Source organism: Bradyrhizobium sp. USDA3516 (assembly GCF_057651995.1).
On sequence record NZ_JBYGYN010000016.1, the window covers coordinates 1 to 54,589 of the forward strand.

The 54,589-nt window shown below is 65.3% G+C and carries 54 protein-coding genes and 1 pseudogene (1 of these 55 cut by a window edge); 28 read left to right on the forward strand and 27 right to left on the reverse strand.

Features of this window, described 5'->3' with window-relative positions:
* Positions 1-164 precede the first annotated feature (164 nt).
* Positions 165-1,127, reverse strand: a complete 963-nt coding sequence (locus tag AC24YW_RS34735; protein WP_487486921.1) for an AraC family transcriptional regulator — start codon at positions 1,125-1,127, stop codon at positions 165-167.
* 327 nt (positions 1,128-1,454) lie between these two features.
* The gene (locus AC24YW_RS34740) at positions 1,455-1,739 is read right to left on the reverse strand and encodes a hypothetical protein (RefSeq protein WP_036031624.1); all 285 of its coding nucleotides are present in this window, start codon (positions 1,737-1,739) and stop codon (positions 1,455-1,457) included.
* A gap of 233 nt (positions 1,740-1,972) precedes the next feature.
* Between AC24YW_RS34740 and AC24YW_RS34745 the strand changes: the two genes are divergently transcribed.
* Positions 1,973-2,383, forward strand: coding sequence for a DUF3775 domain-containing protein (locus tag AC24YW_RS34745; RefSeq protein WP_487486922.1), 411 nt, complete (start codon positions 1,973-1,975; stop codon positions 2,381-2,383).
* A gap of 40 nt (positions 2,384-2,423) precedes the next feature.
* Positions 2,424-2,885 carry a host attachment protein gene (locus tag AC24YW_RS34750; protein ID WP_487486923.1) on the forward strand — a complete coding sequence of 154 codons (462 nt, stop codon included), beginning with the start codon at positions 2,424-2,426 and terminating at the stop codon, positions 2,883-2,885.
* 14 nt (positions 2,886-2,899) lie between these two features.
* Here the strand turns inward: AC24YW_RS34750 and AC24YW_RS34755 are convergent, their stop codons facing one another.
* Entirely contained in the window at positions 2,900-3,157 is a 258-nt protein-coding gene (locus tag AC24YW_RS34755) for a hypothetical protein (RefSeq protein WP_487486924.1), read from the reverse strand.
* 299 nt (positions 3,158-3,456) lie between these two features.
* Here AC24YW_RS34755 and AC24YW_RS34760 point away from each other — a divergent pair, with 299 nt between their 5' ends.
* Positions 3,457-3,903, forward strand: coding sequence for a hypothetical protein (locus tag AC24YW_RS34760; RefSeq protein ID WP_487486925.1), 447 nt, complete (start codon positions 3,457-3,459; stop codon positions 3,901-3,903).
* A gap of 96 nt (positions 3,904-3,999) precedes the next feature.
* Entirely contained in the window at positions 4,000-4,872 is an 873-nt protein-coding gene (locus tag AC24YW_RS34765) for a DMT family transporter (protein WP_487486926.1), read from the forward strand.
* Between the two features lie 122 nt (positions 4,873-4,994).
* On the opposite strand, the gene AC24YW_RS34770 is transcribed toward AC24YW_RS34765, so the two are convergent.
* Positions 4,995-5,288 carry a histone gene (locus tag AC24YW_RS34770; protein ID WP_487486927.1) on the reverse strand — a complete coding sequence of 98 codons (294 nt, stop codon included), beginning with the start codon at positions 5,286-5,288 and terminating at the stop codon, positions 4,995-4,997.
* A gap of 66 nt (positions 5,289-5,354) precedes the next feature.
* Complete coding sequence (locus AC24YW_RS34775) at positions 5,355-6,746, reverse strand: cryptochrome/photolyase family protein (RefSeq protein WP_487487033.1); 1,392 nt, start codon at positions 6,744-6,746, stop codon at positions 5,355-5,357.
* 170 nt (positions 6,747-6,916) lie between these two features.
* Here AC24YW_RS34775 and AC24YW_RS34780 point away from each other — a divergent pair, with 170 nt between their 5' ends.
* Entirely contained in the window at positions 6,917-8,647 is a 1,731-nt protein-coding gene (locus AC24YW_RS34780) for a methyl-accepting chemotaxis protein (RefSeq protein WP_487486928.1), read from the forward strand.
* Between the two features lie 83 nt (positions 8,648-8,730).
* On the opposite strand, the gene AC24YW_RS34785 is transcribed toward AC24YW_RS34780, so the two are convergent.
* Positions 8,731-9,390 (reverse strand): peroxiredoxin, encoded by a 660-nt coding sequence (locus AC24YW_RS34785; protein WP_487486929.1) that lies wholly within the window; start codon positions 9,388-9,390, stop codon positions 8,731-8,733.
* Between the two features lie 391 nt (positions 9,391-9,781).
* On the opposite strand from AC24YW_RS34785, the gene AC24YW_RS34790 reads away from it, so the two are divergent.
* Positions 9,782-10,354 (forward strand): hypothetical protein, encoded by a 573-nt coding sequence (locus tag AC24YW_RS34790; protein WP_487486930.1) that lies wholly within the window; start codon positions 9,782-9,784, stop codon positions 10,352-10,354.
* An 831-nt stretch (positions 10,355-11,185) separates the two neighbouring features.
* On the opposite strand, the gene AC24YW_RS34795 is transcribed toward AC24YW_RS34790, so the two are convergent.
* Genes AC24YW_RS34795 through AC24YW_RS34810 form a run of 4 tightly spaced genes read right to left on the reverse strand, consistent with a single transcriptional unit; the run spans position 11,186 to position 14,915 of the window.
* Complete coding sequence (locus tag AC24YW_RS34795) at positions 11,186-11,506, reverse strand: response regulator transcription factor (protein WP_487486931.1); 321 nt, start codon at positions 11,504-11,506, stop codon at positions 11,186-11,188.
* A gap of 42 nt (positions 11,507-11,548) precedes the next feature.
* Positions 11,549-12,772 (reverse strand): ABC transporter permease, encoded by a 1,224-nt coding sequence (locus AC24YW_RS34800; protein WP_487486932.1) that lies wholly within the window; start codon positions 12,770-12,772, stop codon positions 11,549-11,551.
* Positions 12,769-13,494, reverse strand: coding sequence for an ABC transporter ATP-binding protein (locus AC24YW_RS34805; RefSeq protein ID WP_487486933.1), 726 nt, complete (start codon positions 13,492-13,494; stop codon positions 12,769-12,771). Before AC24YW_RS34805 ends, AC24YW_RS34800 begins: the two co-directional genes overlap by 4 nt.
* On the reverse strand, positions 13,491-14,915 hold the full coding sequence (locus AC24YW_RS34810) for an efflux RND transporter periplasmic adaptor subunit (RefSeq protein WP_487486934.1): 1,425 nt from the start codon (positions 14,913-14,915) through the stop codon (positions 13,491-13,493). Before AC24YW_RS34810 ends, AC24YW_RS34805 begins: the two co-directional genes overlap by 4 nt.
* A 588-nt stretch (positions 14,916-15,503) precedes the next feature.
* Here AC24YW_RS34810 and AC24YW_RS34815 point away from each other — a divergent pair.
* The 7 genes from AC24YW_RS34815 to AC24YW_RS34845 all read left to right on the forward strand — a co-directional run bounded on the left by AC24YW_RS34815 (position 15,504) and on the right by AC24YW_RS34845 (position 19,055).
* Positions 15,504-16,145, forward strand: a complete 642-nt coding sequence (locus AC24YW_RS34815; protein ID WP_487486935.1) for a response regulator transcription factor — start codon at positions 15,504-15,506, stop codon at positions 16,143-16,145.
* Between the two features lie 133 nt (positions 16,146-16,278).
* Positions 16,279-16,680: a curlin subunit CsgB gene (locus AC24YW_RS34820; protein ID WP_275514189.1), complete on the forward strand. Its 402-nt coding sequence runs from the start codon at positions 16,279-16,281 to the stop codon at positions 16,678-16,680.
* Positions 16,681-16,799: 119 nt separating this feature from the next.
* Positions 16,800-17,192: a curlin gene (locus AC24YW_RS34825; RefSeq protein ID WP_487486936.1), complete on the forward strand. Its 393-nt coding sequence runs from the start codon at positions 16,800-16,802 to the stop codon at positions 17,190-17,192.
* Positions 17,193-17,218: 26 nt separating this feature from the next.
* The gene (locus AC24YW_RS34830) at positions 17,219-17,629 is read left to right on the forward strand and encodes a curlin (protein ID WP_487486937.1); all 411 of its coding nucleotides are present in this window, start codon (positions 17,219-17,221) and stop codon (positions 17,627-17,629) included.
* 45 nt (positions 17,630-17,674) lie between these two features.
* Positions 17,675-18,136, forward strand: coding sequence for a curlin (locus AC24YW_RS34835; RefSeq protein WP_487486938.1), 462 nt, complete (start codon positions 17,675-17,677; stop codon positions 18,134-18,136).
* Positions 18,137-18,148: 12 nt separating this feature from the next.
* Positions 18,149-18,430: a hypothetical protein gene (locus AC24YW_RS34840; RefSeq protein ID WP_487486939.1), complete on the forward strand. Its 282-nt coding sequence runs from the start codon at positions 18,149-18,151 to the stop codon at positions 18,428-18,430.
* Between the two features lie 175 nt (positions 18,431-18,605).
* Positions 18,606-19,055, forward strand: coding sequence for a hypothetical protein (locus AC24YW_RS34845; RefSeq protein ID WP_487486940.1), 450 nt, complete (start codon positions 18,606-18,608; stop codon positions 19,053-19,055).
* A 1-nt stretch (position 19,056) separates the two neighbouring features.
* Here the strand turns inward: AC24YW_RS34845 and AC24YW_RS34850 are convergent, their stop codons facing one another.
* Positions 19,057-19,899 (reverse strand): GNAT family N-acetyltransferase, encoded by an 843-nt coding sequence (locus AC24YW_RS34850; protein WP_487486941.1) that lies wholly within the window; start codon positions 19,897-19,899, stop codon positions 19,057-19,059.
* 129 nt (positions 19,900-20,028) lie between these two features.
* On the opposite strand from AC24YW_RS34850, the gene AC24YW_RS34855 reads away from it, so the two are divergent.
* Positions 20,029-20,733: an SDR family oxidoreductase gene (locus tag AC24YW_RS34855; protein ID WP_487486942.1), complete on the forward strand. Its 705-nt coding sequence runs from the start codon at positions 20,029-20,031 to the stop codon at positions 20,731-20,733.
* A 10-nt stretch (positions 20,734-20,743) separates the two neighbouring features.
* On the opposite strand, the gene AC24YW_RS34860 is transcribed toward AC24YW_RS34855, so the two are convergent.
* The gene (locus tag AC24YW_RS34860) at positions 20,744-21,844 is read right to left on the reverse strand and encodes a serine hydrolase (protein ID WP_487486943.1); all 1,101 of its coding nucleotides are present in this window, start codon (positions 21,842-21,844) and stop codon (positions 20,744-20,746) included.
* Positions 21,845-22,077: 233 nt separating this feature from the next.
* Here AC24YW_RS34860 and AC24YW_RS34865 point away from each other — a divergent pair, with 233 nt between their 5' ends.
* The 4 genes from AC24YW_RS34865 to AC24YW_RS34880 all read left to right on the forward strand — a co-directional run bounded on the left by AC24YW_RS34865 (position 22,078) and on the right by AC24YW_RS34880 (position 24,005).
* Positions 22,078-22,464 (forward strand): ArsR/SmtB family transcription factor, encoded by a 387-nt coding sequence (locus AC24YW_RS34865; RefSeq protein ID WP_487486944.1) that lies wholly within the window; start codon positions 22,078-22,080, stop codon positions 22,462-22,464.
* A 2-nt stretch (positions 22,465-22,466) separates the two neighbouring features.
* Entirely contained in the window at positions 22,467-22,958 is a 492-nt protein-coding gene (locus AC24YW_RS34870) for an SRPBCC family protein (protein WP_487486945.1), read from the forward strand.
* 162 nt (positions 22,959-23,120) lie between these two features.
* Positions 23,121-23,618, forward strand: coding sequence for a ferritin-like domain-containing protein (locus AC24YW_RS34875; RefSeq protein ID WP_487486946.1), 498 nt, complete (start codon positions 23,121-23,123; stop codon positions 23,616-23,618).
* A 120-nt stretch (positions 23,619-23,738) separates the two neighbouring features.
* On the forward strand, positions 23,739-24,005 hold the full coding sequence (locus tag AC24YW_RS34880; RefSeq protein ID WP_487486947.1) for a hypothetical protein: 267 nt from the start codon (positions 23,739-23,741) through the stop codon (positions 24,003-24,005).
* A 17-nt stretch (positions 24,006-24,022) separates the two neighbouring features.
* Here AC24YW_RS34880 and AC24YW_RS34885 read toward each other — a convergent pair whose 3' ends face one another.
* The 4 genes and pseudogenes from AC24YW_RS34885 to AC24YW_RS34900 form a co-directional block, all read right to left on the reverse strand.
* The gene (locus tag AC24YW_RS34885; RefSeq protein WP_487486948.1) at positions 24,023-25,243 is read right to left on the reverse strand and encodes an ABC transporter substrate-binding protein; all 1,221 of its coding nucleotides are present in this window, start codon (positions 25,241-25,243) and stop codon (positions 24,023-24,025) included.
* Positions 25,244-25,261: 18 nt separating this feature from the next.
* The gene (locus AC24YW_RS34890) at positions 25,262-26,248 is read right to left on the reverse strand and encodes a Bug family tripartite tricarboxylate transporter substrate binding protein (protein WP_487486949.1); all 987 of its coding nucleotides are present in this window, start codon (positions 26,246-26,248) and stop codon (positions 25,262-25,264) included.
* 43 nt (positions 26,249-26,291) lie between these two features.
* Positions 26,292-27,487 (reverse strand): annotated as a pseudogene (locus AC24YW_RS34895) (CaiB/BaiF CoA transferase family protein).
* 1 nt (position 27,488) lies between these two features.
* A complete protein-coding gene (locus AC24YW_RS34900) occupies positions 27,489-28,376 on the reverse strand; it encodes an IclR family transcriptional regulator (RefSeq protein ID WP_487486950.1) in 888 nt (295 codons plus the stop codon).
* Between the two features lie 216 nt (positions 28,377-28,592).
* Between AC24YW_RS34900 and AC24YW_RS34905 the strand changes: the two genes are divergently transcribed.
* Positions 28,593-29,435 (forward strand): hypothetical protein, encoded by an 843-nt coding sequence (locus tag AC24YW_RS34905; protein ID WP_487486951.1) that lies wholly within the window; start codon positions 28,593-28,595, stop codon positions 29,433-29,435.
* A gap of 75 nt (positions 29,436-29,510) precedes the next feature.
* Here AC24YW_RS34905 and AC24YW_RS34910 read toward each other — a convergent pair whose 3' ends face one another.
* Positions 29,511-30,362 (reverse strand): fumarylacetoacetate hydrolase family protein, encoded by an 852-nt coding sequence (locus AC24YW_RS34910; protein ID WP_487486952.1) that lies wholly within the window; start codon positions 30,360-30,362, stop codon positions 29,511-29,513.
* Positions 30,363-30,383: 21 nt separating this feature from the next.
* Positions 30,384-31,907: a bifunctional 3-(3-hydroxy-phenyl)propionate/3-hydroxycinnamic acid hydroxylase MhpA gene (mhpA, locus tag AC24YW_RS34915; protein ID WP_487486953.1), complete on the reverse strand. Its 1,524-nt coding sequence runs from the start codon at positions 31,905-31,907 to the stop codon at positions 30,384-30,386.
* Between the two features lie 166 nt (positions 31,908-32,073).
* Here mhpA and AC24YW_RS34920 point away from each other — a divergent pair, with 166 nt between their 5' ends.
* Together AC24YW_RS34920 and AC24YW_RS34925 are read left to right on the forward strand one after the other, a co-directional pair.
* A complete protein-coding gene (locus tag AC24YW_RS34920; protein ID WP_487486954.1) occupies positions 32,074-33,261 on the forward strand; it encodes an ABC transporter substrate-binding protein in 1,188 nt (395 codons plus the stop codon).
* Between the two features lie 33 nt (positions 33,262-33,294).
* Complete coding sequence (locus AC24YW_RS34925) at positions 33,295-34,479, forward strand: cytochrome P450 (protein WP_487486955.1); 1,185 nt, start codon at positions 33,295-33,297, stop codon at positions 34,477-34,479.
* Here AC24YW_RS34925 and AC24YW_RS34930 read toward each other — a convergent pair.
* On the reverse strand, positions 34,476-35,282 hold the full coding sequence (locus AC24YW_RS34930) for a DNA-binding transcriptional regulator (protein ID WP_487486956.1): 807 nt from the start codon (positions 35,280-35,282) through the stop codon (positions 34,476-34,478). The genes AC24YW_RS34925 and AC24YW_RS34930 overlap by 4 nt on opposite strands.
* A gap of 149 nt (positions 35,283-35,431) precedes the next feature.
* On the opposite strand from AC24YW_RS34930, the gene AC24YW_RS34935 reads away from it, so the two are divergent.
* Positions 35,432-36,415, forward strand: a complete 984-nt coding sequence (locus AC24YW_RS34935; RefSeq protein ID WP_487486957.1) for a VOC family protein — start codon at positions 35,432-35,434, stop codon at positions 36,413-36,415.
* 18 nt (positions 36,416-36,433) lie between these two features.
* On the opposite strand, the gene AC24YW_RS34940 is transcribed toward AC24YW_RS34935, so the two are convergent.
* Together AC24YW_RS34940 and AC24YW_RS34945 are read right to left on the reverse strand one after the other, a co-directional pair.
* Positions 36,434-37,096, reverse strand: coding sequence for a response regulator (locus AC24YW_RS34940; RefSeq protein ID WP_487486958.1), 663 nt, complete (start codon positions 37,094-37,096; stop codon positions 36,434-36,436).
* Positions 37,093-38,475 (reverse strand): HAMP domain-containing sensor histidine kinase, encoded by a 1,383-nt coding sequence (locus AC24YW_RS34945; protein WP_487486959.1) that lies wholly within the window; start codon positions 38,473-38,475, stop codon positions 37,093-37,095. Before AC24YW_RS34945 ends, AC24YW_RS34940 begins: the two co-directional genes overlap by 4 nt.
* Before the next feature lie 186 nt (positions 38,476-38,661).
* On the opposite strand from AC24YW_RS34945, the gene AC24YW_RS34950 reads away from it, so the two are divergent.
* Complete coding sequence (locus AC24YW_RS34950) at positions 38,662-39,546, forward strand: DUF3280 domain-containing protein (protein ID WP_487486960.1); 885 nt, start codon at positions 38,662-38,664, stop codon at positions 39,544-39,546.
* Here the strand turns inward: AC24YW_RS34950 and AC24YW_RS34955 are convergent.
* Genes AC24YW_RS34955 through AC24YW_RS34965 form a run of 3 tightly spaced genes read right to left on the reverse strand, consistent with a single transcriptional unit; the run spans position 39,536 to position 42,573 of the window.
* A complete protein-coding gene (locus tag AC24YW_RS34955; RefSeq protein WP_487486961.1) occupies positions 39,536-40,567 on the reverse strand; it encodes an L-idonate 5-dehydrogenase in 1,032 nt (343 codons plus the stop codon). The two genes, AC24YW_RS34950 and AC24YW_RS34955, sit on opposite strands and share 11 nt — an antisense overlap.
* A gap of 26 nt (positions 40,568-40,593) precedes the next feature.
* Positions 40,594-41,361 (reverse strand): glucose 1-dehydrogenase, encoded by a 768-nt coding sequence (locus tag AC24YW_RS34960; RefSeq protein WP_487486962.1) that lies wholly within the window; start codon positions 41,359-41,361, stop codon positions 40,594-40,596.
* A 12-nt stretch (positions 41,362-41,373) separates the two neighbouring features.
* Positions 41,374-42,573 (reverse strand): mandelate racemase/muconate lactonizing enzyme family protein, encoded by a 1,200-nt coding sequence (locus tag AC24YW_RS34965; RefSeq protein WP_487486963.1) that lies wholly within the window; start codon positions 42,571-42,573, stop codon positions 41,374-41,376.
* Between the two features lie 177 nt (positions 42,574-42,750).
* Between AC24YW_RS34965 and AC24YW_RS34970 the strand changes: the two genes are divergently transcribed.
* Both AC24YW_RS34970 and AC24YW_RS34975 read left to right on the forward strand, forming a co-directional pair.
* On the forward strand, positions 42,751-43,518 hold the full coding sequence (locus tag AC24YW_RS34970) for a GntR family transcriptional regulator (RefSeq protein WP_487486964.1): 768 nt from the start codon (positions 42,751-42,753) through the stop codon (positions 43,516-43,518).
* Positions 43,519-43,545: 27 nt separating this feature from the next.
* Positions 43,546-44,910: an MFS transporter gene (locus tag AC24YW_RS34975; protein ID WP_487486965.1), complete on the forward strand. Its 1,365-nt coding sequence runs from the start codon at positions 43,546-43,548 to the stop codon at positions 44,908-44,910.
* 58 nt (positions 44,911-44,968) lie between these two features.
* Here AC24YW_RS34975 and AC24YW_RS34980 read toward each other — a convergent pair whose 3' ends face one another.
* The 3 genes from AC24YW_RS34980 to AC24YW_RS34990 form a co-directional block, all read right to left on the reverse strand.
* Entirely contained in the window at positions 44,969-46,219 is a 1,251-nt protein-coding gene (locus tag AC24YW_RS34980) for an arsenic transporter (protein WP_487486966.1), read from the reverse strand.
* Between the two features lie 25 nt (positions 46,220-46,244).
* Positions 46,245-47,519, reverse strand: a complete 1,275-nt coding sequence (locus AC24YW_RS34985) for an MFS transporter (protein ID WP_487486967.1) — start codon at positions 47,517-47,519, stop codon at positions 46,245-46,247.
* Positions 47,520-47,662: 143 nt separating this feature from the next.
* Positions 47,663-50,140: a hybrid sensor histidine kinase/response regulator gene (locus AC24YW_RS34990; protein WP_487486968.1), complete on the reverse strand. Its 2,478-nt coding sequence runs from the start codon at positions 50,138-50,140 to the stop codon at positions 47,663-47,665.
* A gap of 217 nt (positions 50,141-50,357) precedes the next feature.
* Between AC24YW_RS34990 and AC24YW_RS34995 the strand changes: the two genes are divergently transcribed.
* From AC24YW_RS34995 to AC24YW_RS35005, 3 genes are all read left to right on the forward strand, one after another.
* Positions 50,358-51,428, forward strand: coding sequence for a zinc-binding metallopeptidase family protein (locus tag AC24YW_RS34995; protein ID WP_487486969.1), 1,071 nt, complete (start codon positions 50,358-50,360; stop codon positions 51,426-51,428).
* Positions 51,429-51,607: 179 nt separating this feature from the next.
* On the forward strand, positions 51,608-53,623 hold the full coding sequence (locus AC24YW_RS35000) for an acetyl-CoA carboxylase biotin carboxylase subunit (RefSeq protein ID WP_487486970.1): 2,016 nt from the start codon (positions 51,608-51,610) through the stop codon (positions 53,621-53,623).
* A 221-nt stretch (positions 53,624-53,844) separates the two neighbouring features.
* Positions 53,845-54,589, forward strand: the 5' portion of a protein-coding gene (locus AC24YW_RS35005; protein WP_487486971.1) for an isocitrate lyase/PEP mutase family protein. Its footprint extends 122 nt past the window's final position; only the first 745 of its 867 coding nucleotides appear in the window; the start codon lies at positions 53,845-53,847; its stop codon lies off the right edge, out of view.

Consider the following 54,589-nt stretch of genomic DNA (forward strand, 5'->3'; position numbering starts at 1 on the left):
AACTCGCTTTCCACGGCATCCACACCTCCCGCAGAACAAAAGCGGAAAGTGTAACCCATGTGTCCGGTACGATTTGTCACCTATGTCTCGGGCCGCTCAGTTTGTTCCATATATGTTCTGAACGTCGCAGGCGCCGGGTCACCGGCGAGGGCCGGCGTCCATCATCAGCCTGCCGGGACGCCACTTTGCCGGCCGCGTGCCAACGTTTCTGAGGGCGCCTCGTGGAAGATCGCGCGGTAGGCTGCGGCAAATTCGCCGAGATGATGGAAGCCCTGAGCGCGGGCGCAGGTGGCCACGGTGACGCCGCCCTTGAGGAGGCGGGCGCGGGTCGCCCACAGCCGCTTCAGGCGAATGTACTGGTGCAGGCTCATGCCCCGCACCTTGCTGACGGCGCCGCCGAGCGTTCGAATCGAGACGTCGAACTCGCGGGCGAGATCGGCTGTATAGATCGGAGCGGTCGGATAGGTGGCGACGTACTCGTCGATGCGCTGCACCAGCTTGATCGCCCTCTCGCTGTGGACCGAGGTGCTCCGATCCGACATCGAATCGATTCGAAACAGATCGTCGAGCGCGAGCAGCAGGCCTTCCTGGAGATGGGCCGCAACCTCGGTCGTCTCGAACAGGCGCGGCTGCACTGACGCGGTGCGCAGGATATCGAGCAGGAGCTGTCGGGTGTGGAGCAGGGCGGGCCGGTTCGCGATATGGGCGCGCAAATGGTCGGCGCGGTCGAACCAGCCCCGGTCTCTCAGCTCGGGGGACAAGATGATCATGGCGTGATGATTGGTCCGGGGCTCGACGAAATGGCACTCATCGTTGCCATGGAGGGCAGCGAAGAAGCGGGCGTCGAGATCCACACCTTTGAAATTGACCCGAAGATCGTCGGTCATCGGTAGGATCACCATCCCGCCCGGCATGCGATAGGCGGTGTCGAGGATTCGCGCGAACGATCTCATCACGATGATACGGCACGCCGGCAGGGAGACGATGGCTCGGGCCGCCGCGAAGTTTGAGATGTCGAGCGGAAGGCTCCTCGCATCCTCCATCGTCTCGATCGGCCGAAACGCATCGACATCGGAGAAGCCGATCAGTTGAAGCGCAGAGGAGGGAGCGAGGTCGTCGAACAACATGATTCTTGCCGGCCGCTGAAATGAGACAATCAAATGAACGTCGATGCGTCGCCATCAATGGCGAAACATCGGGTTTCAGTAAACCGAATTTTGCGGCCGTAGTATTGCGGACATCATGCCATGAGGTCGTCGGATCATCGCCGTTTCTCGACGCTCTGCACCTTCATGTTGACGGCACCGAAACAGGATCGGTTAAATGGTCAGAAGTGACCTTTTCGGCTGATCTCATCTTTGATCCAGATCAAACATGAACGGCTTCGGGCCAGTGATCCACTGCGCAAGACGTGATCTCGCAAAAGCGAAGGGGCCCGAAGGCCCCTTCAAACGTCACCAGCGGCGATAGCCGTAGTACCCATAATGGCGCGGCCCGTAATAGCGCGGCGGCCCATAGTACCGCGGGCCGTAATAATATGGCCGCGGCCTGTAGTAGTAGCCATAATAGTTCGGCCGCCACCAGCACCGCCCCCAGGCGTCGCAGACCATGCGGACCTGCTCGACGCCGGAGACCTGCGGTGTCGCAGGTGCAGGCGCGATGGGCATGGCGGATGCCGTCGACGATGCAACGAGGGCGCCGAACAGGAATGCGGCCAATCGGCCGGTCGTGAGGTTCATGATGTCTTCCTCCGCTTACGCGATGCAGGATATCGAGGTTGTTCTGATCAAATTGTGGCCGAACCGAAATGTAATACAGATGAACAAACCTTCGGCGAGCTGACACTTACGGCTCGGCAGCGGGCCGTGGCGTGACTTGAGCTTGATCCTGCGCAATTCGCAAGCTTGCCTTGGCTCTTACTGTCGCCGTCATGGCAGCGGCGTGGTGCCTGCTGCCGGGCAAGGTGAGCTGAATGCGAGTCATTCCAGATCTGTCTATCTCGCCGGAGAAGGTGTTCTTCGTGATCTCGAAATCGCGCCGGTCCGACAGCGAAGCGGGCGGGGGTGGCGTCGTCCTGGACTTCGGCGACGACGACATGAGCTACGGCCGCGGTGGGCGCGGCGACACCACCGACCGTGCGGAGCTCGTGGGCTTCATCCGCGCTCTCAATGTTGACGAGCAGATCGATCTCGTGGCGCTGACCTGGCTTGGCCGTGGCGACGGTGATGTCTCCAATTGGCGTCAACTGCGTGCTCAGGCTGCGCAGGCGCACAACCAGCGCACCGCCTCCTACCTGATTGGCACGCCACTGCTCGCCGACTATCTGGAAGAGGCCATGGCGCAATTCGGCAAGTCCTTCGAGGAATTCGAAGAACAGCTCTGATGCCGGATGCGGCGTCTGCAAGTGGGAAGGAGAAGTTGCGATGGACAAAATGAGAATGGACAAGGGTGACTGGCTGGTCGTGTGCGACGGGCGCAAAGCGCTCATTCTGGAAAACCTCGGCGACGAGATGTTTCCGAATCTCCACACCAGGGAGGTGCACGAACAGCCCAATCCCGCGACCGCCGCTCAAGGGTCCGCCGCGCCGGGCCGGTTACATGGCGCAGTCGGTGGTGCACGCAGCACGGTCGAGCAGACCGATTGGCACGACGAGGCCGAGCGCGCCTTTCTGCGGAGCCTGGCCGGCCGGCTCGATGCCGCCGTCAGCTCTGGTGAGACCACGGCCCTGACCATGGTGGCCTCGCCGCGTGCGCTCGGCATGATCCGCGCCGACTATTCGGACGGGCTGCGCAAGGCGCTTCAGGGGGAGGTCAGCAAGGATCTCGTCAAGCTGCCGGTCTACGAGATCGAGAAGCAATTGCTGCGGTCGGGCGCCGCCAAATAGGCAGCCCCGGCGCCTCAGTAGCAGGGGTGCCGCCGGCGGTCCTGACCAATATAAGCGGCCGCACTGCGGTAGCACTGGTTGGTCGCCGGGCCGTCATAATAGGCGAAGGTGCCGGGGGTGATGCCTGGGCCGTAATTGTGAAGGTAGCTGATCGGGTAGGGCAGCGGGTTGGCGCGGTGGTACCGGTGGCGGCCGTGCGCCTCCGCGAGGGCAGGGGCCAGGACCGCAGCCGTCAGGGCGGCAGCCGCGGCAACACGCGTCAACTTGCTCATCTCGATTCTCCAGAACCCGCTCGAATAAGTCTGCCGTTTATAGCAATTTCGGGCGGTCAGCATCGCTCCGGAGGCCCGAAATGATGGCCAGTCCAGCAGATTTCCGGGTGGGTGTGACAGAATTGCCGGACATGCGGCCTAAAGCTGCCCATTTTTGGCCTTTTCGGGATGCTTAACGAATTCCCCACACAAGTATGACCAAAGACTATTCGGTTAAGAATTCTACCGCCGGCCCCGGGGATCATTTGCCGGTCCCTCGAGTCCGGTGCATTCCTGAAGGCCTTCGCCGTCATCTCGCCATGCGCATCACGCTTCCGAGTCTGCTGCTGCTCTGCCTCGCCGCCGCCACGCCGGCACGCGCCGAGCTGCACATCACGCGCGACCACGGCGGCTATGTCGAGGAGTACAAGGCCAAGTACAAGCGGGTGCGCGAGAAGGGCGAGCGGGTCATCATCGACGGCATCTGCAATTCGGCCTGCACGCTCGTGCTCGGCATCGTGCCGATGAACAAGATCTGCGTGACGCCGCGCGCGAGCCTCGGCTTCCACCAGGCCTATTACGACAAGGCGTTCACCTTCGGCATCAAGGTCACCAGCTCCGAGGGCACCTCCGATCTCATGTCCTACTACCCCGACACGGTGAAGGACTGGATTCGCCGCAACGGCGGACTCACCACCGACATGAAGAAGATCAAGAACGGGGTCGAGCTCTGGAAGATCGTCAATCCCTGTCCGGACGAATGGTGAGCGGCTGAGCCGGCCACGATCGCCCGTCGCAGCGCAGCATCGTCACCACGAAATTCGCATTGCCGCATGGCCGAGGGTCAGGCAATGAGGGTGGCAATGAACCATAATCAAGAAGCCTTGGCCGCCCGCGCCGCGCCGATCCTGTTCGTGCTGCTCTGGAGCACCGGGTTCATAGGCACCAAATACGTCGTCGACAATGCCGACCCCCTGACCTATCTCGCCATCCGCATGGCGATCGTGGTCGGGCTGATGGCGATCATCGCAGGCATCGCGCGTCCGAAATGGCCTGATAGCGCCGGCATCGCCCACAGCGCGGTCGCTGGCATCCTCGTCCACGGCTTTTATCTGGGCGGCACCGCGATTGCGATCGCGCATTCGATTCCGGCCGGCCTGTCCGCGCTGATTCCGGGCCTGCAGCCGATCCTGACCTCGACCATCGCCAACCGCTGGCTCGGTGAGAAGGTGACGCCGCTGCAATGGGCCGGGCTCGTGCTCGGCCTCGGCGGGGTGGTGCTGATCCTGCACAACCGTCCGATGACCGGCGAAGCCGGGCTCGGCTGGCTCGCCTCGGTGGTCTCGCTGGTCAGCATCACGCTCGGCACGCTCTATCAGCGCCGCTATTGCAATCACATCGATTGGCGCGCCGGCAATCTCGTGCAGTATCTGGCAGTCACCATTTTCTTCGCGGTCGGCGCCTTCCTGTTCGAGGATCGCGTGGTGCACTGGACGCGGGAGTTCGTGCTTGCACTCGCCTGGCTGGCGGTCGCACTCTCGATCGGATCGATCGGGCTGTTGTACTGGCTGATCCGCCACGCCGCGGCAACCTCGGTCGCGAGCCTGTTCTACTTGGTTCCCGCCGTCACGGCCCTGATGGCCTATCTGCTGTTCGGAGAAAAGCTGGACGCGATTGCCATTGCGGGCATGGCGCTCTGCGCCGCGGCGGTCTTCGTCGTCAATCGGCGGTCCTGACGGCGTGCACAGCCGCGATCCCGATGGCAAGCATCATCCGGGACCGGCGTGCAGCCAAGCGGCGAGGGTAGGTGCGGGCTGTCTCCGGGCGCACCCGCACCCGGAGACGTCTTCCCGTGCGATCAGCGCTTGGCCTTCTTGGCCTTCTTCTTCGACTTGCCGGCTTTCTTGGCCGCCTTTTTCGCAGACTTTTTCGCGGCCTTCTTGGACGACTTCTTTGCGGCCTTCTTCGTCGTCTTCTTCGCAGCCTTCTTGGCTTTCTTCTTGGCCGCCTTCTTCGGCGCTACTTTCTTCGCGACCTTCTTGGCGGCTTTCTTCACCTGCTTGACTGCGGCGACTGCCGCGTCCTTGGTCGTTTCCACGGCACTGGTGATCGTCTCCATCGCCTGCTCGGTGATCGGCTTCTCGTCGTCCATTTTGTCCCCCACGGTTTGCATGGAGCGATGACGATAGCGGGATTCGAAATTGTGTCAAAGCGACGCTCAACCTTTGCGAATTTCTGCGTAGGCGGCGAGCGCGCGTGCGCGTGCCCTGGCATGATCGACGATCGGCTGTGGATAGGTCTTGCCGATGGTGATGCCCGCGCTCGCAAGCTCGATCGGCGTTGCCTGCCAGGGCCGGTGGATCAGCTTGGCCGGCAGGGCCTTCAGTTCCGGAACCCAGCGTCGAACATAGGCTCCGTCAGGATCGAACTTCTCGCCCTGGAGCTGCGGATTGAACACGCGGAAATAGGGCGCAGCGTCCGCGCCGCAGCCGGCGACCCATTGCCAATTGGCAGGGTTGCTGCCGGCGTCCGCGTCGACCAGCGTGTCCCAGAACCAGGTCTCCCCCTCGCGCCAGTCGATCAGGAGGTGCTTGACCAGGAAGGAGGCCACCACCATCCGGACCCGGTTGTGCATCACGCCGGTGTGCCAGAGTTCGCGCAGGCCGGCATCGACGATGGGGTACCCGGTGCGCCCGCGTTGCCAGGCGGCGAGCGCTTGTTTGTCGGGCCTCCAGGGGAAGCCGTCGAAGCTCGTTTGCAGGTTTTCGGCGGCGAGGTCGGGATGATCGTGGAGGAGGTGGCGGCAGAATTCGCGCCAGCCGAGCTCGCTCAGGAATTTTTCGACGCCTTGCCCGCGTGCCGGATCTTCCGCCGCGGCAAACCGGGCGGCGTGCCAGACCTGACGCGGGCTGAGCTCGCCGAAGTGCAGATGCGGCGACACCCGTGAGGTGCCCTCTCGATCCGGACGGTCGCGGTCGCCGAGATACATTCGAACATTGTGCTCGAGGAAGTCGCGCAAGCGCAGATGAGCGGACGCGGCACCGGGGGTCCATGCCTCGCGCAGGCCGCCCGCCCAATCGGGCGCGGTCGGCTCGAGCTTCCAGCTCTCCAGTCGATCGCTTGCGATGCTCGGTGCAGGGCGCAGCTGCTTCGGCGCGGGCAGGGGCTTTGGCGGGTCGCCGAGCGCCAGCACGCGGCGCCAGAACGGGGTGAACACGCGCAGGCCCCGGCCGTCCTTGGTGCGGATCGCAGCAGGGGGGACGAGCAGGTCCCCGGGAAAGCTCTGCGTGTGCGTGCCCAGCTTTGCCAGGGCCGCTTGGAGCTGTCGCTCAACCGCCTGATGAGGCGCCTGCGCGATCTCGTTCCAGTAGACGGCGCGGGCCCCGCTCTGTCGCACCACCTCAGGGATCACCTTGGCCGCCGGCCCTCTGCGCAGGACGAGCGAGCCGCCGCGCGCGCCGATCTCCGCTCCGAGCGCCCGCAGCGACTGCGCCAGCCACCAGCGTGCCGCGCCGCCCGGCGCTCGCCCCGCCGCCTCGTCCAGGACGTACAGGCAAAGCACCGGCGCTTCGGACGTGGCAGCGGCGTGGAGGGCGGGGTGGTCGGACAGGCGGAGATCGTCGCGAAACCAGACGATGATGGGGGCTACACTTGCCAGGGTCAGGGGAGGCCTCGTTTACCAATTGGAAACCATGCCGCGAGCGGTGGTGGGGAACCGTTGTTAATGCGGCTGTAAGTCAATTGCACGATTATGCAGGAATTACGGGGGTCATTCTAACCATGCTCAAAGCTTCGATTGGGAAGTTCTTGCCGCGATTCAAGCTCGGCACCAAGGCGGTGCTGTGCGCCGCGCTGCTGATCGCAATGAATACGGCACTGGTGGTCGGCGCCGGCTATTGGTCGCTGACATCCGCCTTCAATGACCGGGCCCTGCGCGACATCGAGATCAATCTGCGCACGCTGGCGCTGGCCTTTGCGGAGACTGTTCCCGAAGCCAAGATCACGATACGGGACGGCGCGGTGGCACGCGCCGAGATCCCGAAGATGCCCGACTTTAGGGATCACGCCATCGTCGACCGGGCGGTGTCCTATGTCGGCGGCAACGCGACCCTGTTCGTGTTCGACGCGGCGAGCGGGCAGTTCATCCGCCGCTCGACCAACGTGAAAAAGGAAAACGGCGACCGCGCCGTCGGGACCCAGCTGGCCGCCGATCATCCGGGGCAGGCCCCGCTGCGCCGTGGCGAGGCCTATAAGGGGCCGGCGACGCTGTTCGGCAAGACGTTCATGACCGCCTATTTCCCGATTGCGGATGGCACCGGCAAGGTCGCCGGCATTCTCTATGTCGGCATTCCCATGGCGCAGTTCGAGGGCATGCTGTCCCAGGCGATGGAGAGCATGGCCGCCGCCGCCGGACTTGCCGCGCTCCTGGTGCTGGTCCTGACCCTGCTGGTCGTACGCCGCGTTACCCGGCCGCTGACCTCGGTGACGCATTCGCTCACCGCCCTTGCCAACGGTCAGAGCGACGTCGCGATCGAATGCGAGGACCGTGCCGACGAGATCGGCGAGATCGCCCGCACGCTCGCGGTGTTCAAGAGCAACTCGCAGGAGCGGGCGCGCCTGCGCACTGAGCAGGCGGCGGCAATCGCTGCCTCGGCCGAGCAGCGTAAGGCCGAGCTGCGCAACTTCGTCGAGGAGTTCCGCGGCAGCGTCGGCGGCATTCTCGACAAGGTGCTCGCATCATCGGGCGAGTTCGAGCGCGCCGCGCGACAACTCACCGACGCCGCGCGCTCCACGGCAGATCTGTCGGCGCAGTCGGCGGGAGCATCCGAAAGCGCCTCCGAGCATGTGCGTTCGGCGGCGTCCGCTTCCGACGAGCTGTCCCAATCCATCTCCGAGATCACCCGCCGGGTGCAGGAATCGAACGAGATCTCCGCCGAGGCGGTGCGGCAGGCCGAAGCGACCGACCAGCGCATCGCGCAGCTCTCGGAAGCCGGCTCGCGCATCGGCGACGTCGTCAAGCTGATCACCTCGATCGCCGAGCAGACCAATCTGCTGGCGCTGAATGCGACCATCGAGGCTGCACGCGCGGGCGATGCCGGCCGCGGCTTCGCGGTGGTGGCTCAGGAGGTCAAGACGCTCGCCGGCCAGACCGCGAAGGCGACCGACGAGATCTCGCACCAGATCGAGAGCATGCAGCTCGCGACCGAGGAATCGGTCGCCGCCATCAAGGCGATCAGCCAGACCATCGAGCGCATCAGCGGCATCGCAGGCTCGATCTCGGCCGCGGTCGAGCAACAGAAAAGCGCGACGCACAACATCGTAGCCAGCGTGCGTGCCGCGGTGTCGGGCACCGCCGATGTCGCGGTCAATGTCCGTCACGCCGCCCAGGGCGCCAGCGAGACGGGAGAAACGTCGAGCCGGATGTTTGCGTCCGCCCAGGCGCTGTCGGGCGAGAGCCTGCATCTGAAGGCCGAGGTCGACAGTTTCCTCGACCGCGTGCGGACGGCTTGATTTTTGGGTCGTCATCCCGGGTTCGATGCCAACGCGTCGCCCCGGGATGACCTTGTGCGGTCGCTATCCGCGACCGCCAAAAGTCACTTCGGCTGCGGGACGATGCGGATGTAGGGCTTCGGTTCCTTCCAGCCCTGCGGATAGATCGTCTTGGCCTCGTCGTTGGAGACCGAGCCCGCGATGATGACGTCGTCGCCCTGCGACCAGTCGGCCGGGGTGGCGACGCGATGCTTGGCGGTGAGCTGCAGCGAGTCGATGATGCGCAGAATCTCCTGGAAGTTCCGGCCCGTCGTCATCGGATAGACCAGCACCAGCTTGATCTTCTTGTCCGGGCCGATGATGAAGACGTTGCGGACGGTCTGGTTGTCGGCCGGCGTGCGGGTGAGGGGATCTCCAGAGGTCGAGGCCGGCAGCATGCCGTAGAGCTTGGAGACGTTGAAGTCGGTGTCGCCGATCATCGGGTAGTTCGGCGCGGCGCCTTGGGTCTCCTTGATGTCCTCGGACCATTTGGCGTGACGGTCGACCGGATCGACCGAGAGGCCCATCAACTTGACACCTCGCTTGTCGAATTCCGGCTTCAACTTGGCGAGGGCGCCGAGCTCGGTGGTGCAAACCGGCGTGAAGTCCTTCGGATGCGAGAACAGGAGGGCCCAGCTGTTGCCGATCCAGTCGTGGAACTTGATCTTCCCTTCGGTGGTCTCGGCTTCGAAGTCGGGGGCGGTGGCGCCGATCGGAAGTGTCATGATTTTACCTCATCGCATTGAATTTACTGGGAAATTCACCTCTATCCGTCGTCTTCAGTATAGGAGCGTTACGGGCCTAAGTGAACGGTAACTGAACCGGCTCAAGTAAAATGTGAATTCCTTCCCTGAAGGGCCGATTTCCTAGCAACTTATTGTTACGGCTGCACCTGCGGCGAAACATCTCCACCGGGGTCGCACGGTGCAGCTCGCCCCGATAATGCCTTTTATGACTTCCATCACGCTCGCCCGACGCGTCTAGAACCATCACGGTCCTGGCAGCGACCAATTGGCAACCATCTCAAAAAGTCTCGATCGCCGTATCGAATCGTTAACCACCCCTTTACGCCGGCATGAAAATGCTGGCCGGTCAGAAGAAGTCTGGAAGTGAACTATGTCTGCTGCTGCGCCTAAATCTGCCGAGTCCTCCTCCCTCGAACCGTCCTGCCGCGATACCGCGGCCCATGCACTTTCCATCGTGCGGGACGGGGTGATCACCGGGGAGGGGCCGACCACCAGGGGAAGGGTGCACTTCTCCCGTTCGCTCGACGCCGATGACACCGCCTGGTGCACGCGCATCCTCACCGCCACCGCCGTCAACGACCAGCCGGTCAGCCGCGCTGAAGCTGAGGTCCTGTTCGAGATCAACGAAGCCGCGACCGAGCGTACCGACGGCGGCCGCTTCGACGATTTGCTTGCCAAGGCGGTCGCCCATTATGCCGCCAGCGCTTCGGGCCTGAAGGTGCCGCCGCGCAGCGTTGCACTGGCGGCCGACACCGAGATCGAGAGCTGGGCGCCGTCCTATGCCTCCAAGGTCAACAGCGAAATGCTGGAATGGATCGCCGGCCAGATGCGCGGCAAGCGCCAGAACAACCGTCGTCTGATGGCGATGGTGGCGACCTTCCTCGGCGCCACCGCGCTGCCACTGGCGGGCCAATTGCCGAACGTGTTCGACATTGGGATGTAAGGCAAATGGGCCGCGGTCGCGGCTCGCAGCCTCGTTTCACGCTCGTGTCCAGGGCACGAGACTATCGCATTGTGACACCGCTGCCTCAACACCGTCATTTGCGAGCGCAGCGAAGCAATCTGGAATCCCTCCGCGGAAAGACTCTGGATTGCTTCGCTGCGCTCGCAATGACGGAGTGTGCGGCGGGAAGCGCGTTCCTCAATTCGCATTTCGTCGCGGACACGCCTTCGCATCCTCGCGGCGGGCTCGCCCGAGCTTTGCTTCTTGCTCACCCTCATAATTGAAAGAGGGCGCAGGGAAGACCGGGTGCCGGCCGGGCACCCACGGTCCACTGTGCGAAAGGTTGGCAACGAAAAATTTGCACAGCGGCATACAGGTGAAGCCAAACATCCGGCCTTCCCTGCGCAGTGGCTTTACGGCTTATGTCGTGCTCTCCCTGGGGAGCGATGCACTATTGCCCCCATCGCCTTGCGGATGGCTGATGCGCGCACCGGTTGGCCGCCACATCACCGCAAGACTTGGCGCACAGACCCCGGGCGCCAGGACCACACGATTTTGCCGTACGCAAAGCCACACCCGTCGTTGACGCGAGGTCTTCGCTCACGGTTGCCCGCCCTGCGAAGCTTTTCGCGCCGATGTGGCCCGCGTCCACCGCCGCCCGGCCCGCGTTCGTGACGATCGCGATACGCCCCTCTTCCTTGGGCCGGGTTGCGCGACACATGCGAGATTTTCGAATTTCGGTAAAGAGGAATATTTTCGGCGCTGCGGATTGACCTAGCGCTCGCGTGTTTTGCCCGTCGGGCAACGCAAGGGGATGGTGGCCGTGACCGTTCAATCCGGCGCGGTCTGCGCCGCCCGTGGATTCGGTGCAAGCGCCTGCGCCGGCTTCGCCGCGGCCGGATGGAGCTCGGTCTTGGCGAGATCGCGGCGGAGCGACGATGGCGCCGTGTGCAGGGCAAAGGCGATCGCGATCTGCGTTCTGTTCTGAAACCGGTACTTGCGCATGATGTTGCCGATATGCGCCCGCACCGTGTTCTCCGAGATGTTGAGCTCGTAGGCGATGTTCTTGTTCTGCATCCCCCGCGCGATCAGCGTCATCAGCTCCCGCTCGCGCGGCGTCGGCGCGATCAAGTCCTTCGGATCCGAGCTCATGGCTGATGCCTCCCTGGCCTTTGCGAACATCCCGGCATGCCCTCACTCCGTCTTGAGCGCCTCGATCGGACTCAGCTTGGACGCCTTGTGGGCCGGATAGAAGCCAAAGACGAGGCCGGTCGCGATCGAGAAGGCGAGGGACAGGCCGATCGCCTGGCCGTCGATCGAGGTGACCCAACCGGCCATGCGGGCGACCGTCATCGAGAGCGTGATGCCGCCGGCGACGCCGATGGCGCCGCCGACCAGGCATAGCACGAGCGCTTCGCAGAGAAACTGCAGACGGATGTCGCGCATCCGCCCGCCGAGCGCCCGGCGGATGCCGATCTCCCGGGTGCGCTCGGTGACCGACACGATCATGACGTTCATGATGCTGATGCCGCCGACGAGCAGCGAAACCGAGGCGATGGCGACGAGCAGCAGCGCGACGGTGCGGATCGCGCCCTGCTGCGCCTCCATGGCGGCGGCGGGATCCTGGACCTTGAAGTCGTCGTCCTGGCCGGCGGGGACGCGGTGGCGCTGCCGCAGCAGGTTCGCGATTTCCGCGCGCGCACCCGCCATCTGACCGTCCGCGGCCACCTTGGCGATGATGTAGGCGACCGAATCGCGGTTGATCTTGCTGGCGCTGCCGAGGAAGCGCAGCTTGGCCGTGGTGAGCGGCACGAAGGCGACGTCGTCCTGAGCCGGTCCCTTGCGGTCGAGCACGCCGACCACCTCGAGCGGGACCTTCATGATCCTGATCTGCGCGCCGATGGGATCGTCGCCGGGTGCGAACAGCTCGCGCGCGACCGTGCTTCCGAGGATGACGACCTTGCCGGCACCGGCCTCCTCGGTGGCGGAGAAATAGCGCCCGGCCGCCAGCTGCCAGTCGCGCACCATGAAGTGGCCGGTGGTCGTGCCGTTGATCGTCGTGTTCCAGTTCTTGCCCTCGTGGATGACCTGCGCAGTCCCCGCGATGGAGCCGGCCGCGGCCTGAATTTCCGGGATCTGCTCGAGAATGGCCTGTACGTCGCTCTCGGTCATCGTCAGCTTGCTGCCGTCCTTGAGACGCACGCCGCCCTGGTAGACCGCGCCCGGGGTGATCATCAGCACGTTGGCGCCGATCGAACGGATCTGCTCCTGGAGGCGGAGCTGCGCGCCGGACCCGATCGCGAACACCGTCACGATGGAGGCGACGCCGATCACGATGCCGAGCATGGTGAGGAAGCTGCGCAGCGGATTGAGGCGCAGGGCGTGCAACGCGATCTGGAAGCCCTGGAGCATCGTCATGACACAGCGCTCCGTTTCGCCAGAGCAGGGGCCTGCGTTTCGTTGCCGACGAGCTCGCCGTCATGCAGGTGGATCGTGCGCCGGCATTGCGTGGCGATGCCGGGATCGTGGGTGATCATGACGATGGTCTGGCCGGTCCGGTTGAGCGCGGCGAACAGGGACAGGATCTCGGCGCCGGTGCGGCTGTCGAGCGCGCCGGTCGGCTCGTCGGCGAGCACGATCAGAGGGGAGGCGATCAGTGCGCGCGCGATCGCGACGCGCTGCTGCTCGCCGCCGGAGAGCTGCCGCGGGAAGTGATGGGCCCGATGCAGCATGCCGACCGCCTGAAGGCTCGCTTCCGCGCGCGCCAGGCGTTCCTTGCGCGCGATGCCGCAATAGACCAGCGGCAATGCGACGTTCTCGATCGCATCGTGGCGCGCCAGCAGATTGTAGGATTGGAACACGAACCCGATGCTGCGGGCGCGCAGCGCCGACCGGCGATCTTCCGTGAGATCGGCGACGTCGGCGCCCTGGAGATAGACCGCGCCCTCGCTCGGCAGGTCGAGCAATCCGATCATGTTCATCAGCGTCGACTTGCCGGACCCGGACGGCCCCATCACCGCGACCATCTCGCCTTGCGCGATGTCGAAGCTGACATTGCGCACCGCCGCCACCGCGACTCCCTCGGTGCGATAGATCCGGCCGACCGACCGGAGGCTGATGAGGGGCACGGCGGCGGTCATGACCCGAACCTGATTCCGAGGATCTCCATGCCTGCCGGGCGAATGGCCTGGCCGACGGCGACCTCGCTGCCCTCGACGAGGTCGCCGCTCCGGAGCGCGACCTGCTCGGTGCCGGCGGCGCCGACCGTGACCGCCACGCGCTGCAGCGCGCCGCTGGCGGTGCGCACCCACACGCCGCTGCGTCCGGTCTCCGGCCGTGCGCCGGTCGGCTGGAAGCGCAGCGCTGCGAGCGGCACTTTCAGCACGTCGTCCTGGCGTTCGATGACGATCTTCACCAGGGCCGTCATTCCCGGCAGCAGCGCGCCGTCGAGATTTGTGGTTGCCAGCACCACGGTATAGGTGACGACGTTCTGCTGGGTCTGCGGCGCCTTGCGCACCTGGCGCACCACGGCCTCGAAGCGGCGGTCCGGATAGGAGTCGACGGTGAAATGCGCGCGCTGCCCGGGCGCGATGCGGCCGATATCGGCTTCGTCGACCTGCGCGTGAATCTCCATGTCCTCCAGCCGGTGCGCCACCATGAAGGTGGTGCGCGCTTCCAGTCCGACCGCGAGGGTCTGCCCCTCGTTGACGAACCTGCCGACCACGACGCCGTCGATCGGCGAACGGATCGTTGTGCGGTCGAGGTCGGCCTGAGCGGCGGCGAGAACGGCGGCCTTCTCCGGCACCGCCATGCGGGCCTGTTGCAGCTCCGCCTCGATGCGTCGGACGTCGGCCTGCGCACCCTCCACCGAATAGGAGTTGAGGGACATCAGGATCTCGGCTTCGCGTTCCTGGGCGAGGCGCGCGGTGAACTCGGTCTGCGCGTCGTCGACCGCGGTCGTCGCCACCACGTTCTGCGACTGCAGCGCCAGCTTGCGCTGCAGCGTCTTCTGAGCGGAGGACTTCACCGCCTGCGCGCTTTCGAGCTTGGCCGCGAGCACGTCGCGGCTGCCCCTCGCGTTCTGCAGATCGATCCTGGCACGATCGAGCTTGGCCCTGGCGATGTCGACCAGCGCATTGGCGACGGTCAGCGACGCCCTGGCCTCGTCGACCTTGGCCGCAAAGCTGCGCGGATCGATCAGAGCAAGCGGCTGATCCCTGGTGACGGTGTCGTTGAAGTCGACATAGACGCGGGCGAGCTGCCCCGACAATTGCGATCCCACCTCGATCGTCTTGACCGGCTGCAGGGCGCCGGTGACGGTGACGGTCTGCTCGACGCTGCCGCGCTGGATCGAGGCATAGCGGAACAAGGGGGCATCCGATCCGAAGGTCGGCGCTTCGCGGCCGCCGGGCACGAGCAGCCGCCTGGTCTGCTCATAGGCGCGAGCCGCCGTGTCCGCCACGCTCCCGGCAGCGCCGGCGATCGTGCCCGGACCGGCGTAGAGGATCGCAGCGAGGCCGCATGCAGCTCCGAGCAAGGCAAATGCTGGCACAAATCGCATATCAAAACTCACCGATCAAATTGACTTCGGAGAATCGGGAAAAAGTGGAAAGCTCGCTATGGTTGTAAAACGTCTAAGGTTGTATCGAATGTCAGTATGTCGTCCTCGCCGGGCTGACGGTCGGGCGTGGCGCATCATCCAGTGGTAAAGCAGGTGGGGTGCTACTTTTCGTGATTTGATCAGGATGCATACGGAGCGTATCGATATGAGGTGCGCGGTATCGAACTCGATAAGCTGACTGAACGTCCCGTCTGATCCGGCTGGAGCGGCCAGCAGCTGGCGTCGAGTCGGCACATGGGTGGCGATGCCATGATGCAGCCGGCGAGACCACGACGCAGCATTACCGCATTCTCGATGTCGTTGCGCCCCGATGCCGCCGGCGGCAAGATCGACGCCTTCCCATCACGAAGCCCGATATGTGAACGCCTTCACTCGCCTCCGGAGCGTGTTGGCCCTATGACATCGAACCGGCAGACCGATGCGCTTCGCTCGATCTGCGCGAATCATCCAAGCACCTTGATCTCGCTTGCAAGAAGAACGGATAGCTCGTTGCGTTTCATCGAGCCCCAAGCCGGGGAGCCCGTTGCCATGAGTTCAACCCAAGCCACAGTCTATATCGTCGACGACGAAGCCCAGATTCGAGTCGCGATCGGAACTCTCTGCGAGGAGACCGGGCATCAGGTGAAGTTGTTCGCCTCGACCGACGAGTTCCTCACCGAGACCGTTTCGCCCGGGCCGTCATGCCTCGTGCTCGACGTGCGGTTTCCCGGCACGTCGCCGACCGGGCTCGAGCTTCAGCGCCGGCTGGCCGAGAAGGGCGTGTCCATTCCGATCGTCTTCATCAGCGGCTACTCCGACGTCCGCGTCTCGGTCGAGGCGATGAAGCGCGGAGCGGTCGAGTTTCTGCCAAAGCCGTTTCGCGAGCAGGAGATCCTCGATGCGATCAGGCACGGCATCGAGCGTGACCGCAGGCGGCTGCAACGCGAGGATAGCGTCCGTGAAGCCCGCCAGCGCGTCGAGACACTGACGCCCAGAGAGCGCGAGATCATGCTGTTGATGACGGAAGGGCTCGTCGCCAAGCAGATCGCCGCGAGACTCGGCGTGAGCGAAGTGACGGCGAAGGTCCATCGTGCCAGGATGATGCGAAAGCTGGAGCTGCGTACGCCGATCGAGGTGGTGCGGCTGGTCGACAGCATGGGGCGCCAAGCCGAGACGACACGTAGCGTCTAGTCCGTAGCGACTAGCATGAACTGCAGTCTGTCGCGCCGGCCGCGATCGGTTCAGTCTCACCCCTACGATGTCGGCCTCTTTCCGGGAAGGCATCCGAAACCAGTCAGACAACTTGGCCAGAAAGGGATACTCCATGCGTAAATTGTTTTTTGCTTCCGTTGCCGTGTTCGCTCTGTCCTCCGCAGCTCAGGCCGCCAACACCTCCACCACGGTGCAGGTCGGCGTCGTGAACGGCTCAAGCGTTTCGCAGCAGGGCCTCACCAACTCGACCTCGTCGACGAGCCAGCTCGGCATCATCAACAGCGCGACGACGATGCAGGGCACCAGCGACGCCTCGCTCAATAACGGCAGCACCGTGAACCAGGCCGGCGTGCAGAACACGGCGACCACCGGACAGGTGGCGTTCGGCAACAACAGCAGCTCGATCACCCAGAACTCGTTCGGGCCGGCCGCGCTTCAGAACAACTCTGCCGCCGTCGGTCAGCTCAGCGTGTTCGGCATCAACGGCAGCTCCGTCTCGCAGACGGCGAACTGAGCCACGGTTGGTTTGGGTCGGACGCACCCAGGTCGGTGCGTCCGGGCCACTCTCCAGAGCACCGCTACCGGGCAGGACGGTCAATTGCGACGCCGGCTCATTCTCGCGGAGGACAGGACATGCGGATCACCTATTTCATTGCAACTCTCGCAGCATTCGGTGCACTGACGGCAGCCGATGCCCGGGCCGGCAACTCGGCCAGCGTGCTGCAATTTGGCACGACCAACACGTCGTTCATTTCGCAGAGCGGCGGCACCAGCAACAGCGCCACCACGATGCAGTTCGGTGCCACCAATGCCGCGACGACCTTGCAGACGGGCTCGCTGCTCACCGTCAACACCTCCGTGATCGGGCAGGGCGGCACCACTGCGACCGCAACCAACACCGCACTGACCGGCCAGGTCGGCGGCTCCAATTCGAGCCTGATCGGCCAGATCGGCGCGAACAACACCGCCGGAATCGGACAGCTCGGGATCCTGAACGGATCAACTGTCCTCCAGCAGGCTCCGTGAGCAGATTCGAAGTGGTGAGGCATGTCATGAAACGTCATTTCGGCGGCGCATGTGCCGCAACGCTCGCTCTGTACCTGGCCGGCGCCCTTTCGGCGGAAGCGCAGACGGCCGACATCAAGACCATCGTGTCGGTCGGCGGACCGCCCGTCGTGCTGAACCAGAACAGCCAGCTCAACATGGCGGGCGTGTTCATGATCGGCGGCACGACCAGCGCGACGGTCACCCAGAACGGCACCAACAACGCCACCGGCGTGCTGCAGTTCGGCGGAACGAATTCCGCATCGATCGGGCAGGCCGGCGTCAACAACTTCGCCTATGTCGGCCAGGCCGGCCAGTCGGCAACCAGCCTGATATCGCAGCTCGGCACGATGAATGCGGGCACGGTGGCGCAGTTCGGCACCGTCAACGCCTCGACCATCGTCCAGACCGGTCCCTGACGCGCGAGCGATCTCGCCAGTGTCGACAACGAACGGGGAAGCGCGATGCGAGGCGGCAGACAGGTGCTGAGGCGGGCCTTGGCCCTGGCGGCGATGCTCGCCGCCGTCGGTGCGGCGACGCCGGCAAGCGCGGGGACCGTCCAGCGCAGCTTGACCAACCGGAACGTAAGCATCCAAACGGTCGTGCAGTTCGGCGACAATGTTCAGCCTGTCACGATCGAGGAGAACAGCCGCATCAACATCGCGCGGGTGATCCAGATCGGCGGGACCGGCACAGTGGACGCCACCATCATCCAGAACGGCACGCGCAACTATGCCAATGTGATCCAGGTCGGCGGCACCACCAATGCGGCGATCGGTCAATCCGGTGTGAGCAACACAGCCGAGATCACCCAGATCGGCAATTCCACCAACGCGCTCCTGCTCCAGATCGGCGACATGAACACGGGAGCGGTGAGGCAGTTCGGGCGTTTCAACTGGCTGGCGATCTTCCAGTTCGGCCGATGATGGAGGTGTGACATGAAGCTGCTTCTGCTCGCGTCCGGACTGGGATTCATGAGCGCGGTCGCACTGGCGCCGGCCGGCGCCGGCGACGGTCACACCACAATGGTCCAGGACGAGAACGGCACGTCGGTGATCACCCAGAGCGGTGATCCGGCAGAGGCCGAGGTCAAGATCGAGAAGGAGCCCGGGCGCACGACGGTCATTCGCCGCAGCGGCGGCAACACCGCGATCGTGACACAGGGCAGCGCAAGCCCGCAGGACCTGCTCGACCGGCTGCGCAAGCTGCAGGGCCACTGACCCACGAAGCCATTGAAATAAGAGGGGAAGTCCGCGCGTTCTGCCGCACTCTTGTTCCCGGTTATTCGCGTGCCTTAACCAATAATTAATTATACGTTTGCGGGTGGGCGACAGCCCGGCCTAGCCTCCTTTCGGGGAGCCGCTATCGCGAAGCCAAACGAGTGTGGTGCGTATCATGATTGCCAGATCATATGGGGCGTTGTTCGCCTCGCTCAGCGCAGCTGCGCTGCTGCTCAGCTCCAGTGACAGTCCTGCCGGACCTGCTGGCGCCACAGCGTCCGGCGTCGCCGCCGTTGCTGCCCCGCCGGCTGCGGCACGTCCGCACGTTGGGCCGGGCGCCAGGTTCCACCGCCGCAGCGCTCCCTGGGTCTATTGGCCGGGCGGCGGCGGCTACGTCTACGACGGCGCCGGCTACAGCCAGCCGTTCGCCGATGTGAACCAGTCGCTCTCGGCCGATGTGCGCTACACCTACACGTATGATGTGCCCTGGGACTGGACGCATCGCTATCCGCCGAACGTCGTGCCGTCCAATCGGCCCTACGTGCCGAGTTGCCCGACGGAGCAGGTGACGGTGCCCGGCCGTGGCGGCAGCGAGCACACCGTCAACATCACGCGCTGCTACTGAGCTAGCCGAGTTCGAAGCTGGTGACGCCGAAGACGCGGTCGAGCCGCAGCGGCGGGATCGGCCCCGTATACATCCGCGCCGTCTCGAACACCGGCTCCAGGCCGAGCGCCTCGGCGAGCGCGATTGCGACGGGATTGACGGCGGGGACGTCGAGGAAGACCTCGCCGGCGCCCGCGCTTCCCAATAGGGCCTGCACGATTTGATCCGCGGCGGCGCGGTCGTCGGCGACGAGTGGGCCGATCTTGTAGCCGGTCCGGCAGGGCCGGATCACACCCCATGCAGCGAGTCTGCCCTCGCGCAGCAACGCGCGGCCGACATGTCCTGGTGTGTTGATCCAGGCGCGCAGGAAGGCGCTGCGCGCGGCGGGGAATACACTGATATCATCGGCGTCCACCAGCGCAAACGGGACCTTGTCGAGTGCAACGACATCGGCGGGCGGCTTCACCGATCCCGCAACGGTGCCGCCATAGCGGATATTGGCGTAAGCGAGCCGGAATCCCGACCTTTTGTAATTCTCCTGCTGCGCCACCACGCCGTCGAGGCCGATCACGCGCGCGCCTGCATGCGCGATCGCTGCGTTCCAGATGCGCAGGCCATGGCCCGCGCCGCGAAAGCGCTCGCGCACGATATAGAAGCCCAGGAAGGCGAAGCGGTTGTCGTAATTGACGCAGGAGACGGTCGCGACCGGCTCGCTGTCGATCTCGCCGACGAAGAAGCCTCGGGCATCGGGGATCGCGAAGCAGGCGGCGTCCGCCAGCCCCGGATTCCAGCCCTCCGCCGCGGCCCAGTCGATGGCGAGCGCGATTTCGTCGGGGCGCAAATTGCGGATCTGCAGATCACTCATTTCAAGCCGCTCATGATGGAGGCTGGACGATGGATGCCTTGGGCCATGGACCTGCCGACGGGTCCGGCTGTAGAAGGCCTCATGATAGGCCGAGCCTGCGGCTCGCCTCAACTGGAGGGATCATCGGTCATGGCAGCAGAGAAGGTTGCGCTCGTTACCGCCGGCGGCAGCGGCATGGGGGCGGGGGCTGCGCGGCGGCTGGCGGCGGACGGGTTTGGCGTCGCAATCCTGTCGTCCTCAGGCAAGGGCGAGGCGCTGGCGGCCGAGCTCGGCGGCCTCGGCGTTACCGGCTCGAACCAGTCGAACGACGACCTGAAGCGCCTCGTCGAGGCTGCGATGGCGAAGTGGGGACGGATCGACGTGCTCGTCAACAGCGCGGGGCACGGGCCGCGTGCCCCCATCACGGAGATCACCGACGAGCAGTGGCACACCGGCCTCGACACTTATCTCCTGAACGTGATCCGTCCGACCCGGCTGGTGACGCCGCTGATGCAGGCACAGAAGGGCGGTGCCATCATCAACATCTCGACCGCCTGGGCGTTCGAGCCCAGCGCGATGTTCCCGACCTCGGCGGTGTTCCGCGCAGGGCTCGCCGCCTTCACCAAGATATTCACCGACACTTACGCGGCCGACAATATCCGCATGAACAACGTGCTGCCGGGCTGGATCGACAGCCTGCCGCAGCAAGATGCGCGACGCGACAGCGTGCCGATGCAGCGCTACGGCAAGGTCGAGGAGATCGCGGCGACGATATCGTTCCTGGCCTCCGACGGCGCCGCCTACATCACCGGCCAGAACCTCCGCGTCGACGGCGGGCTGACGCGCTCGGTCTGAGGCGTCCGCCTCAATGTGAGGCGATAAGCCGCGCCAGCTCCGGCAGGATCTTGTAGCGGGCGATCTCGTGCGGATACTCGCCGCGATTGGCCAGCAGGACGATGCCGATCCGCCGCGCCGGCACCAGGCCGATATAGCCGGAGGCGTTGTTGAGTCCGCCCGGCTTGTCGACGATGGTGACGCCTGGAAGGCGCACGGTCTCCCAGGCCAGGCCCTGTCCGAATTTTTCGTCGACGCGGAAGGCCTCGCGCTGCGTCAGCCTCAGGGCTTCGCGCAGATGCGGATCGATCGGGCGGCCGTCGACGCAGGCGGCCGCGAAGGCGGCAAGGTCGCGGGCGGAGGCGAACATCTGGCCCGTGCCAGGAAAATCAAAGTAGCTCTGCTGATTGCCGATCGGGCCGATCGCCATGCCCTGGTCGGAATAGCCCTGAACCACGCGCTGCATCGCCGCCGCGTCCATGACGGCGCGATTGTCCGGGCCGCGCTCGGGGACGAAGGTGGAGCCCATGGCGAGGGGGCGGAGAATGCGGTGCTGGATCAGCGCATGGATCGGCTTGTCGTAGCAGCGTTCGAGCACGAGCTGAAGCAGCACATAGCCGGCATGGGTATAGATACGTTGCCGGCCGGGTGCGACGCCGGTCACGGGTATGAAGGCGTTCAGCATCGCGATGAACTGCTCGCGCGTATACTCTTCGTTCGGCCACGGCGGATGATCGGTCGGGAGCAGCAGGCCCGAGGTGTGCGTTGCCAACTGGCCAACAGTGACGCTGCGAATGTAGCTGCCGCTCAGCTCGGGCAGGTATTTCGGCAGACGATCGTCGAGCCGCAGCTCGCCGCGCAGCACGCCGAGCGCCACGAGCGTGGCCTCGAACGGCTTTCGCAACGAGGCGAGGTTGAACAGCGTGTCGGGCGTCACCGGCCGCCTGGCGGCATCATCGGCGAACCCGTAGCTGAAGAACTCGAAATGGCGCCCGGCATAGAGGGCTGCGGCGAGGCCGCCCGCATGGTCCGGCGTCGCGGTCGGCGCCAGCTCGCTGGCGACGATGTCGCGCATCTGCGCAATCATGTCGGAATCGGCCGAGGCGCGGCGCGGGCAAAGCGCCATTGCCATCGAAATGGACGCGGCCTGGGCGAAGACTCGCCGGGTGATCGGAGATGAGATGACAACAGGCGGCACGTGCTCTGATCGACCATGCTGAGGCGCCCCCGGATGGTTTTAGCGAGGAGGTCGCGAGGTCCCAATTCACGATTGCGCGTTGTGGGTTCCCGCCAACCAGACCACAAAACTGAGCCGTTCGGCTAACAATTGTTGACGTCCGCGGCCCGGCGTGTATAGTTAGCTTCATGGCTAACCAATTATCCAATCTCGACCAGATCTTCGCCGCGCTGGCCGATCCGACGCGGCGGGCGATCGTGATGCGGCTGTGCGCGGGCGAAGCGTCGGTCGGCGAGCTCGCCGGTCCCTTCGACATGGCGCTGCCGAGCTTCATGAAGCACATCCACGTGCTCGAGACGAGCGGGCTCGTTCAGTCCGAGAAATCGGGACGCGTGCGCACCTGCCGGCTCAGCGCCGATGCGCTCGTCGGCGCGGAGGATTGGTTCCAGCAGCAGCGCGCGGTCTGGGAGGCGCGGCTCGACCGCTTCGAGGCCTATGTGATGAAGCTCAAGAAAGAGAAGGAAAGGGCGGCCGCCAAGCGGCCATCCCGAGCAACCAAACGGAAAGGTTCCTGACAATGATGAGTTCTGCCAACCCCGCTCTGTCGCAATGGTCGCTCGACCGCGAGATCGTGATGTCGCGCGTGATCGACGCGCCGCGCGATCTGGTGTTCGAGGCCTGGTCCGACCCGAAGCATCTGCCGCAATGGTTCGGCCCGAAGGGATTCAAGGTCGAGACCTTCGAGATCGACGTGCGCGTCGGCGGCGTCTGGCGCTTCAACATGATCGGGCCCGACGGCACGGTCTATCCGAACCGGATGCGCTTCCGCCGCATCGAGCGGCCGTCGCTGATGGAGATGGATCACGGCCTCGACCAGGACGACGATCCCGGCATGTTCCGCTTCACCGTCACCTTTGCCGAGCAGAGCAACGGCAAGACCGTGCTGATGATGCGGCAGCTGGCCTCGAGCACCGAGCAGCGCGACGGCATGATCGGCTTCGGCGCCGTCGAATACGGCTACCAGACGCTCGACAAGCTGGCGGCCTATGTGGCGGGGATGACGGGGTGATGCCAGCCGATCGTTCTATCGCAGGTTAGTGCCGGATCCCTCAGCCGGAACAGGCGTCGGAGACTGTCATGTCTCCTGCGGCAATCAGCGCGGGCGTGTTAGGAACAATCGCCCGTGCTTTCCGGTTGCGCGAACGACGCCAGTCAAATGGAGGACAGGAAAATGGTCGATGCAGCCCGCGATACGTTCGTGGTGGGACTACGCAATGCGCATGCGATGGAGGTGCAGGCGCGAGAATTGATGGAGCGCCAGTCGGAGCGGCTGGACGACTACCCCGAGGTCAAGGCGAAGGTCACGGCGCACCTTCAGGAGACGAATGAGCAACTGCGGCGCCTCGAGAAATGTCTGGAAGCCTGCGGCGAGAGCACGTCGAGCCTGAAGGATACGGCACAGTCGGTGATGGCCAACATGATGGCCATGGCGCATTCGGTTGCCGGCGACGAGATTCTGAAGAACACGTTCGCGAACAACGCCTTCGAGAATTTCGAGATCGCCGCCTACAAGTCGCTGCTAGCGCTGTGCAGCGCCGCCGGCATGCCGGAAGCGAAGGAGCCGCTCGAGACGTCACTGAAGGAGGAGCAGCGCATGGCGGCCTGGATCGATTCCAATGTCGAGAAGGTCACCATGGAGTACCTGACGCATCAGCGCCAGGCCGCGTAGTCCTTCGCGGTTCCGAGATCAGACCACCGGCACGCACGGCGGCCGGTGGTTTCTCCGTGCCGCCAGTTCCCTCGCATGGCGAGCGCTAGGAACCATCGCCGCTATCAGGCTTTGGCGTTGATGACGCACATCATATTCAGCGACTACCGCAATCCCGCGGCGGAGCAGGCCTACGAGATCGCCTGGGACTTTCTGGTGCGGACGGGCGCCATCCGGGACGAGTTCGAGGCCTGTGTGTTCCTGGCGCAGCGTATCACCGTGATGGTCGAGGAGGGACTGACTAACCGGATCCGCATGGCGAACCGCGCGATCTCCGAATACCAGCGCCATGCCGAGGAACGCGATGATATCATCCGCGGCGGTGGCCGTTACGCTGAAAGGCGTTGAGCGCCGGCGAAACGGGCTCACTCCCTGGCCTCGTCCGTCACGATGTCGCCGAGCTTCTGCCAGCGCATGCCGTCGAACTGCACCATCTGGAACTGCTTGTTGACGCGATAGTCCGTCGGCGTGGTCGTGACCGAGATTCCCGGCAGCGTCAGGTCGAGCTCGACGTTCTTGAGGTTGGCCGCCTGTCGCATCACGTTCTCGCGGGTCAGATCGTCGCCACATTGCTTGAGCACCTGCACCAGGAGCTGCGCGGTGATGTAGCCGTAGACGTTCAGGTTCGAATCCTTGTCACCCTCGGGATAGTACTTGGCCATGAAGGCGAGGTAGCGCTTCATGCCTGGGTCGTCCTTCCATTCGGGGTCCGCGGCATCCTTGACGTAGCCGACGCTAAGCACGCCCTTGGAATTGTCGAGCCCTGCCGGCTTGAGAACGGCGCTGAGCGAGGAGGCGTTGATGTCGATGATGTGCAGCGGCTTCCAGCCGATCTCCGCCACCTTCTTGATCGCCTGTGCCGCCTGCTTCGGCGTCGTCGCGCTGAACAGCACGTCGGCGCCTGCATCCTTCAAGCGCAGAATCTGCGAGTCGATGGTGGGCTCGGTGATCTCGTACGAGGTCTCGGCGACGACCATGTTCGCCTTTTCGCCGAGGCCCGCCTTGAGGCCGGCGAGATAATCCTTACCGAGATCGTCGTTCTGGTAGAGCACGCCGATCCTGGCGTTCGGATGGTTCTTCAGCAGGTACTGCGCGTAGATTCGGCCCTCGACGAGGTAAGACGGGTTGAAGCCCATGGTCCAGGGGAAGTTCTTCGGGTCGGTGAAGCGCGCCGCGCCGGTGGCCGCGAAGAGCTGCGGGACCTTCCTGGCGTTGAGATATTTCTGCACGGCGACGTTCGGCGCGGTGCCGATAATCTGGAACGTCAGCAGCACCTCGTCGCTTTCGACCAGGCGGCGGGTCTGCTCCACCGTCTTCGGCGGCGAATAGGCATCGTCATACTGGATCAGCTCGATCTTGCGGCCGTTCACGCCGCCCTGGTCGTTGATCATCCTCATATAGGCGGCCTGGGTCTTGCCGATCACCGCGTAGGCCGAGGCCGGGCCGCTGAGCGGCACGGTCTGGCCCACCTTGATCGCGGTGTCGGACGCGCCGGGGTCGTATTTCTTCTGTGCCTGAGCTGCCAGGCTCGACAGTGCGAGAAGCAGCGCGGAAGCTGCGATGGGTTGGAGAAGACTGCGTTTCATGTTCGTCCCTCCGGCTTCCTATTCGCCCTTGAGGCCGGCATCGCGGATCAACTTGGTCCACTTCTGCGTCTCGGCATCGATGAACTTGCCGAACTCGGCTGCGGTGCCGGCACGCACCTCGAGGCCCTGGGCGGTCAGCTTGTCCTTGATCGCAGGCTCGGCGAGTGCGCGCAGAACCTCGGTCTGGAACTTGTCCACGATGACGCGCGGCGTCGTGGACGGCACCATGAAACCGTACCAGCCGGCGGCGGCGACGTTGGGAAAACCCTGCTCGCGCAATGTCGGCGCCTGCGGGTAGAGCGCGCTGCGCTCGGCCGAGGCGACACCGAGCACCGTGAATTTGCCGCTCTGGATGTAGGGCAGTGCGGTCGGCAGCGCGGTCAATGTGGCGTCGACCCGTCCGGCGAGCAGCTCAGTATAGGAGGCCGCATCGCCCCGGAACGGGATGTTGAGACCCTTGACGCCGGCATCGCGGAACAGGAGCTCTCCCGCGAGATGCGGCTGCGAGCCCGCGCCGGGGGAGGCGAAGGTCAGTCCATCCGGCTTCGACTTGCCGTAGGCGATCAGCTCGGGAAGCGTCTTGAATGGCGCGTCGGCACTGATGATGAGGAACAGCGGCGCGATCACGGCCATCGCGACCGGCTGCAGATCCTTGCGCTCATAGGTCAGCTTGCCGAACAGCGCCTCGGCGGTGGCGTAGGGCGCCGCGACATAGAGGATCGTATAGCCGTCGCCGGGCGCATGCGCGACCATGTCGTTGGCGATGCGCGTGCCGGCGCCAGGCTTGTTCTCGACGATGAACTGCTGGCGCAGGCTGCGGCCGAACTCCTCGGCCAGCAAGCGCAGCGAGATGTCGTTGGAGCCGCCCGGTCCGTAAGGCGAGATCAGCCGCACCATCCGCGACGGCCATGCATCCTCGGCCCGTGCCGTCAGGCCCGAGCCGGCGACCAGCCCGCCTGCGATTGTGCCCAGCAGGGTTCGGCGTGTGACCTTGAGCGATGCCACTGTTTTCTTCCTCCCATTATATTGTTGGTCTTCTTTGCGACGTTCAGATCACCTTTCGCTCGGTGAGCCGTTCGATCTTCTGGTTCGAAAGGCCGAGCCAAGTCGGAACACCTCGTCATTGTCCTGGCCGACGTCGCCCGCGGCGTGACGCAATCGCGCGGGGTCGACCGTGAAGCGCGGGACGGCATTGGTCATGGCAACCGTGCCGAAATCGCGGTCGGGAACGCGGGTTATCACCTCGCGCGCCCTGACTTGCGGGTCGTCCGCGATCTGATCGATCGAATAGATCGGTGCGAGCGTTCCCTGCGCGGCATTGAACCTCGCGAGAACTTCGTCGAGAGGATGTGCGGCGCACCAGACCGCGAAGATGTCGTTCAGCTCAGTGGCGTGCTTGACGCGCTGGTCATTGGTGGCGAAGCGCGGATCCTCGGCCAGGTCGGGACGTCCGATCGCCCGGCAATTCGCCGCAAAGAGGGCGTTGGTCGAACCTGCGAGCGTCACCCAGTGATCGTCGCTGGTGCGAAACACGGCGGCCGGCGCGGAATAGCCGTTGGAATTGCCGATGCGGCTGCGAACGGTGCCGAGCTGGTCGTGCTCAATGGCGAGCACGTCGAGCAGGCGGAAGGTAGCTTCGGTGAGTGCGAGATCGATCTCCTCGCCGGGAGCGCCGGGGTCGCGTGCCCGCTTCCACAGCGCTGCCAGCACGCCGACGGCGCCGAACAGGCCGCCGATCGAATCCCCGATCGGGTATCCGGGATGGGTCGGCTCGCCCTCGCTCTCGCCGGTGATGTAAGTCAGTCCGCCCATGGCCTCGAAGATGCGGGCGAAGCCGGGGCGCTCGCGATAGGGGCCATCCTGCCCGAAGGCGGTGGCGCGCAGAATCACAAGGCGCGGCTGGATCGACCACAGCACCTCCTTGGGAAGGCCCCAGCGATCCAGCGTTCCCGGACGAAAATTCTCGATCAGCACGTCGAAGCGTGGAAGGAGCTGCTTGAACAGTGCAAGCCCTTCCGGAGTACGCAGATCGAGCGTGGCAAACTTCTTGTTGCGGTTGGCGGCTTTCCACCACAGCGGCTTGCCGTTCTTGAACGGCGGAAACGACCGCACGCCGTCGCCTTGCCCTGGCATCTCGATCTTGAGCACGTCCGCGCCGTAGTCGGCCAGCAGCGTCGCGGCGAACGGCGCGGCGATGATCGTCGCGATGTCGAGAACCTTCAATCCCTCGAGTGGTCCAGCCATGTCATGTCCCGGCGCTTGTGATTTTCTTGGTTTTGCGCGGCGGCGGCTTGAGCTCGGCCTGCCCGACCATGGCCCGGATGCTATCGGCGAGCGCCGCGATGCGCGGACCGATTTCGCCCTCGAGCTGCCCGGGCTGGAGCCGGAAGGCGGGGATGCCGCAATTGATCGAGAATGATTGTTTCGCTTCGCTGACATGAAACAGCGGCGCGGCGACGGCATGGATCGAGGCCATGTACTCGCCCCAGCAGGTGCAAAAGCCGCGGCTTTTGCATTGCGCGATGCCGGCGCGGTATTTGTCACGGAAGGCCGACCATAACTCGGCGTCTTCGGCGGCGATGTTCCCTTCGAGCCGCTCGGCATCGGCCGGCGGCAAGGTCGCGGCCGCGGCGCGTCCCATGGCGGTCATCACCACGGGGATCGGCATGCCGATGTCGGGCGCATGCGGCCCGACATCGCCGGAGCGCGCGGTCTCGACATAGATCATCGAGGTGGCGTCGAGCAGGCCGATCGAGACCGTGCCGCGGACGCTGAGCGCCAGCTCCTGCATCATCGGGCGCGCCACCTGGCGAAATTGCATTCCGGCGAGCAGGGGATGCGCCATCCGCAGCGCCCGCGCACCGACGCGGTACTTTGACCGCTCGGGGTCGTAGCGGAGATAGCCGAGCTCGGCCAGCGTATGGGTCAGCCGCGCCACCGTCGGGCGCGGGATTCCGGTCAGCGTCGACAGCTCCATGTTGCCCAGCACCGTGCTCCCGGCCTTGAACGCCTCGAGCACGACGAGCCCCTTTGCCAGCGTGGTGGCGAAAGCGGCGTCATCGGCGCTCTCGGCCAGCACGGCTGCGGCAGAGGAGAGCGGGCGCTGCGGTTTGGATGAGTCAATCGAAGCCATCCCGGAATATCAGACGGACGGATTACGAATGTCCAATAGATTCGCCGTTCATGAGAAAATTGTCCGATATGTGGACACTCGGCTCACAGCGCTTCTTGCGCCATCCGGGCACCGCTGGAACGACCAGGCACACAGATTTTTGTCGTGATTGCATGCCGTTCTGTGACAGGATTATTACGACGACGTGTCAGATCGATAATTTTTGCGGAGCGGTTCATGTTGCTGTGGCAGGCGCGGTCAAATCCCCTGGCGTGGTGGTGGGGATCCCTCACGCTTGTGAGCAGCGCCAATATCCTCGTCTGGTTCATGCTCTATCGTGAGTTCTATCCGACGCCTTCGGCCAGCCTCGGTGGCGGCTCTGACATCGGGCTGATGTTCCTGCTGTGCGCCGGCTACGTGTTCGGCTGCGCCTTCCGTTCGGTGCTGCCGCGCGCCGACGTGCAGCGCATCTGCCTGTTCGACACCTGGCTTTCCAGCGTCGCCGTCGGCCGGACGGTGGCAACCGTGGCCGAGCTCTGCTTCGCCGCGCAATGGGCCATCATTCTGCATCAGCTCGGCAAGATGACGGGCGCGGAGACCGCGGTGAACATCGCGCTCGTGATCGTGCCGATCATCATCATCGCGGAATGCTTTTCCTGGTACGCGGTGGTGACGACCAACTTCCTCTACAACGCGATCGAGAACTCGCTGTGGGCGGTGACCTTCTTCCTGGCCGGCATTGCGCTGTGCCGCCTGATGCCGGAATTCCAGGGCGTGGTGCGCTGGGCGCTGATGTCAGGCATCGTCGGCATCGCCTGCTTCCTCGCCTTCCTTATCACCGTGGACGTGCCGATGTATCTCAGCCGCTGGCGGGCAGGGCACGTCGAGGGCAACAAATTCCTCGGCTTCCTCGAAGGCCTGCATGACGTCGCGACGCGCTGGGTAGTGACCCACGACGTCGCGCATTGGAAGGGCGAGCTGACCTGGATGTTCCTGTATTTCAGCGCCGCGGTGTGGTCGAGCCTTGCGCTGTGCGCGCTCTACGCGATGGAAGGCTATCTCATGCGCTATCTGGCCTGACGGCCAGATTGGTTTGAATTGACGCGAACCGGTGTCCGTTTGGCTTGAAAGCGCTCTCGTTGCCGGCCAGGCGGGTCAGGCCGGTTCGGCGATCACCGTGTTGCGCAAGGTGCCGATGCCGGAAATCTCGACCTCGACGGTGTCGCCGGGGCGCATCCACAGCGGCGGCGTGCGCTTGGCGCCGACACCGCCCGGCGTGCCCGTGACGATGACGTCGCCGGGGACGAGCGGGCAGATGGTGGAGATGTAGGCGATCAGCTCGGGGATGGCGGTGATCAGGAGATCCGTCGTGGTGTCCTGCACGACCTTGCCGTTCAGCCTTGTCTGCAAGGTGAGCTTTGACGGATCCGGAATCTCGTCGGTCGTCACCAGCCAGGGACCGAAACTGCCGCTCTCGGCAAAGGTCTTGCCCGCGAGGAATTGACTGGTGTGGCGCTGCCAGTCGCGGATGCTGCCTTCATTGTAGCAGGAGTAGCCGGCGACGTGATCAAGCGCGCGGCCGGCCGGAATGTGACGGCCCGCCTTGCCGATGACGAGTGCGAGCTCGCCTTCATAGTCGAAGTCGTCGCTCACCCCTGGTTTCACGATGGGCTGGAGATGGCCGACCTGGCTGCAGGCGAAGCGCGCGAACAGCGCCGGCTTTTCGGTGACGGTGCGGCCGGTCTCGGCGACGTGATCGCGATAGTTGAGGCCGACGCAGATGATCTTGCCGGGATCGGGAATCACGGGCGCGAAGCTGATCTTGTCGAGCGGATGATCGGGCGCCGTGGATGCGACGATTTCAGCCGCTTCGGCCAAGCGGCCGGCTTCGAGCAGCTGCCGCAGCGTGGCGCACCCCGCCATCCGCGCGCCGAGATCGACGACATTGTTGTCCTTGACGGCTCCGAAGGAGGGGCGTCCGTCCACACTGAATGAGAGCAGCTTCATGAAATGTCCTTGAGGGTTCGGTCAGGCCGCGGAGGGCGCTTGGGCGTAAGGAATTTGGATTGGAGGCGCGATGGCGGCGATGAGGCGGTCGAGCTCGGCCTCGTTGCAGGCGGAGCCGCGGATGTAACGGTCGGGACGAACCAGTGCGGCGATGATGCCGTGCTCGCGCAGCCAGTCTCCGACACCTTCGGCGTCGTCGCCGGCGAGAATTTCTATCCCCGCCTGCGACAGCGCGAGGCGCGACGGCAGTGCGGCCGCCGTCTCGATGAGCAGCACATGGCTGTAGCCGGTCCGGTCGTCGCTGCGGCGTCCGTCGCTCAGCATGAATTGCGGTGCGAGGTGTCCGGCGAGCGGCAGGTCGCCGAACGCCAGCCCGGGGCCGAGCAGGGGCTTCTTCACGTCCAGCTTGACGGGCGCATTCTCGCGCGCTTCGCCGGCAGCAAGGCCGGCCTCGATCGCCTTGGTGTTGATGACACCGCCGAGGCGAATCGCGAGCTCGATGAACTCGCGCACATGCGGCAGGCGTTCGCTCTGATAGGTGTCGAGCAGATCGGGCGCGGCGCCGTCGCGGATCACGCTCGTCAGCTTCCAGGCGAGGTTGGCGGCATCGCGAATGCCGGCGCACATGCCCTGGCCGAGGAACGGCGGGGTCTGGTGCGCGGAATCGCCCGCGAGCAGCAATCGCCGGTTCCGCCATTGCTGCGCGATGACCGAATGGAACGTGTAGACCGCAGCGCGCTCGATCTCGGCATCGTCGGGCGTGATCCAGCGCGACAGCAGCTCCCAGACCTTCGCAGGTTGCGCGACGTCCTGCGAATCCTCGTCCGGGAGAACCGTGATCTCCCAGCGCCGCCGCGTGCCGGTGCCGCGCACATAGGTCGCAGGACGCCTGGGATCGCAATGCTGGAGGCTGTAGTCGCCGAGATCGTCGCGCGGCCGCTTGAGCAGAGCGTCGATCACCAGCCACCGCTCGTGGAAGCCGAGATCGTCCATGCCGGAGCCGATGAAGCGGCGCACCAGCGAGCGGGCGCCGTCGCAGCCGATCACATAGCCGGCGCGAACCTCGCAGAGCCTGCCGTTGGAGAGGTCCTCGTAGCGGACGCGCACGCCAGTCTCGTCCTGATCGAGCGCGAACACCTCGCAGCGGTTGCGCAAGCTGACATGTGGCCAGCGAGCGAGCCCGCCGATCAGCACGTCCTCCAGATCTGGCTGGTGGAAGCGGTAGCTGAGATGCCAGCCCATCGGCGTCAGCGTCTGCGGGCGCGACCAATCCAGCAGCATGCGACCGGCGGCATCGAGAAAGAGCATGCCGGGGCTGAGGATGACATGCGGCAGGATCGCCTCGGCAAGCCCGATGGTTTGGAAGACGCGCATGCATTCGTCGTCGAAATGCACGGCCCGCGGCAGATGATAGGTCCGCGCCTCGCGCTCCAGCACCAGCGTCCTTACGCCGGAGAGGCCGAGCAGGTTGGCGAGCGTGGCGCCGACCGGCCCGCGGCCGACGATCACGACGTCGAAGTCTTCAGCGGTGCATCCATCTTGCATGGGCTATCTCTTCCCGAAGCGGTACCGGTCCTTCAACGCCGTCGCGCCAAGTGTCCGCCCAGCGGACGACCTGCTCCAAAGCCCGCCGTGTCCGCCAGCCGGACATTTCCGCAATGACGCTACTTCCACCCGGCCTGCGTTGGCTACTTAGGGTCAGGAAAAAAAAGTGCAGGTTGTCGATCCGGCAGCCGCGGAGGAAACGACGATGCTGAAATGCGCGGGAATGGTGTTCCTTGCCATCCAATTGTTCGTGGTGCCGGCGTTAGCGGCGGACATCAACGTGGGAATCCTGCTGTCCACGACCGGTCCGGCCGCCGCGATCGGAAGTGCCGAGCGCAATGGCGCCAGCTTTGGCGCGACCGAAATTGCGGGCCACAAGGTCAACTATCTGTTCCTCGACGAAGCCTCGGACAGCACCGCGGCCGTCGCGGCGATGCGGAAGCTATTCCAGGGCAGCAATATCGATATCCTCGTCGGTCCGACCACGACGCCCGGGTCTTTCGCGGTCATCGATCCCGCCGTCGAATACCGTCTACCGGTCATCACGCTGGCCCCGGTCAACGCCCTGGTGGCACCGGTCGATGCGCGCAAGCGATGGATCTTCAAGACCACCACCAATGACGATCACGAAGCGGCGCCGTTATTCGCGCACATGAAGAGGAGTGGCGTGAAGAAGCTCGCCCTGATCGGTTTCGGCGATTCCTATGGTGATGCCTGGAGCAAAGTCAGTGCGGAGATGTGCGCGGCCGCGGGGATCGCGCTCGTTGCCGACGAGAAATATGCACGAACCGACAACACCGTCGTCGGACAGATCCTCAAGATCGTTGCCGCTGATCCCGACGCCGTCCTCATTGCAGCCTCCGGTGCGCCCGCGGCGCTGCCGCTGCTTCAGCTTCGCGAGAAGGGATTTGCCGGCAAGGTGTACGGCACGCTCGGCGCCACTTTCGGAGACTTCCGGAAGCTGACGGGCGCACAGGGTGACGGCATCTTCGTGCCGCTGAGCCCGGCGGTCGGAGCCGCCTCGTTGCCGGATGGCCATCCCGCCAAGCAGGCCGCGCTGGAGTTCATCCAGCGCTACGAAGGCAAGTTCGGTCCGGGAAGCCGCAACATCTTTGCGGGATCTGCCTACGATGCTCTGCTCCTGATCGAGCGCGCTGCACCCGCTGCGCTGAAGGTGGGCGCGCCCGGGACGGCCGAATTTCGCGAAGGCCTCCGCAGCGCAATCGAAGGGCTCAAGGGCCTGGCCGGCTCCCGCGGCGTCTACAATTACGGCCCCAATGACCACACCGGCCTTGACCACACTGCGCTGACGCTTGGTCAGCTCCAGAAGGGCGAATGGGTGGCGGTGCCCTGAGACGGGCCTCCGGACCGACAGGGAGAATAGACGATGCCGGCCATTCCCGGACAACCGGTCTATGACGTCGATCTCTACAGCGACGAGGTCCTGGGCGATCCATACAAGCACTACAGAGCCCTTCGCGATCTGGGTGCGGTGGTATGGTTGCCGCGTAACGAGCTTCATGCGGTGGCTCGCTTCGAGGACGTCCGCGCTGCCCTGCGAAACCCGGCCGTGTTCTCGTCGGCACAGGGAGTTGCAGCCAACGACCACGTCAACAGCATCTCGCGAGGCACGACGCTGGCGAGCGATGCGCCCTTGCATGATCGCCTGCGTGCGATCATAGCAGCCCCGTTGCTGCCGCGGGCGCTGGAAGAGATTGCGCCGCAGATCAGGGCGGAGGCCCACCGGCTGGTCGATGATCTGGTCGCCCGCGGCCAGTTCGATGCGGTATCGGATCTTGCTCAGCACCTGCCGCTGACGATCGTCTCCAAGCTCGTGGGGCTGGAGGATTATGGTCGCAGCAGCATGCTTCGCTGGGCTGCCGCGACCTTCAACGTGCTCGGCACGATGAATGCGCGGGCCTGCACGGCTCTGAAGGACGTTCAGGAGATGCGCGCCTATCTCGGCGGCGAAGAGATCAGGTCTCGCCTGCGGCCCGGCAGCTGGGGCGATCGCATCTTTGCCGCTGCGGACCGAGGCGAGGTCGAGCCCGAGCGCTGCCCGGTGCTGATGCGGGATTATCTCGGGCCGAGCCTCGACACGACGATCTTCGCGACGGCCAACCTGGTCCTGCTGTTCGGCCGGCATCCCGCGCAATGGGATCTGGTCCGCGACGATCCGGCTCTGATCCCGAATGCGATCAACGAGGCGCTGCGGCTGGAATCCCCGGTCCGCGGCTTCACACGCCACCTTGCGGCCGACGCGACGATCGGCGACCTGACCCTTCCGCGCGAGAGCCGGCTGCTGCTGCTATACGCGTCGGCCAATCGTGACGAGCGTAAATGGCAGGATCCGGAACGCTTCGACGTGAAACGTCGCGCCAACGACCATCTCGGATTTGGCAATGGGACGCACATGTGCGCAGGCCTTCATCTGGCCCGGCTGGAGATGACGGCACTGCTCGAAGCCCTGGTGAAGCGTGTGGCCCGCTTCGAGATCGGGGAGCCCGTGCTGGCGCTCAACAACGTGTTGCGTGGCCTGGCTTCTTTGCCGGTTCGGGTGAAGCGCGCTTAGCCCGCAGTTGCCGCACCCCCGACGTCGATGGCTGCCGCGGTGCTGCGCATGGGATCGACAAAAGTTGCGATGGCTTCCTCCATGCCCAGCGCCGAACGAATCCAGATGATGGAGATGCAGCCGAACACGGCGCCGCCCCGCACGATCGGGACGGCTATCGATGCCGTCTTGGGATTGTATTCGCCGTCGCCGCGGATGGCGTAGCCGCGTGCCTGCGTCTCGGCAATCATCTGGCCAAGGCGAACTTCATCGATGAAGGGGCGGTCGTCGACCTCGTCGATGCGGCGGAGATGATTGATGATGAGATCGCGTTCGCGCGCCGGGCAGGCGGCGAGATAGGCGCGGCCCGCGGACGTACGCAGCATCGGCAGGCGCTTGCCGATCATGCCGCGATCGATCGAAAGGGGGCTGCGAGAGTGCGTGGTCTCCTGCACCACCATCGCGGCGTTCTCGTAAGTCGAGAGATCGACCGGCCAGACCAGTTTCCTGCTGAGCTCGGCGAGATAAGGCGCCGCCGCCTGGCAGATCACCACGCCGGGATCGTAGCCGTCGCCGAGGCTCAGCGCGCGCCGGGTGACCCGAAACCGGTCGTCGCTGGCGCTGCGGGCGATATAGCCGAGCTCCTCCAGGGTTTCGAGGAGGCGGTACACGGTGGGTCGGGGCAGGTCGAGCGCGCGGGCGACGTCGCCGGCGCGGATGCCGCCGGATCGGTTGACCTCGTGCAGCACATCGAGCCCGCGCTTGAAGGCGCGGACTCCCTCGGACTGCCGAGGCTGGCCGTTCCGCGTCCGCTCCTTGGACACTTGATATTTCCTCCCTTGCGGCACATCGCGGCGCGCTTATTGTCGCCTGCGAACGCGATGCGATTGCGAAGCGCCACCGTAGGATCGCGCGCGGCTGGTATCAAGCTCGCCGCAGGACGGCGACCGCGAATGCCTTCGGGAGGAATTCGATGGAAATCGTAGCGCTCGGCTATATCGGGATCAGTTCATCCCAGCTCGACCAATGGAGCCGGATGGCGACCGGGCTGCTCGGCATGCAGCAGGTCGATCGCGGCGGCAAGATGCGCGCCTTCCGCATGGACGACCGCAAGCAGCGGCTGATCGTCGACGGCGGCAGCGATGCCGGCCTCGCGGTGATGGGATGGGAAGTTCCTTCGACCGCCGAGCTGGACAGGTTGGCAGGACGGCTGGAAAGCCATGGCATCAAGGTGGCGAGGGGCTCGCGCGCACTCGCTGACGAGCGGCATGTCGCCGAGCTGATCGCGTTCACTGACCCCGCCGGCAACCGGCTGGAGGCTTTTTGCAAGCCGGAGCTCGCGAGCGAGCCGTTCAGGCCGGGCCGCCCGATCTCGGGCTTCCGCACCGGCGCGCTCGGCATGGGGCATGTCGTGCTCAATGTGGAGGATGTCGAGGTGCTGTTGCCGTTCTATCGCGACGTGCTTGGCTTTCACGTCTCCGATTTCGGGCTGAAGCCCTACGGGCTCTATTTCTTCCACGTCAACGGCCGCCACCACTCCTTCGCGATGGTCGGCTCGGGGCGGAAGGCGATGCATCACTTCATGGTCGAGCTCGGCTGCCTCGATGATGTCGGGCAGGGCTACGACCTCGCGCAGATGGACGAGGGACGCATCGCCTACACGCTGGGCCGGCACACCAATGATCACATGACCTCGTTCTACGTGAATACGCCGTCCGGCTTCTTCATCGAATATGGCTGGGGCGCACGCGTCATCGATCCCGAAACCTGGCAGCCGCACGAGACTTTCGATGGGCCTTCTTTGTGGGGCCACGAGCGGCTGCATATGCCGGAAGAGCAGCGCAAGCGCTTGCGCGAGATGCGGCTCGACGCCGCTGCCCGCGGCGTGCGCGCCGCCGACCCGCGCGTGCCGCCGCTCAACTGCGCGTGGCTCGACGCGGTAGTCGCGCGTGAGTGATCTGCGGCGACGCCGCGATCAGGCTTCGCCGAGATCGACCTCGGTCAGGATCCCCTGGCGCAGCGCCAGCCGGACCAGTTCGATGTCGGAGCCGACGCCGAGCTTGTCCTTGATCAGCGAGTGCAGGTTCGCCACCGTCTTCGGGCTGACATGCAGCGTCTCGGCGATCTCCTCGGTCGTGTTCTCGGCAAGCAACAGCCGCAGCACCTCGAACTCGCGCGGCGTCAGCACGTCGGCGGCGGAGCTCTCGCTGCTGATGCGGCTGAGCGCAAGCTCGTGGTCGATATCGGGGCTGATGGCGATCTTGCCGGCGAGCACGTCCTTGACCGCGCGCACCAGGGTCTCGGGCGGGCTGGTCTTGGTGACGTAACCCCGTGCACCGGCGCGGATCGCCTGCACGGCAAAGCCGGCATTCTCGTGCATGGTGAAAACGAGAATCCGCGCCGCCTTGTCCCACTGCCTGATCCGCCTGACGGCTTCGATGCCGCCGATGCCGGGCATGCTGAGGTCCATGATGACGAGATCGGGCGTCTCGGATTTGTAGAGGCGATAGGCCTCCGCGCCGTCGGCCGCCTCGGCGACCACGCGCAGGCCCGGCTGCTTCTGCAGCACCGAGCGATAGCCCTCGCGGACGACGGAATGGTCGTCGACCAGCAGGATGGTCGCATCCGTCGCGCTCATGCCGCGTGCTCCAGGGCCCGCGGATCGGCGGACGCGAGCGGAATGAACACACGCAAGGCTGAACCGCGAGGGCTGGTCTCAAAACTCAGCCGGCCGTGAAGTGCGGCGACACGCTCGCGCATGCCGAGCAGGCCCATGCCCGATTTGGCCGAAGCCTCGTTCGGCCGGCCGTCATCCTCGACCACGAGGGCAATCTCGCTTGCGGTTGCGGTAAGATGCAGGCTGACCCTCGTTGCGCCGGCGTGCTTGGCCGCGTTGGTGAGCGCCTCCTGCACGATCCGATAGAGATTGGCGCTGACGTCGGCGGGCACGCTGTCGAATGCGCCGTCGAACCGGATCTCGAAGCGGGGCTGGCCGCGGCTGCGGCCGTTCCACCCGGAGACCAGGCCTTCGAGGCTGGCGACGAGGCCGAGCTCGTCGACATCGGGGGGCCGCAGCCGGAACAGCGCGCCGCGCAGCGTCTCCATCATGCCGGTTGCGGTGCGGGCAATGCTGTCGCATTCGCCGAGCAGGTCGGGACAGTCCTGCGCCGCAGTCTGGCGGGCGGATGCGGCCAGCGCGCGGATCGCGGCGAGCGACTGGCCGAATTCGTCGTGCAGCTCGCGGGCGAGATGGCGGCGCTCCTCGTCCTGGAGCGCGATCAGCTTCCGCGTCAGCTCGTTGCGCTCGGCAAGCGCGGTGTGGAGGCTTTCGGCGAGATGGTTGAAGACGTCGCGGATGGCGGAGAGCTCGGCGAGGTCGAACGGCGGCAGCCGGGTGGTGAGGTCGCCGGCGGCGATGCGTTCGAGGCCGCTGCCGATCATGCGGGTGGGCCGCAGAGCACGGGCCAGTGCGGCATAGACCAGCCCGCAGAGCAGCGGCAGCGCGATCGCAAGCGCGATCATGAGGCGGCCGGCCTCGTGCCAGGCCTCCGCCGTCTGCACCGCCGGGTCGATCGAGACCACGGTCTCGCCGAGCTTGGTTCCGCGCACGATCACGGGCCGCGCCGCCTCGCGGCCAGGGTCGAACAGGCTGCGATAGAAGGCGGCGAAGGCTTGCGGCGGCGGGCTCGCCGGGGCAGGCGCGCCGCTGCAGAAACGCTGCAGCATCTCGCCGTTCGCGCTGCGGAAGCCGAGGCAGAGGCCGGGCGTCATCACATGGGCCGACACCGGGTCGAGGTCCGGAAAGTCCGAGCGGGGGCTCGCCGCCCACTGCACCTTGCCTTGCTGCAGCTCCAGCGTCTTGGCCACGATGGCGGCGATGGCGTCGATGCGCGCATGCGCGGCGCTATCGGCGGTGACGAGGAAATAGGTGGAGATCGCGGCGAAGCAGGCGGCCGATATCGCGGCCACGCGCAGCGTCAGACGGACCTTGAGATCGAATCTCGGGCGATTCCACATCGGCTTGCACCTGGTACGAACGGGGTTGTCGCGCCTCATTAGAGGGCAGAACGCCGACGGCGGGAAGCGTTCCCGACTTGCCGCACTGCAACGTCGTGAAATTTTCCCGGCGTTGGTCGGGATGGTGACGGCTGCGGAGCCTCAGGCGGCCCGTCCAGATTTGCGTTCCATCCACGAGGTCCGTTCATGCATCGCTGCCGGCTGTCTCTCTCCGCCTGTCTCCTCCTCGTCCTCTCTTGCTCGCCCCTCGCTGCGCAGGCCGCCATCGGTGTCGCCATGGACGATTTCAGCTACACCGATACTTCGGCCGAGCCGACCGACCAGGCCGCCGCCCACGAGCGGCGGCTGGCGGCGTTCATGGCCGCGCTTCGAAGGGACATCGAGGCAGACCAGCGCTACCGCTTGGTGCGATCCGCCCAGGACGGCGCGGCGTTCAAGGTGGTCGGCGGCATTCAGAAGACGAGCACGCTGGTGCAATGGGCCAAGGTCGCCGTGATCGACGTCGGCGCCACGACGCTCGTGCTGGACAAGCTCTACAGCTTCCGCGGCGACAATGACGAAGCATGGGAGCGCGCCCAGATGTTCGTGTCCCGCGAGGTCATGGCCGCGCTCGGCACGCCTGCGCCGGTCGCGCTGGCCGTGTTCGATTTCGAGCTCGAGGACATGACCGCCGCCTCGGCGGGGGCGTCCGCTGCGTCGGATGCGTCATATCTCGCGGAGGTCACCGGCGGTGTGCGCGAGGCACTCGGCCAATCCGGCCGTTACCGCATCGTCGAGGTCGGCGCAGAGGCGGGGAAGGGTGGCGCTTTGCGGTATTGCGGCGGCTGCGAGGCCTTCATTGCGCGCAAGCTCGGTGCGGACCAATCATTGATCGGCGTGGTGCGCCGCGTCAGCCGCACCGAATATACGCTCGGATTCCAGGTTCGCGACTCCAGGACCGGTGCGGTACTGGCGCGCGGCGACAGCGGCCTGCGCCTCGGTGCGGACTATTCCTGGAAGCGCGGCGCCGTGCGGCTGGTCAGAGAGCGGCTGATCGAGAGCCAGCAGGCCACCGAGGCTGCTAGAAAGTAAGCTGCACCTTCATCGATTGCGAGCGGTCGCTGGCGAGCTCGAAGGCGGCGACGGCGTTCTCGAACGGCATAGTGGCCGTGATCAGCGGCTTGACGTCGATCAGGCCTTCGCCCATCAGGCGCACCGCGAGCTCGAACTCGGGATCGAAGCGGAAGGTGCCGCGCAGCTGCAATTCCTTGGCGACGATGGAGTTGATCGGCAGCGTCATCTCGCCGCCGAGGCCGAGCTGCACCAGCGTGGCGCCGGGCCTGAGCACGTCGAGCGCGGTGCGGAGGGCGGCCTGGTTGCCGGAGGCCTCGAACAGCGTGTCGAACACGCCCTTGCCGGTGCGCCAGGGATCGAGCGCGGTGGCATTGGTCGCGACGTTGATGGCATGCGTGGCGCCGAGCTTCTTGGCGACCGCGAGCGGCGCGTCAGCGACATCGGTGACAACGATCTCCGACGCGCCGCCGAAACGTGAGACCAGAATCATCAGCGCGCCGATCGGGCCGCAGCCGGTGATCAGCACGCGCTTGCCGAGCAGGGAACTGGCCTGCTTGCCGGCATGCAGGCACACCGCAAGCGGCTCGGCGACCGCAGCTTCCGCCAGCGAAAGCTTGTCCGAGATCGGCACGGCCTGCGTGGCATCGACCGTGATGAACTCGCGAAAGCCGCCCTGCACATGGGGAAAGCGCATCGCGCTGCCGAGGAAGCGCATGTCGAGGCACTGGTTGCGCATGCCTTCCTGGCAATGCAGGCACGCCCCGCACGGTCTGCTCGGGTTGACCGCGACGCGCGTGCCGGGCTTCACACTGGTGACGCCGTCACCGACGTCGGCGACGACGCCGGCGATCTCGTGACCCAGCGCCATCGGCTGCTGGATGCGCACGACGCCGAAGCCGCCGTGATGATAGTAGTGCAGATCGGAGCCGCAGATCCCGCCATTGGCGATCTTGACGCGGACCTCGCCAGGGCCGGGGTCCGGATCGGCATAATTGTCGATCCGCAGGTCCTTCGGGGCGTGGATGACGACGGCGCGCATGGCTTGCTCCTTCGCTGTCTAGGCGGTCACATCGCGGCGATCATGCCGCCATCGACGTAGATGATCTGGCCGTTGACGTAGGTCGAGGCATCCGAGCCGAGGAAGATCGCGGCGCCCACCAGCTCATCCGGCTTGCCCCAGCGCTTGGAGGGGATGCGGCTCATCAGCCAGGTGTTGAAATCGGCGTTGTTGACCAGCGCCTCGTTCATGTCGGTCAGCATGTAGCCCGGGCCGATCGCATTGGCCTGGATGCCGTGCTGGGCCCATTCCACCGCCATCGAACGGGTCAGGTTCTTGATGCCGCCCTTGGCCGCGGTGTAGGGCGCAATGGTGGGGCGGGCGAGTTCGCTGCCGAGCGAGCCGATATTGATGATCTTGCCGCGCTTGCGCGGAATCATGCGCTTGGCCGCCTCGCGGCCGATCACGAAGGCGCTGGTGAGGTTGGTCTCGATCACCTTGCGCCACTCGTCGGTGGTGAACTCCACCAGCGGCTTGCGATGCTGGATGCCGGCATTGTTGACGAGGATGTCGACCGCAAGCCCCTCGCGGTCGAAGCGCTCGAAGGCGGCGACGATGGCGGCCTCGTCGGTGACGTCAAAGGCGGCGCCTTCGGCCTGATGGCCAGCGGCGCGAAACTCGGCGACGGCCTGCTCGACGCGCTTGGGATCGACGCCGTTGATGATGATCTTCGCGCCGGCCTTGGCCATGCCCTCGGCGATGGCGCGGCCGAGACCACGGGAGGAGCCGGTCACGAGCGCGGTGCGGCCGGAGAGATCGAAGAGGGACGTGCTCATCTCAAGAATTCCTCAGACGTTGGAGCGGCGCACGATGAGATCGGTGCGCTCGAAGACGGCAGGCAGGAGGTCGACGCCCAGGCCGGGGCCTTCCATCGGGAAGACGTAGCCGTCCTTGATGGTGGGCATCGTGGTGACGAGCTCATTGTACCAGCCCTTGTAGAAGGCGCGCACGGATTCCTGGATCAGGGTGTTGGGCTGGCTGAACGACATGTGGATGGCGGCGATGAAGCCGATCGGGCCAATGCAGTCATGAGGAGCAAAAGGCCGGTGATAGGTCTCGGCCATGGCCGCGATCTTCCGGCCTTCGGTGAGACCGCCGGTCCAGCACAGATCGGCCATCACCACATGCATGGCGTCGCGGTCGAGCATGTCCTTGTAGGGGAAGCGCGAGCCCAGCGTCTCGCTGGCGCAGACCCAGACGTCGGTCGAGCGGGCGTATTCGGCCAGCGCCTGCGGCGAGTTCATCCGGATGGGGTCCTCGTACCAGGTCGGCTTGTAGGGCTCGAGCGCACGGGCGATCTGCTTGGCGGTCGGCAGATTCCAGAGCGAATGGAGCTCGACCATGATCTCCATCTTGTCGCCGACGGCCTTGCGGATCTTCTCGAACGGCTCGATCGCCTGCTTCATCTGCGCGGCGGTGATGTAGAGGCCCTTGTTCTCCTGCGCGGCGGGATCGAATGGCCAGATCTTCATCGCCGAGATGCCGCTTTCGAGCAGGCTTTCGGCGAGCGCATCGGCGTGGTTCATGAAGCCGTCGAGATCTTCATAGGGCCCCTTGGAAGCGCCGAGATTCCAATTGGCCACCGGGCTGATATTGGTCGAGCGCACATATTGCGTGCCGGCGCAGGTGTTGTAGATGCGCTGCTTGTCGCGGCAGAGGCCGCCGAGCATCTGGTGCACCGGCTGGCCGCAGACCTTGCCGAACAGATCCCACAGCGCGATGTCGATCGCTGACGCCGCACGATATTCGACGCCGGTCGAGGACTGCGCCATCGGCAGGTTCAGCATGTCGCGATGGATCGCTTCGATGTGCAGGGGATTGCGGCCGAGCAGGCGGCCGGCAAAGGTGTCGTGGATCTGCGCTTCGACCGCGCCGGCGCCATAGAAGGTTTCGCCGAGACCGATCAGACCGGTGTCGGTGTGGATGCGGACCCAGATGACGTTGGAAAATTCCTCGGTGCGCAATGTCTCGATCGACGTGATCTTCACGGCAATTATCCTCCCATCGAAAGGCGCTTCGCGCCCGACGTCTCATTTTGCGCTGCAACATGTTGCAAGGCGTGCCGACGTCTTACGCTCGCTTGTAATATATCACAACATGTTTTAAGGATGCCACAAAGAGGCGCGCCATTCTGCAACGAGAGCGCGGGTTGACGGGAGGACGACATGGCACGACGCAAGCGCGCGCTCGAGGTGGTCAAAGACGAGGATGACGGCGGAGGCCGGCGTTCGCGTAGCAACCGACTCAACTTCTTCGAGTTGGCCTATCAAAGGATCGAAGAGCTCCTGGTTCATTGCGAGCTCAAGCCCGGCCAGTTCATGACCATGCTGGAATTGCAGCAAATCACGGGTTTCGGCCGCACGCCGGTGCACCACGCCGTCAACCGTCTCTCCGCCGACACTCTCATCATCATCCGGCCGCGTCATGGCCTCACCATCGCGCCGATCGATCTGGCGCGCGAACGCATGCTGCTCGGACTGCGCCGCGACATGGAGCGTTTTGTCATTCGCCTCGCGGCGGATCGCGCCAGTCTTTCCCACCGCAATCAGGCCTTGCACATCGAGCGGTTGCTGCGCGAACGTCGCGCCACTTTGACACTCGACGAGTTCAACAGCCTCGATCGCCGCATCGACGCGCTGGTGCTGGAGGCTGCCGGCGAGCCGTTCCTGGTGCACACGCTGCGGCCGCTGCACACGCTGTATCGGCGCATCGGCTACATCCACCATCGCTTCATGCCGGGGCAGGCGGATCTGTCAGGCACGATCGATCATCATCTCGCCATTCTTGCAGCCATCGCCAACCGCCGCGTCGAGGACGCAGTGAAGGCGAGCGATGCACTGATCGACTACATGGGCGAGATGTTCTCAGGCATGGAGGCGGGGATCGACCCGCGCCTGCTCGATTGCAGCATCGAGCCGCTGCTCGGGGCGTAGAGAGTTTCGAAGAGAGGACCAAGAAGAATGTCAACGATGGCGATGCCACAAGCGACCGCGAGCGAAGCCGCGGTCCGCTACCTCATCACGAATTACAGTCCCAAGGGCAACAAGGTCGGCTGGCTGATGATGGCCTCCATCCTGGTCGAGGCCTGGGACCTCTATTCGATCGCCTTCGTGCTAATCTTCATCAAGGAGCAGTACAATCCCGATCCGCTGATGCTCGGCCTCGCCGCCGCGGGCACGCAAGGCGGCGCGCTGATCGGCGCGCTGCTCGGCGGCTGGCTGTCCGACAAGATCGGCCGCCGCGTGATGTTCCTGGTGACAATGGTGCTGTTCATCGTGCTGGCGCTGGCGCAGGCCTTCGTGCCCAGCGTCGGCTGGCTCGTCGTCATCCGCTTCCTGCTCGGCATTCCGCTCGGCTCAGACATCTCGACCGGCTACACCTACATCATGGAATCCATGGCCAAAGGCGAGCGCGAGGTCATGGGCAACCGCTGGCAGTTCATGTTCGCCGTCGGTGAAGTGCTCACCATCGGCGTCATCGTGATCTTCCTGCTGATCGACATGAACCACGAGATGCTGTGGCGCGTGACGCTCGGTCTCGGTGCGGTGCCGGCGCTGATCATCCTGATCATGCGTCACGACGTGCCGGAGACGGCGGTGTGGCTGGTGCAAAAGGGCCGCTACCGCGAGGCCAAGCAGGTTGCGCGCGAGATGTTCAACGACAACCTCGACATGCTGCCGGATCGGGACGTGGAGGTGCCGAAGACCAGCACGCGCGCATTCCTCGCCGACCTCAGGAAGGACCCGATTCGCTGGCGCGCCACACTCTATGGCTGGATCGCCTGTTTCGCCCAGGCGAGCGAGTTCTCGACCTTCGCGTTCTATCTGCCGGTACTGTTCGTGATGGTCGGCGTCTCGAGCGTGCTCGGCATCAATGTGGTGACGATGGCGCTGTTTTCCTTCGCGGCGCTGTCCGGATGGGTCGGGCCGCTGCTGACGCCGAAGATCGGCCATCGCGGCATCTCCATCGCGGGCTTCTCCATCGTGCTGGTATCGCTGCTGGTCGCCGCGTTCGCGCTCTATACCGACAACAAGATGCTGCTGCCGTTCGCCGCGGCCGGCATGCTGTGGGGCCATTATTGGGATGCGTCGAACTGCATGACCATCCCGACCATGGTTGCCCGTCCGCAATATCGCGGCACCGCCAGCGGCTTCGCCTACATGTTCGTGAAGCTGCCGTCGTTCCTGGCGATCTTCCTGTTCCCGACGGTATTTGCCGCGATCGGGCAGGCGAATGCCACGCTGATGGTCGCGATCTTCCCGCTGATTGGCCTGCTTGCCGCGATCTTCATCCTGCCGGAAGTCTACGGCTACGAGAACGACTGACGAAGTGATTCCCGGTCGCGGCCATCGCCGCGATCGGGAGAATTTCGTTTCGCCGCGCTTACATGATTGCGGCCGCCAAGGCCGCAATCAAAGCGGGTGGGGTCACCACGAGGCCGAGCTTGAGGAACGGCCAGGCCCCGACCTCGATCTTCTCGCGCCGGAGCGCGACCAGCCAGAGGATGGTGGCGAGCGAGCCGGTGACCGACAGATTGGGGCCGAGATCGACGCCGATCAAGATGGCGCTGACCACGGGCGCGGGCAGATGATCGCTGGCGGCGACCGAGCCGGCGACGAGCCCGACCGGAAGGTTGTTGGCGATATTGTCGGCGAGCGCGGTGGCAATACCGACGCTCCAGGCGGCCTTCGGTACGGACTGCGCCACCGCCTGGTGCAGCAGCGCGCTGAGCTGCGCGATCACGCCGGTCTTCACCAGCGCTTCGACCATGACGAAGAGCCCGCCGACCAGCGGCAGCACGCTCCAGGAGACGCCGCGCAGCACCGGCAAGGGCGATTGCCGGTTGATCAGCAGCACGATCGCAGCAGTCGCCACGCCGCAGATGAAGGTCGGCAGACCCAGCTGCCTGTCCAGCGCTGACGCGGTGACCAGCACGACGCCGATCGCGACGATGCCGATGGCCGTGAGCTTGCCGCCGCGGCCGAGCTTGGGGTGCGGCACGCTGCGCGCGATCGTCTCTTCCTTCAGCGTGCGGTGCTGGGTCAGGCGCAGCACGATGTAGGTCAGCAGGATCGACGCCGCCGAGGGCAAGGCGAACAGGCGCAGCCATTCCGTCAGGTGCGGCATGCGGGCGCCGAACACGACGAGATTAGCAGGGTTGGAGATCGGCAGCACGAAGCTCGCGGCATTGGCGATGAAGGCGCAGACGAACAGATAAGGCAGCGGCTTCGCGCCGGCCGCGCGAGTCGCGGCATAGACGGCCGGCGTCAGTACGATCGCGGTGGCATCGTTGGAGAGCAGCACGGTCACGAGCGTGCCGACGATGTAGATCAGCAGGAACAGCCGCTGCGGCGAGCCGCGTGCGTATTCCACCGCGAGGGCGGCGAGGTAATCGAACAGGCCTTCGAGTCGCGCCAGCTCGGCGATCAGCATCATGCCGATCAGGAAGAGATAGACGTCGACGCCCTTCTCGATGCCGACAAGCGCGTCCCGCCACGGCAGCAAGCCTGACAGCACCAGGGCACTCGCGCCGATAGCGGCCCATATCGCCTCGGGCAGGGACAAGGGCCGGATGATGACGCCAGCGGTCGCGACGGCGATGATGCTCCAGGCCCAGATGGCGTCAGACGGCACGGTCAGTCCTTGAGGTGAAGTGAATTCATTCGGCAGCGATAGCGGATGCCGGCGCTGCTGTCTTCTCCTGTGGGCGCAAGGCGCCATGTCGTGCCTCAGGCAAGGCGAGCAAGCAGATGATGGCGCCGACCGCGGCGACGATGCCGAGGGTGATGAACGCCGCGCTATAGCCCGCGCCGACCACGACAAAACCGGCCAGCGTCGTCGACAGCGCCGCGCCAATGCTCTGGGCGGTGATGACGGCGCCTTGCGCGAGGTTGAAGCGACCCGTCTTGCGCGTGAGATCGGCGACGATGACGGGGAAGATGGCGCCGAAGATGCCCGCGCCGACGCCGTCGAGCAGTTGCACGCCGACCAGCCAGACCGGATGGTCGGAGAATGTGTAGAGTGCGCCCCGGATCGGGAGGATCAACAGCGCTGCGAGGAAGAATCGCTTGTGGCCCCAGCGATCGGCCCTGGCTCCGACAAGCAGGGCAAACGGCACCATCACCAATTGCGCGGCGACGATGCAGGCCGACATCAGGCTGGTGCCCATGTTCTTGTCCTGCAGCGCCAGCTTCTGACCGACCAGCGGCAGCATCGCCGCGTTGGAGAGGTGGAAGAGCAGGACACAGACCGCAAAGACGAGCAGGGGACGGCAGGTCAGGAGCACGGCGAGGCCCGACGGCGTGGCCCGCCGTGCAGCCGTGTCCGCATCGTGCAGCCCGCGGGCCAGATCGTGATCGATGGCGCGAGCGGGGATCGCGAGGATACTGAGGAGGCTGGCGATCGCCATTGCACCGAGAAGATAGAAGACGACGGCCGGCCCGAACCAATAGGCGGAGACGCCCGCCAGTGCGGCGGCGACGGCATTGCCGGCGTGGTTGAAGGTCTCGTTGCGGCCGATCCGTCGGGTGAAGGCAGCATGGCCGAAGATACCGAGGGAGACGGCGGCAATCGCGGGTGGAAAGACCACCGCAGCCGCCTGCGCCGTGCCTTGCGAGATCGCGACCGGCAGGAAGCTCGGAAACAATGGCAGTGACAGGGATGCCAGCGTCACCATCACCGCGGCAATGACCATCACGAGCCGCTTTGCCCGCGTGCCGTCGACCAGCGCTCCGGCAGGGGTCTGGGCCAAGATGCCGGCGATGGTCGCGATCGACATCACGAGGCCGATGCGGGCCTCGTCCCAGTGCTGCTCGGTGAGAAGATAGACGGCCAGATAAGGGCCGAGGCCGTCGCGGACATCAGCCAGGAAGAAATTGGCCGCATCCAGCGCGCGGCCGGCCCGCCTTGCCTGATCGGGGTTTTCGCTGGACATCGGTTTCTCGATCGAGGCTGGAAGCGCCGCGGCAAGAACCGGCTTCGGGGCGGCAATGTTCCCAACTCGGAGCTTCACGTCTGTTGGAGGGGACGGCGGCATCGCGGTGACGGGATATGTGGAGACCTCGCGAAACCCCACACTCACCGCGCCAGCGATAATTTCTCCATGATCGCCTTGCGCAGGATGCGCGATAGCGATTCTACCGAATAGGGCTTCTGGATCAGCTCGAAGCCGTGGTGGGCGTTTTCGGCGAGCACGTTGCTGTAGCCGGAGGTGAGCACCACGGGCAGGCCAGGATAGCGCTCGCGGATGATGCCGGCGAGCTCGACGCCGTTCATGCCAGGCATGATGACGTCGGAGAACACGAGGTCGACGGCAAATTCATTCTCGCCGAGTATCGACAGCGCAGCGTTGGCATTGGCGACGCGGCGGACGACATAGCCGAGATCCTCCAGGAGCTCGGTCGAGAAGCGGCCGACCTCGTCGTCGTCCTCGACCACGAGCACGCGATAGCCACGCCCGGTCGTGGCCGCCTCGTGGCTCAGCGCCGCGGCTTCCTTTTCCGTGGCGGGGCTCTGCGCCTGCGGCAGGTAGATGGTGAAGGTGGCACCTTCACCTTGCGTGCTCGTCACCGCAATGTCGCCCTCGGACTGCTTTGCGAAGCCGAAGGCCTGGCTGAGCCCGAGGCCGGTGCCCTTGCCGACCTCCTTGGTGGTGAAGAACGGCTCGAAGATGGAGTCGAGATGTTCCGGCGCGATGCCACTGCCGGTGTCGGCGACGGAGATCGCGACATAGTTGCCGCGGCGCGCCGATTGTGCGCGCAGGGTCGGAATCCCTGCGACCTTGCGCACGGCGATGGTGAGGCGGCCTTCGCCGTCCATGGCATCGCGGGCGTTGATGGCGAGGTTGATCAGCGCGGTTTCGAACTGGGCGACGTCTGCCACCGTGAAGCAATCGGCATCCTGAACCTCCACGGCGATCTCGATGCGGGCGCCGACCAGTGGCCGCACCAGTTGCGCCACGGCCTCGACCTGGCTGCCGACGTTGAAGATCTGCGGCTTCAAAGGCTGCCGGCGCGCAAACGCCAGGAGTTGCGCGGTTAGCTTGGAGGCACGCTCCACCGTGTCGGAGATGGCATCGACATAGCGGCGGCGGCGTTCCTCCGGCAGCTCGCGCCGGCGCAGGAAGTCGGTCGCGGAGCGGATGATGGTGAGGAGGTTGTTGAAGTCGTGCGCGACGCCGCCGGTGAGCTGGCCGATCGCCTCCATCTTCTGCGACTGCCGCAGCGCTTCCTCGCCGCGGCGTCGCTCGGTGATGTCGACCGCCTCGGGCACCGCGCCGGTGATGTTGCCCTGGCGGTCGAGCACGGGGCGCATGCCGAAGTCGAAATCGCGCTCGCCGACGGGCAGGCGCAGGCGCATCTCCAGCCGCACGGGTTCGCCTTTGAGCACCGTCGCGAAGGCCTCGCGCACGGCGGCACTCATACCGTCCGTGCCGGTGAACCAGGGCGTGTCCCAGAACGGCTTTCCGATCACGTCCGCGGAATTCGCCTTGATGCCGGCGAGCGCGGTCTTGTTGGCGTAGACCAACTCGCCCTCGAGATTGACCAGGCCCTGATACTGATTGCTGGTCTCCAGGATTGCACGCAGCCGCGCCTCGTTGGCTTCGAGCTCGGCGGTGCGCTCGGCGATGCGCTCTTCCAGCGTCTCGTTCAGCCGCCTGAGCTCGATCTCGGCCTGCTTGGCGACGGTGATGTCGTGGGCTACGCCGATGAAGCCGATATGCCTGCCCGTGGGATCCCAGCGCGGCTGCGATTCCGATCGGAGCCAGCGCCATTCGCCGCCGGCGTTCTTGTAGCGCGCTTCCAGCACGAAGGGTTTGAGGGACGCTTCGCCCTGCACGGATTGCTGCAGCACGTGCGGCAGGTCGTCGGGATGCAGCACCTTGCGCCAATCGAAGTCGATGGCCTGATCGTAGGGCAGGCCGACGAAATCGACATAGGCCTGGTTGGCGAAGGACCGCTTGCGGTCGAGCTTGGTGACCCAGATCGGCACCGGCGCGCTGTCGGCGATCAGCCGGAAGCGCTCCTCGCTTTCGCGCAGCGTCTCGCGCGCCAGCGCCTGATCGGTGATGTCGATATGAGCGCCGACGAGCCGGATGGCGCGGCCGTCCCTGTCGCGCTCGATCTTGGCGACCACCCGGATCCAGCGCGTCTCGCCGTCGCTGGGGCGGATGATGCGGTATTCGGCGCTATAATCCTCGCTCGCTCCGGCGAGAGCGTCGAAGAAATGCCTGACGGTGGCGTCGCGGTCGTCGGGATGGATACGGTTGACCCAGGCCTCGTGCGACTCCTCGGCGGCTTCCGGCGGAAGGCCGTGGATCATCAGATATTCGGGCGAACGGCGGTTCTTGAAGCCTTCGCGGAAATCGACCTCGACGCCACCGACCTTGCCGATGCGCTGGATGCGCGCCAGCTCGGCCTCGCGCTCCTGCAGCGCGCGATAGGCGTTGTCGCGCTCGCGCGCGACGTCTTCGAGGTGCTGGCGCAGCCTTTCGGCGGCGGTGGTCTCGGGCAAGGGATCGTTCAAGGCATCGGCCGTTGTCATGCAGGTGCGCACGTGCCGGACCGATATTCACACAGACGGAACGTGATGGCCATTGTTTAGAAGGGCAGGTGGTGCCGGGAAATGGGGGCGCGGGCCTAAATGCGGAGAAATGCGGGGTGGCAACGTCCGGTCTAGCAATTTGTTCCGGTTACTGGAACGATCGGCTGATTGAGGCGTCGTCGCGAGGCGCCAGCTCTTTCATAACTTCCTTTCCCCAAGAGGCTAAATCTTGAAGCTGTTTGTCTGCCAGGCCTGCGGCAACGTCCTCTATTTCGAGAACCGCGTCTGCGAACGCTGTGGCCATCGGGTCGCGTTCCTGCCGGAGAAGGAGACGATGTCGGCAATCGAGGCCGACGGAGAGGCCTGGAGCATCCTCGCCGACAAGGGCGAGAGCCGGATGCTGTGCCGGAATGCCGAGTACGACGCCTGCAACTGGCTGACCGACACCGGCGATAGCAGCGGCTATTGCCGCGCCTGCCGCCACAACGGGACCGTGCCGAACCTCTCCGATCCGGCGCAGCTCGCCGGCTGGCGCGAGCTGGAGGTGGCCAAGCACCGTCTGTTCTATTCCCTGATCCGCTGGAAGCTGCCGCTCCAGACCCGCCAGGACAATCCCGAGCACGGCCTGATCTTCAATTTTCTCGCCGACGATCCGCAGAGCGGCGAGAAGGTCATGACCGGCCACGACAACGGCCTCATCACGATCGCGCTGACCGAGGCCGACGACATCGAGCGCGAGCGGCGCCGGCTCGAGATGGGCGAGCCGTACCGGACGCTGCTTGGGCATTTCCGCCACGAGGTCGGGCACTATTTCTGGGACGTGCTGGTGCGCGATGGCGGCAAGCTCGACCAGTGCCGCGCGGTCTTCGGCGACGATAGCGTCGATTACGGCCAGGCCCTGCAGCGCCATTATGCCGAGGGCGCGCCGCCGGACTGGCAGCAGAACTACGTCTCAGCCTATGCCACCACGCATCCCTGGGAGGATTTTGCCGAGACCTGGGCGCATTACCTCCACATCGTCGATGCCCTTGAAATGGCCGCCGAGTTCGGCATGGAGGTGCGTCCCAAGGTCGACCGCGACGGGGAGCTGACGGCGCGCATCCGCTTCAATCCGTACGAGGCCAGGGATGTCGAGGCGCTGGTCAACGCATGGCTGCCCTTTACCTTCGCCATGAACAGCGTCAACCGCGCCATGGGCCTGCGCGACCTCTATCCCTTCATCCTGTCGCCCGCGGTGGTCGGCAAATTGGGCTTCATTCATGACCTGGTTCGGGACACGGCCAAGGCCGGAAAGCCCTAGGGATGCCGCACGGCGGGCGCGCCGAGCCCATTTCGGTCTTGCGCTGGCACGCCAAAGGCGGCCCGATTTAGACCGTTGCCTCCGGCCCATTTTGATGTACCACGGGAGCCACACGGCCCCTCCCAAAGGCCCCAACGGCCAGGGAAGGGTCCCGCCCAAGGTCGAGACTCAAGAAAAGCATGTTCAAACGCATTCTGATCGCCAATCGCGGCGAAATCGCCTGCCGGGTCATCAAGACTGCCCGCAAGATGGGAATTCAGACGGTCGCGGTCTATTCCGAGGCCGACCGCGATGCCCTCCATGTCGAGATGGCCGACGAGGCGGTGCTGATCGGCCCGCCGGCCGCGGCCGAGAGCTACCTGGTGATCGAGAAGATCGTGGAGGCCTGCCGCAAGACGGGCGCGGAGGCCGTGCATCCCGGCTACGGCTTCCTGTCCGAGCGCGAGGCGTTTCCGCGGGCGCTGGAAGCCGCGGGCATCGTTTTCATCGGCCCGAATCCCGGCGCGATCGCCGCAATGGGCGACAAGATCGAGTCCAAGAAGGCCGCCGCAAAAGCAAAAGTCTCGACCGTGCCAGGCTATCTCGGCGTCATCGAGGACGACAAGCACGCGGTGCGGATCGCCGACGAGATCGGCTATCCCGTCATGATCAAGGCCTCCGCGGGCGGCGGCGGCAAGGGCATGCGCATCGCCCATTCGAGAGGAGAGGTCGCCGAGGGTTTCAACCTCGCCAAGGCGGAGGCCAAGGCCTCGTTCGGCGACGACCGCGTCTTCGTCGAGAAGTTCATCGTTGATCCCCGTCACATCGAGATCCAGGTGCTGGGCGACAAGCACGGCAACGTGATCTATCTCGGCGAGCGCGAATGCTCGATCCAGCGCCGCAACCAGAAGGTCATCGAGGAAGCGCCGTCGCCGCTGCTGGACGAGGCGACGCGCCGCAAGATGGGCGAGCAGGCGGTCGCGCTGGCCAAGGCCGTGAACTACGATTCCGCCGGCACGGTCGAGTTCGTCGCAGGGCAGGACAAGAGCTTCTACTTCCTGGAGATGAACACGCGTCTCCAGGTCGAGCATCCCGTGACCGAGCTCGTCACCGGCGTCGACCTCGTCGAACAGATGATCCGCGTCGCGAGCGGCGAGAAGCTCGCCATCGCGCAGAAGGACGTCACGCTGACGGGCTGGGCGGTGGAATCGCGCCTCTACGCCGAAGATCCGTTCCGCAACTTCCTGCCCTCGATCGGGCGCCTGGTGAAATATCGCCCGCCGGCGGAGGCCAGCCGCGACGGCATCACCATCCGCAACGATACCGGCGTCCAGGAGGGCGGCGAGATCTCGATCCATTACGATCCGATGATCGCCAAGCTCGTCACCCATGCGCCGTCGCGCGCGGCCGCGATCGAGGCGCAGGCGACTGCACTCGACTCGTTCTATGTCGACGGTATCCGCCACAACATCCCGTTCCTGTCGGCGCTGATGCACCATCCGCGCTGGCGCGAAGGGCGGCTCTCGACCGGCTTCATCGCCGAGGAATTCCCCAAGGGTTTTGCGGTGCGCGTGCCCGAAGGCGAGGTCGCGCGTCGCATCGCCGCGGTCGGCGCCGCGATCGATCACGTGCTGGGTGCGCGCAAGCGGCAGATCTCCGGCCAGATGGGCGGCCGCGTCGTGCTGCGCGAGCGGCGTCGTGCGGTCTGGCTCGACCGCCAGGAGATCCTGCTCGAGGTTGCGCGCGAAGGCGAGGCGATCGCGATCCGCTTCATCGACGCCGACGGCAAGGCCGGCAACACGCATCTGTTGCAGTCGCCGTGGAAGCCGGGCGATCCGGTCTGGCAGGGCACCATCGACGGTCAGTTCGTGGCCGTGCAGGCCCGCCCGATCGCCAACGGCGTTCGTCTCGCGCATCAGGGCGTCGAGGTGCCGGTTTATGTCTGGACCGAGGCGGAAGCGGCCTCCGCACGGCTGATGCCGGTGACGACGGCCTCCGACAGCGGCAAGAAGCTGCTCTGCCCGATGCCGGGTCTCGTCGTCTCGATCGCGGTGAGCGAGGGGCAGGAGGTCAAGGCCGGCGAGACGCTGGCGGTGGTCGAAGCCATGAAGATGCAGAACGTGCTGCGTGCCGAGCAGGACGGAACCGTGAAGAAGATCCACGCCAGCGCCGGCGCGACGCTTGCGGTGGACGCGCTGATCCTGGAGTTTGCGTAAGTCGGCCCATTCTCGTGTCCCGGACGCGATGCAACGCCTTAGCGTTGCTTCGCAGAGCCGGGACCCAGATCATCGATGCATCACTCAGCAGCATGGGCCCCGGCTCTGCAGCGCATCGCCGAAGGGCGCTGCGCTGCGTCCGGGGCACCAGAGTGCCATATTTCCGTCGCTCGCAATGACGGAGTATGTTGCGGCTGCGTCGCAACAATTGGGAGGCAACCATGGCCTTTCGTTCCCGCCGCGAGAAACTGCGATCGATCCTGTCGGGCGGGACGTGCGTCCATCCCGGCTCGGTCTATGATGCGATCTCGATCCGCATTGCCGAGGATCTCGGCTTTCCGCTCGGCATGTTCGGCGGATCGGTGGCCTCGCTCGCCGTGCTCGGCGATCCCGATGTCACGCTGATCACGCTCACCGAGCTTGCCGAGCAGATGCGGCGGATGTCGCGGGCCTCGGCGCTGCCGGTGCTCGTCGACGCCGATCACGGCTATGGCAATGCACTGAACGTGCGCCGCACGGTGCAGGAACTGGAGACGGCGGGCGCGGCCGGCCTGACCATTGAGGATACGTTGCTGCCGGCCGCATTCGGTGAGACGAAGGCGCAACTGATCTCGCTGGAGGAAGGCGTCGGCAAGATGAAGGCGGCGCTCGGCGGCCGCAGCGATCCCTCGCTGGTGATCATGGGCCGCACGGGCGCAGCCGCGATCACCTCGATCGAGGATGCGGTGCGCCGCGCCCAGGCTTACGAGGCTGCCGGCGTCGACGCGCTGTTTTTCACCGGCATCAAGTCGCGCGCCGAGCTCGAGGCCATCGTCTCCGCCACGCGCCTGCCGATCGTGCTCGGCGGCGCGTCGGAGGAATTGAGCGGGCTCGACTATCTCGGGGGTCAGCGCGTGCGCATCGCGCTGCAGGGCCATGCGCCGATCGCCGCCGCGACGCAAGCCGTCTACGAAACGCAGAAGGCGT

Excerpts from the sequence above, each read along its gene's own strand:
- AC24YW_RS34735 (WP_487486921.1), bottom strand. The coding sequence starts at position 1,127 with ATGTTGTTCGACGACCTCGCTCCCTCCTCTGCGCTTCAACTGATCGGC.
- AC24YW_RS34740 (WP_036031624.1), bottom strand. The coding sequence starts at position 1,739 with ATGAACCTCACGACCGGCCGATTGGCCGCATTCCTGTTCGGCGCCCTC.
- AC24YW_RS34745 (WP_487486922.1), top strand. The coding sequence starts at position 1,973 with ATGCGAGTCATTCCAGATCTGTCTATCTCGCCGGAGAAGGTGTTCTTC.
- AC24YW_RS34750 (WP_487486923.1), top strand. The coding sequence starts at position 2,424 with ATGGACAAAATGAGAATGGACAAGGGTGACTGGCTGGTCGTGTGCGAC.
- AC24YW_RS34755 (WP_487486924.1), bottom strand. The coding sequence starts at position 3,157 with ATGAGCAAGTTGACGCGTGTTGCCGCGGCTGCCGCCCTGACGGCTGCG.
- AC24YW_RS34760 (WP_487486925.1), top strand. The coding sequence starts at position 3,457 with ATGCGCATCACGCTTCCGAGTCTGCTGCTGCTCTGCCTCGCCGCCGCC.
- AC24YW_RS34765 (WP_487486926.1), top strand. The coding sequence starts at position 4,000 with ATGAACCATAATCAAGAAGCCTTGGCCGCCCGCGCCGCGCCGATCCTG.
- AC24YW_RS34770 (WP_487486927.1), bottom strand. The coding sequence starts at position 5,288 with ATGGACGACGAGAAGCCGATCACCGAGCAGGCGATGGAGACGATCACC.
- AC24YW_RS34780 (WP_487486928.1), top strand. The coding sequence starts at position 6,917 with ATGCTCAAAGCTTCGATTGGGAAGTTCTTGCCGCGATTCAAGCTCGGC.
- AC24YW_RS34785 (WP_487486929.1), bottom strand. The coding sequence starts at position 9,390 with ATGACACTTCCGATCGGCGCCACCGCCCCCGACTTCGAAGCCGAGACC.
- AC24YW_RS34790 (WP_487486930.1), top strand. The coding sequence starts at position 9,782 with ATGTCTGCTGCTGCGCCTAAATCTGCCGAGTCCTCCTCCCTCGAACCG.
- AC24YW_RS34795 (WP_487486931.1), bottom strand. The coding sequence starts at position 11,506 with ATGAGCTCGGATCCGAAGGACTTGATCGCGCCGACGCCGCGCGAGCGG.
- AC24YW_RS34800 (WP_487486932.1), bottom strand. The coding sequence starts at position 12,772 with ATGACGATGCTCCAGGGCTTCCAGATCGCGTTGCACGCCCTGCGCCTC.
- AC24YW_RS34805 (WP_487486933.1), bottom strand. The coding sequence starts at position 13,494 with ATGACCGCCGCCGTGCCCCTCATCAGCCTCCGGTCGGTCGGCCGGATC.
- AC24YW_RS34810 (WP_487486934.1), bottom strand. The coding sequence starts at position 14,915 with ATGCGATTTGTGCCAGCATTTGCCTTGCTCGGAGCTGCATGCGGCCTC.
- AC24YW_RS34815 (WP_487486935.1), top strand. The coding sequence starts at position 15,504 with ATGAGTTCAACCCAAGCCACAGTCTATATCGTCGACGACGAAGCCCAG.
- AC24YW_RS34820 (WP_275514189.1), top strand. The coding sequence starts at position 16,279 with ATGCGTAAATTGTTTTTTGCTTCCGTTGCCGTGTTCGCTCTGTCCTCC.
- AC24YW_RS34825 (WP_487486936.1), top strand. The coding sequence starts at position 16,800 with ATGCGGATCACCTATTTCATTGCAACTCTCGCAGCATTCGGTGCACTG.
- AC24YW_RS34830 (WP_487486937.1), top strand. The coding sequence starts at position 17,219 with ATGAAACGTCATTTCGGCGGCGCATGTGCCGCAACGCTCGCTCTGTAC.
- AC24YW_RS34835 (WP_487486938.1), top strand. The coding sequence starts at position 17,675 with ATGCGAGGCGGCAGACAGGTGCTGAGGCGGGCCTTGGCCCTGGCGGCG.
- AC24YW_RS34840 (WP_487486939.1), top strand. The coding sequence starts at position 18,149 with ATGAAGCTGCTTCTGCTCGCGTCCGGACTGGGATTCATGAGCGCGGTC.
- AC24YW_RS34845 (WP_487486940.1), top strand. The coding sequence starts at position 18,606 with ATGATTGCCAGATCATATGGGGCGTTGTTCGCCTCGCTCAGCGCAGCT.
- AC24YW_RS34850 (WP_487486941.1), bottom strand. The coding sequence starts at position 19,899 with ATGAGTGATCTGCAGATCCGCAATTTGCGCCCCGACGAAATCGCGCTC.
- AC24YW_RS34855 (WP_487486942.1), top strand. The coding sequence starts at position 20,029 with ATGGCAGCAGAGAAGGTTGCGCTCGTTACCGCCGGCGGCAGCGGCATG.
- AC24YW_RS34860 (WP_487486943.1), bottom strand. The coding sequence starts at position 21,844 with ATGGCAATGGCGCTTTGCCCGCGCCGCGCCTCGGCCGATTCCGACATG.
- AC24YW_RS34865 (WP_487486944.1), top strand. The coding sequence starts at position 22,078 with ATGGCTAACCAATTATCCAATCTCGACCAGATCTTCGCCGCGCTGGCC.
- AC24YW_RS34870 (WP_487486945.1), top strand. The coding sequence starts at position 22,467 with ATGATGAGTTCTGCCAACCCCGCTCTGTCGCAATGGTCGCTCGACCGC.
- AC24YW_RS34875 (WP_487486946.1), top strand. The coding sequence starts at position 23,121 with ATGGTCGATGCAGCCCGCGATACGTTCGTGGTGGGACTACGCAATGCG.
- AC24YW_RS34880 (WP_487486947.1), top strand. The coding sequence starts at position 23,739 with ATGACGCACATCATATTCAGCGACTACCGCAATCCCGCGGCGGAGCAG.
- AC24YW_RS34885 (WP_487486948.1), bottom strand. The coding sequence starts at position 25,243 with ATGAAACGCAGTCTTCTCCAACCCATCGCAGCTTCCGCGCTGCTTCTC.
- AC24YW_RS34900 (WP_487486950.1), bottom strand. The coding sequence starts at position 28,376 with ATGGCTTCGATTGACTCATCCAAACCGCAGCGCCCGCTCTCCTCTGCC.
- AC24YW_RS34905 (WP_487486951.1), top strand. The coding sequence starts at position 28,593 with ATGTTGCTGTGGCAGGCGCGGTCAAATCCCCTGGCGTGGTGGTGGGGA.
- AC24YW_RS34910 (WP_487486952.1), bottom strand. The coding sequence starts at position 30,362 with ATGAAGCTGCTCTCATTCAGTGTGGACGGACGCCCCTCCTTCGGAGCC.
- mhpA (WP_487486953.1), bottom strand. The coding sequence starts at position 31,907 with ATGCAAGATGGATGCACCGCTGAAGACTTCGACGTCGTGATCGTCGGC.
- AC24YW_RS34925 (WP_487486955.1), top strand. The coding sequence starts at position 33,295 with ATGCCGGCCATTCCCGGACAACCGGTCTATGACGTCGATCTCTACAGC.
- AC24YW_RS34935 (WP_487486957.1), top strand. The coding sequence starts at position 35,432 with ATGGAAATCGTAGCGCTCGGCTATATCGGGATCAGTTCATCCCAGCTC.
- AC24YW_RS34940 (WP_487486958.1), bottom strand. The coding sequence starts at position 37,096 with ATGAGCGCGACGGATGCGACCATCCTGCTGGTCGACGACCATTCCGTC.
- AC24YW_RS34945 (WP_487486959.1), bottom strand. The coding sequence starts at position 38,475 with ATGTGGAATCGCCCGAGATTCGATCTCAAGGTCCGTCTGACGCTGCGC.
- AC24YW_RS34950 (WP_487486960.1), top strand. The coding sequence starts at position 38,662 with ATGCATCGCTGCCGGCTGTCTCTCTCCGCCTGTCTCCTCCTCGTCCTC.
- AC24YW_RS34955 (WP_487486961.1), bottom strand. The coding sequence starts at position 40,567 with ATGCGCGCCGTCGTCATCCACGCCCCGAAGGACCTGCGGATCGACAAT.
- AC24YW_RS34960 (WP_487486962.1), bottom strand. The coding sequence starts at position 41,361 with ATGAGCACGTCCCTCTTCGATCTCTCCGGCCGCACCGCGCTCGTGACC.
- AC24YW_RS34970 (WP_487486964.1), top strand. The coding sequence starts at position 42,751 with ATGGCACGACGCAAGCGCGCGCTCGAGGTGGTCAAAGACGAGGATGAC.
- AC24YW_RS34975 (WP_487486965.1), top strand. The coding sequence starts at position 43,546 with ATGTCAACGATGGCGATGCCACAAGCGACCGCGAGCGAAGCCGCGGTC.
- AC24YW_RS34985 (WP_487486967.1), bottom strand. The coding sequence starts at position 47,519 with ATGTCCAGCGAAAACCCCGATCAGGCAAGGCGGGCCGGCCGCGCGCTG.
- AC24YW_RS35000 (WP_487486970.1), top strand. The coding sequence starts at position 51,608 with ATGTTCAAACGCATTCTGATCGCCAATCGCGGCGAAATCGCCTGCCGG.